The sequence below is a fragment of the Streptococcus suis genome (assembly GCF_024509555.1).
GTDB lineage: Bacteria > Bacillota > Bacilli > Lactobacillales > Streptococcaceae > Streptococcus > Streptococcus suis_AD.
The window spans coordinates 57,672-115,342 of record NZ_JAMWEL010000004.1 but is presented as its reverse complement, the minus strand read 5'-3'; the positions used below and the strand labels follow the sequence as shown (position 1 = coordinate 115,342).

Below are 57,671 nucleotides of genomic sequence, written 5' to 3'. Positions count from 1 at the left end.
AAATGTAACAAAAAAACCCTTACTCATCTTTCCCTCACTTATTAGATATTCATTCCATTTTACCAAAAAAGTGGCAAAAAATCACTCGAAAATTGACTTGTTTTTAAAGAGAAAATCTTTTACAATTGATATATAGAATATCGGAGGTCGCTATGATACGGTTGAAGAATATTTTCTTTATTTTATTGGGTTCGGGTATCTTTTCTTTCGCTCTAAATTACCTCATCATGCCCAATCATTTATATGAGGGAGGAATTACAGGGATCAACCTCATCCTATTCTACCTCTTTAAGATTCAACCTTGGATGATGAATATTTTAATTAATATACCGCTCTTCCTACTGGGTTGGAAACTATTGGGCAGAAAGATATTGATTTACAGCCTTATCGGTACCTTTGCAGTTACTTTTTGGCTCCTACTTTTTGAAAAACTTCCTATTCATATCAATCTTGCTAATGATCTTTTAATTGTTAGCATGTTGGGAGGTATCTTGGTCGGATTGGGACTTGGAATTATTTTTAAAGCTGGTGGCACAACAGGAGGTAGTGATATCATAGCTCGGATTGGTCACAAATATCTCCCCTACTCTATTGGTCAAATCATCCTTGCCATTGATTTTTTGGTCTTGACCCTAACCGTCATCGTTTCCCAAAATTTACGCATCGTTCTTTATACCTTGTTAATGGTTACCATTGCCTCCAAAGTCATTGACTTTGTCACTGAGGGTGGCTATGGAAGCAAGGGCGTGATGATTGTATCGCAAAAATCCGAGCAGCTGGCCCAGGCAATTGATAGTGAAATTGAACGAGGCGTCACCTTTATCAAGGCCCAAGGTTTTTACAGCAAGACGGATATCAACATGATCTACTCTGTCATCTATAAGAGCCAGTTACAAGAAATGAAAGAACTCATTCATCGCATCGATCCCCACGCCTTTATCACCATTACAGATGCCCATGAGGTATTAGGGGAAGGCTTCACCTTAGATCAAAATAAACAACCGCTAGAACGAGATTAAGAAGAAAACTGCAGACTTCGGTTTCTGCAGTTCTTTTTTTATTCAGTAGGTTCAAGTGGTTGTTCCGCTTCTGACTGTGCTGCTTTTCCTTGGTCTAGCAAGGCTGCGATAATCTTCTGATCACGCAATTTAACAGAATCATTGATGGTTTCAGCCGAACGAATAATAGCCGCTTCCAACTCCCGACGTTTCTGACGCCCTTCATCTATAGCTGCAATAATGCCATTATTTTGAGCAACCAAACTCTCTGCCAACTTGGTAACAGAAGCTACTGAAAGGGTTGGATTTTGAGCGGTGCGTTCCATCATCGGAATGGCTTCTTTTGACGTATCCGCCAGCATTTGAAGGGCCGCATTGTTAGCATTGACTATAGCATCCGCTGTCTGACTAGACTTGATAGACTGTTGGAGGATACCCAACTGGGCAATTGACAGCTTCATTGTTGGAATGGTATTGCGGCGCAACATACCCAAACGTTGCTTCATATCCGACGAAACTTTGACAAGATTACGCATTTGTGGTGTTGTTGTCCAGGCAACATAGAGGCGGCTCATGTATTCTGAGTGTTGTTGTTCCAGAATATTGGCAACTTCTGTCACACGCGCCAGCTTTTCAGAAGCTACTTGATAATCTACCGTAGTTGGTTGCAGACCTGCCAAGCGTTCTTGCTCTGCTTTTGCTCGCTGGGCAGCCTCTTGACCAGTCGCTTCGATAAAAGCGATGACACCGACTAGATTTTCAATAGACTTGGTATTGTTCTCAATCAAGAGCTCCGCTGATACAATATTGCGGGACAAGACTTCCTCTTGCTTGACCACGCTGGCCGCCATGCTGTCCATTTTCTTCTCAATGGTCTGCGAATCAAAGTAAAATTCCTGCAAATCATTTTTTGTCTGCTTAAACAAGCGTTGGAAGAAACCTGGTTTCTTTTCTAATTCAGCAGTTGTCGAAATGTCCTTGTACTTGGCCACAAAACCATTCAATTCACGGTTGGTATTGGCCAAGAGCTCATCCACCTGTGGAATTTCTATCTTTTTCTGCTCAGACAGAATGTGGTTGACCGTTGCATTGACTTCCTCCACAGCTTCCTTGCCGAAATCCAAGAGAGCATTCTGGTTGGCCAAGAAATTATCTACCAATTGCGGTGCTTTGGAACGAATGCCTGTCTGTTGTTCTGGTGTCAACTGTGCCAAGAAAGATACCTTGGTCGTATCTCCAGCTGGTGTTGCTTGAATAATCTCTGTGGTCTTGTCCTTAGTTGACAAACTGTTGTTGGCAATCTGATCAATATCGAAATTAAATCCTGACATCTTATCCCTCTTTCTTCTTCATCATGCGCAGGCTGATTTCAAAATCCTGCATATCAGCTTCGTTAAATTGTTTAATGGTATCGTCCAAATCCCTGTCAAAGGTTTCCAGAGCTAGCTTAGCCTGGGCCAGTCGCTCCTCTGCATTGAAATAATCTTTTGGAGATTCCTTAATTTTCAAATAGCCTTGTAAAATATCCCTAAAGCGGCTCATATTGGCTTCATGAATAGCTGTCAACTCTTCCCGCTTATCTGGCGTATTTTCAAGTTTTTCCAGTATAACTTGGTTGTCCCTTTGAATATTGCAATAGGTTTCGAGAATTTCAGGAGCCATTTCCGAAATTCGTTTTTGTTGGTCCCAAGTTTCATCTTGGTAGGCTTCAACAGAATCCACCACTTCATCAACAGATCCAGTAAATGTTGTCGTATTTTCAGGTATTTTCAATTGATACTTGAGTTGCAAGGTATCGACGACCTCTTTACTCTGGTAAGCATCCAAGTACTTGCCATTCTTTTGATACAATTGGTCTAATTCAAATAATTCTCCTAAGATGCGACTACGCAAGCTTAAAACTGCTTTATCCTCACCATTTTCCGCCAACAATTGCTGGTGTTTTTCAAAACCAGACCGAATACTGAGTTGGAGGGTCTGCAAACGGTTGATTTTATCCCCATGTAAAAAACGGTTGATATTGTCACGCTGGAAAATCTTTCCAAGCATTGGTAAGACAACTTTTCCAAGAACTTTGAACAAACCGAGTACTAGAACAAGCAGGATACTCTCTATATCGTCATCTCTATACTTCTTATATTTCTTATAACCCATACTTCCTCCTCTTGTAATCACTTTTATTATACCATATAAGTATTTTAGATACTCAAAACATATTTACAAAAAGAAGAAAAAGCCGAGAAATCTCGACTTTTAGATATTTTTTGCAACAGTTGGTACTAGACTATCAATTTGCAAACCCGCACCCTCGAATAGGCTACGAACCTCATCGACATCAACCTTACCATCAATTTGGACTTCAATCACAACCTTGCCTGACTTAGTCGCTAGTTGGACAGTTGACACAATATTATATTCTTTATCAGCTACCAGACGGATGATTTTTTCTAACTCCCCTGCCTTATTTTCTACAAGGAAACGAGCACGCACACCCTCCTCACCATAACCTGACACATGGAGAAAGGCTGCAAAGACATCACGGTCAGTGATAACACCATAGAGTTGACCATTGTCCACTACTGGCAAGATACCGACCTTGTTTTTGTACATGAGGTAGACAGCGTCTTCCAAACTAGCATAGCCTGAAACAGTGATGACATTTTTAATCATGACATCCTTGACCTTTGTCTTGTTCAGAAGATAGTTCATCTCGTAGATAGATAAACTGGTTGCCTTAGAAGGACTTGCTTCAGCAATGGTTCCTTCCGTCACCAAGCCGACCAATTTATCATTTTCAATCACGGGCAAACGGTGCAAGCCTTGCTCACGCATCAAATCAGCCGCATGAGCAATGGTAGTCTCTGGTGAAATATAAACAACCTTACGGGTCATAAAATCTTTAACTGACATAGGATTTCCTCCTCGATTTTCCTACCTCAATTATAGCACAACGCGAAAACGATTTCAATATTTTGTGAAAAGAAATGAAAGTCAGCGACCTTAATCAACAGCAAGAATGTCTAAACCAAGCCTCTATCATTGAAGGGTGATTAGGCAACCATTGATCTACGATTTTGACTTTCTCCTAGAACTCATGCTCTTGTGAAAGGGAAGCCAATTGTTCTGAAGTTAAGCCGGTGATTTCTAAAACATCTTCTATGCCAAGACCTCTGTTTAATAAGCGCTGTGCAACTTCTAATCGTCCTTCTAATCGACCTTCTTCCTTACCGTTTCGTCTGCCACGTATAAAAGAACTTTCCAATTCACCAAAGTGGTTGGAAGCGTTGCGCAACCATTGATCTACCATTTTCACTTCCTCCTCTGTCCATGTATTTCTATCCAACAGGTGTTCTGCCTTTTCAATAACATCTGATGTAGCTTGACTAAATTCTCGATTGGCAAAAAATTCAATCCATTGGCGCTGACTTTTCTCAAGCTGACCCTTACGGAATTTTTTTAGTTCAATAATGACCATCTCAAACGGCTTTTTCAATTCCTCATGTTCGCCAAATGGCAATTCCAAGATTTGACCCCCACCTTTTTCAGTCAATACAAAACTATGAATAGGTTGGTCGTCATCAAAATACCTGCTGGCTACTAAGGCAATCGAATAAATCGGTGAAATTTTGTCATACATATCATGTGTCTGCGTGACTTTCTCACGGACATTGGGCAAGTCCTTGACCAGATGTTGACAGGTATAGGTCCACAAACGCTTGATAAAACTATTCTGATAGGCAACTTGTATCTCAATGATTACCTGTGTCCCATCATCCATTCGAGCCAGAATATCCACCGTAGTGCTAAAGTGACTGGTCCTTTCTTTTTTTATATCCGCAATGGTGCCATTCAAAATTTGAACCGACTTGGGACGAAAACCTAGAAAGGTATTGATAAAATCAATGGTAATCTCATGGTCATTAAAAATCTTTTTTGCAATAACATCAGCCATGGGACTGACTGCCTGACGACGTTTAGTCATTTTTTATCCTCCAAATAAAGTGATTGAGAAATACTCTCTACCTATTTATTCGAAGTTCCTAGTTATATTATAGCATTTTGGGAAACAATTTTCAAAACCAAAAAGATGAAAAAAAGCAGAGCTAGTAATCCAACTCTGCTTCTCAGTATATAAGTGTGTTTAGTCAGTCAGGAATAAGGTGGATAAATTAAGTTCCTTCTCCTATTTCAACTTCTCCAGAAAGGCTGTCAGCTCTGCCTGAGCTTCTGGTGTGGTTCCGACTAGCTGACCAAGCATGCTTTCAAGTTGGGCCGTGGTTGCTGCGATTTCCTTGTCGGTCTGGGCCAGCTTGTCCGCAAGCTCTGTTAGTGGAACAACTGGCTCTTCCTCAAAGGTATCGACATAGCGAGGGATGTTGAGGTTGTAGTCGTTTTCCACAATCTCCTCAAAGCTGGCTAGGCGGGAAAACTTGTCCACATCTTGCCGGTCTTGATAGGCTTTCAAAATCTTAGCGATATGGTCATCGGTCATGATATTTTGGTTTTTGCCCTTGTCAAATTCTTTAGAAGCATCGATAAAGAGGACATCTTTGCTGGTGCGGTTTTTCTTGAGAATGATGACTGTGGTTGGAATGGAGGTATTATAAAAGATGTTGGCTGGCAGTCCAATCACGGTGTCAATAGCTCCTTCCTCTAGGAGATGCTGACGAATTTTCTGCTCTGCATTTCCCCTAAAGAGAACCCCGTGAGGGAGAACAATTGCCATGACTCCTGAATGCTTGAGGTGGTAGAAACCATGAAGGAGGAAGGCGAAGTCAGCCTTGGACTTGGGTGCCAGAACACCATAGCTAGAGAAACGTGCGTCTTGTAGGAAACCAGCGTCCCCACTCCACTTCTGAGAATAAGGTGGGTTCATGAGTACCCCGTCAAAGTCTGTCGGCTCGGTCGTTGGCCAGTCCGCATCAAGGGTATCACCAACATGAAGTTTTTGGTTTTCGATGGCAACCCCGTGGAGCATCATGTTCATGCGAGCCAGGTTGTAGGTCGAGGTGTTAATCTCCTGACCGAAGTAGGAAACGGTCGAAGCCTCTTTGCTGTAACGTTTGGCGTTAAGAAGGAGGGAGCCTGACCCCATGGTTGGGTCATAGAGGGTCATGCCCTTTTGATGTTCCCGTCCAAGAAAGACAATCTGGGTCATGAGGTGGGAAACGGCTTGAGGTGTATAGAACTCGCCTGCTTTCTTACCTGAGTCGCTAGCAAACTGACCAATCAGGTATTCATAGGCATCTCCCAAAACATCTCCATCATGGTTGCTGAGGTTGAGTTCATGAAGTTCTTTGATAAGGGCTGAAATGACCTGATTCTGCTTTTGCGGTGTTGGTCCCAACTTTTTAGAATAAAGGTCGATGTCTTCAAAAAGGTTTTCAAAAATCTCATTGGACTGCTCAATGTCACGGAAGCCCTGTGCCAAATCTTCCAACTGGAAGTTGCTGGTGTGGACTTTTGCCACCAAGGCCGTAAAGGTCAGACCAGGCTCGATAAAGTAACCTAGCTCATCATCAAGGACATCTAGCAAATCTTCCTTAACATCTGGATCCGCAAAATTTTCTTCATAGAGGGCTTGAGCCTGTGACAAACTGTCAAAGGATTCATCAAGGTTGTCACACACTGCCAAAAGCAGCTTATCTGATAGGTATTTGTAGAAAATCAAGCCCAAAAGGTAGGACTTGTATTCGTTAGCGTCCATCTTGCCACGGAGAATATCTGCCGCATTCCAAAGGGACTGGTAAAGGGATTGTGAGTTGTTTTCTTGTGTCATTTGTTTTCCTTTTCTCTTATACAAATAATTTACGGAGTAGGGTCTTTTTCATCTCTTTCAAGCTAGCCAGCTTATCCTCTACCTGAGCAATCTCTTGATCGAGGGTTTGGAAGAAAGTAATAATTTTCTCCATTTCAGCTTTAGTAGGAATATGCAAAAGGATTTGTAAAAAATCATTTTCATGAATTCTCCATTGTCCATATACTACTCCTTGTCGAAATTTAATCATTTTTGCAATAAAATCTTTTCTTTGAGATAAGATTCCTATAAAGGAGCTTTCAAATTCATCCTTACTATAAAAAATACTATATACTGGAGAGATAACAGCCTTCCCTGTTTTATTAAACCCAATTGATCCTGTTTCTAAATTATTTGAACTATAAATGAAATCACCAAGTTCTGTTTTTTTATATTTTTTATTATCTTCTTTTACAAGAAAGCTCCTATCATATCTTTCCCCTTTAGGTGTAACACCAACTCCTTGAACAAATGACATTAACGGATACTCTTCATTTTCTGCAATTTGTTCATTACGCTCTTTTAAAATCTCCCCCAACTTCACTTCTTCCCAGTCGTCTTCAAAACCTTGGAAGCGGAGGGCTGGTTGGGTTTGTCCCTTGGCTGGAAAGAGGAGTTTGAGATAGGTCTTCTTCTGCTCCTTGAGCGTGTCCAACTTACGCTGATGAAGGGTAATCTGACGGTCGATGGTGGAGAAGAAGGTGCCAATGGCGGATTGTTCATCATTAGATGGGTAAGACAGATACGTGGATTGCAAATTTGATTTACTAATCGAACTAACTTTCGTACCTTGCATAAGAGGTAAAATCTGATTATGATAAGCCGGTGAATTTATAAAGTACCCTATGTAGAATGGTGCAAAAGAATTCTTAGGGCGAGCAACTATTGTGTGGAGACCGGAAACTACATCCTTTCCATTTAAGTTCCTAATTTCAACTGCTTTTCCAACAGTTGTATCTTCTGCAGCATCTGCAAAGACTATATCCCCTTCTAAAAGTAATGCATCTTTAAAGTCTAAGACATTGCTATCAATAATTGATGGTAATACAGTTTTTGAAACATCTAATACATCATTAAATTTTTTGAGAATATCACCGTAATGAATGTTCTGCACATCATAAAAATCGGTTGTAAGCTTATCTCTGGACAATGAATTGTTTTTTATAGAGAAATCCGCCACTTCCCCCAACTTCCGCAGCTCCCAAGCGTCAGTGTAGCCTTGGAAACGATAGGCTGGGATATTATTGTTTGTTTTCATTTAATTTAATAACTCCTTTCTCATCTGATCTATATCATAACTTTTCACAAATACAATATTTCCTCTCCCTGTTAACTCTACTAACTTTCTTTTTCCTAAAATAATTGCTAGATTTTTAACAATATTCCGTTTGGTGACCTCATCAAGGTAAGTAAATATGAACTTGTAAGCATAGCCCACTTCATGGGCTAAATCAAAACAGGCTTTAAAAATTTCCTTATCAAGAGGTTCTACGGAATGACCAAAGATGATAATATTTTTACTAGCCGAATACACCCCATCATCACTAAATTCTAAAGTATTTTCAAAAAAATTCTCAAACTTGCTTCCTGTTTCTTTAACCGCTCGTTGATAGAATTTCTGATAAGGGATTAAATCTTGATTGATATTTTCAGTTTCTGCTTCCTTATCTTCAATACCAAAAACCATGGTATTGATGTCATCATCCGAACGTTCAAAACTACATCTTCCATGAACGAAGTGAGTATTGTCCTCAATCACACCCAGCATTTCACTAGCAGTATTGGTATAATTAAAAGTAATAACTTTAGATTTTTCAATATTTTGAATAGCATCCAATGCTGTTGAAACAGGGCTAATCTTTTGCATTTCAAAATCAACCTTATCCAAATAGGTTAGATAAAATTCAAGGTAATCTGTTATTTTCTCTAATTCAGAAATCATAAATTCATTGATAGTATCAAGAAGATGAAGTACGGATAACTTTGAACTTTGAGAAAAAGACTCATTTTTCAATAAATCCAAAACACAACCTATTGCCAGATGATTTACACTATCAGAAAAATTTGATTTCACATTATCTAGTTTAAAGTTCCTGTTAATAACATATTCTTCCGCCAACACATCTGTTAAAATGTATGCATTTTGTTTAATCTCCACAATCGCTTCCGCAAGTGATGAAATAGCATGTTCAATATTTGACCAGTTTTTACCTAGTAAATCTTTATTTTCTTCAAGAAAGCGAATATAGATATTATCTGGTAATTTAAATAACCATTCAAAATCCTTTTTTTCTACAATTGACAGTAATTCTGCAATTAATTCGATATCAAAATGTAATTGTAAAGTCTTTAAGGAATTTTTTACAGTCACTACTCCTCTACTGAGTATAGTATTAGCTATTGGATCATTGATTAACGAATAATCCAGAATATCTATTGATAAAGTATTTTTCCACTCGTAGTAAAGATAATCTGACATTAAATAGAATTTTTTATAACTACTTAAGCTCAAAATTTTCTCAAATTCTTCTTTCGAAAATTCTGTTTTTAGATTGTCCAGTGCTTTAGAAATTTTCATGACTATCCCTTGATAATATTTATTTACATTTTCAACCGAGTAATCATTTAAATCTTTTAAAACATAGTTTTTCAAAACGCTAATAGACCTTGCAAATTTCAAAAAATCTCCATAGCTAGTCTTTCTACCCATCGCAAGATCAAAACCATTTCCTAAAATTAAAATATTTTCTGCCATTCCCTTCTCCTTTCTATTTTCATTTCCATCAAATACCGCATTTCGTTGAAATAACTATTAAATCTCGATTCCTATTTTGACAAAATCACCGTTTTGTTAAAATAGACTTAAGTTTTTTCATTCTAATTTGACAAAATAGCTGTTTTGAGCAGATAGAAAATAAATCTCAGAGTCTATTTTGACAAATTGAGGGTTTTGTCAAAATACATCTACTCTACCTCCCCCTCAATGGCAGGATTTCTTCCGCAATCATGTTCATATAGTCCTCTTTGAGGGCTTTTTTGTACTTGAGCTTGTTGAGGGCTTGGTCGCCCTTGTTTTCCTTGTAGCTGGCATAGTCGTAGGTATCAACTAGGGCTTTTTCTCCGATTTGCTTGTCCTTGCCGACTCGGTAGTTGTCCACGATAAACTGGAGTTCGTCTTCTCCGACACACCAATCTCGTGCTGTAGTGACGACTTGCTCACGGATGGTTAGGTCAATCATCTCATCTAGCTTGTGGGCGATGGATTGGCCCTTGTAATCTTGAGTATTGGTCTGAGCTTCCTGCCAGATTTTTGAGATGAGTTGGGAGAGTTTGGGATTGGTCTTGTCCAAGTCTGCGATGTAGTTGTCCACCATCTTTTTCTCCTTGTCAGGAATGACTTGATTTTTACTGTCAATCAGGTTTTGGATGAGAGAGATGATATAGTGGTAGTTGATTTCATCCGTACGGACAGACTCCAGCTCGTATTCAATATCAAAAGGCGTATCTTCTATGCCCTCGTCATCCTTCCGCCGTCTGCGGAGTTCTTCAATGACATTTTGGTATTGTCCAGAAAAATTCTCAATATCCTCCAGACTAAGCCCGATTTCCTTGAGAATGTCCTCTTGCTCGTAGTCGGCATAGACCTGTACGGAGGCAAAGAGCTTGTCAAATTCCTGAAAGGCCTTGGCAAAGCGTTTCAACTCGGCATCACTACTGGCATCCAGGTCTGGCACCATTTCAGGATTTGGGGCAATAGCCAGCAACTGCTGAACTTTTTCCTTGAACTTGGCTTTTTCTTCCAACCAAGTCGGAGCCAGCACCGCAAACTCGCCACCATTTGAGTAGAGACTGAGGGCTTCGTCAACCTTTTCCTTGAATTTATTAGGCGTTTGGAATGAAACTACTTGACCAAACTTCTTGCCCTCGTCAAAGAGACGGTTGGTTCGTGAAAAGGCTTGAATGATGTGCTGGGGTTTCATAGGCTGTCTGTCCATGAAAATGGTAGACAGGCACGGAGCATCAAATCCCGTCAAGAGGCGATCCACCACAATGACCAAGTCCAACTGCTCCTCACGGAAGGCATACTTGTCTTTTTTCCGAGCCAAGCGTTCGTTGAGGTCAGTATTATAGGAACCAAGGGTCGCCAGAGTGAAATGCGTACCAAACATGGCATTGTAATCCTCCAAACTCTTGCTCATGTAGTCTTGATTAGCAAAGGAAGACTCGTCATTTTCAGATACTGAGTAGGTGATGGCAACTTTTGGAAAATCAGGCAAGACTTTTTTGACTGATTCCGAAATTGTCAGGCTCTTATGTCCTGCCTTGACTTCTTGTATCAGGTCATAGTAGGCTTGGGCACGGGCGATGGACTTGACAGTCAGTAGGCCCTCGTAGATTTTCCCTACACCGTTTTGGAAACCGAGTTTGCGTTTGGATTTGTTTAAAATAGCATCCAACACTGTCAGCATGTGCCGTTCATCGTCGTAAAACTCGTCTTCGATTTCATCCTCAGCCCAGCCAGGCATGGTGGTCTGGTATTCCACTTGGAAACCAAGAACAGCTCGGTCATGGATGGCTTCTTTGACTGTGTACTCATGGAGACATGGCCCATACTGTTCTTCTGTCGTCTGGGCTAAATCACCTTTTTGCTCCCGCTTGTTCTCCTTAAAAATAGGAGTACCTGTAAAACCATACCAAAGCGAGTTGACAAAGAATTGTTCCAAAATCCGCTGGCGTTCTGGGGTGACAGCTCGGTGGCATTCGTCCACAACAAAGGCTAGATTGAGATTCTTAACACGTTGGTGGAATTTCTCGTGAAGCCCCTCTTCAAATTGACGCAGGAGGGTATTGAGTTTCTGGATAGTGGTGACCACGACACGGCGGTCTTCTGAAGACAGATTTTTCAACAAGTGCTGAGTGTCGTCCGTCTGGTCAATATCTATCATGTCATTTTCCGCGTAGGATAGAAAGGCTGCGGTGGTCTGCTGGTCAAGGTCTGTCCTATCAATGACAAAAATGGTCTTCTCAATAGATGGGATTTGCAGGAGATTGCGTGCCACCTTATAGGAAGTCAGGGTCTTACCTGAACCAGTCGTATGCCAGATATAGCCTGACTGGCGTAGACGGCTGGCTTCTCGGATAGCTTCGATGGCATGAATTTGATAAGGACGTAGCAGGATAAGGGCTTTTTTGTCGTCGTCGATAACGCTATATTGCATGACCAATTGGTGAGCCATGGGAATGGAAAGGACCTCTCTAGCAAAGTCAAAGAGATGGGGTTGAGCTTGGTTATGCTTGTCTACCCACTTGGTCAAGAAGCGATCATTGAGTTTAGTTTCCTTAGCAGCGGCGATGTAGCGGGTTTCCGTGATGTTAGACACCACAAACATTTGTAGACTCGAAAAGATACCCTTAAACTGACCTTCTTGCTCGTATTTCCTAATCTGACGGAAGGCATCCATATAGGGATGGGAACGGCTCTTGAGCTCAATCTGAATCATTGGAAGACCGTTGATCAAGAGGGTCACATCACCCCGTCTTTGTCTGGCAGCATCCCCACCTGTCACAACTTGGTTGACAACCTCATAACTGGACTTGCCACCTGCGACATTGTGCCGCCAGATGACCTCTAGTCGGATGGTGCCCAGACTAGCATCTTCCCGCTGGACTTGCACCTTGGCAATACCATTCTCACCTGCCAGCCACTTGGCTGCTTCGTAGAAATTGACAAAGTTGAGCTGGTTCTTGATTTGGTGTTTTTCTTGGTCTGTCAAGGGATGGTCAGCTAGGTGGCGGACGTTATTAGCCTCTAGCTTGGCGAAAAAGTTTGCCCAGAGCAGTTCTTCCGTTGTCAATTCAGGGCGGTAGACCCACTGACTCTCTCCACTGGTCAGATGGCGGATGAGTTCATCTTCTATCTGTAGCTCATTTGCAGGTTTCTTGGTCTGATAAAGCGCCTGAGGGTCAACCAATTCCCGCTGACCAGGCAACAAGCGTAAGCTAACTTGAAAATCTTTCAAATCCTCTTCATTGACCTTTTGCAAGAGTTTGTGGAGATGCTTACGGAAACCGATTAACTGACCGTGGGCATCTGCTAATTTCTGCTCTGCTTGGGCATAGTGGTCAGGCTTACGCTTGATGTCCAGATACCCTTTGACAATATCGGTCAGGCGAGCTTGTTCCACTTGGTAAACAGCCTCCAACTCTAAGGCATTGTCCTGTCTTTCTAGTTTTTCAAGCAAGCCTGTTTGGTATTCCTCTATGGCTTTCATTTCTTCCAAGAGTTCTGGTGCATAGACTGGTATGTCTAGCATAAGTTGTTTCCAAGTCATCTAGACACCAGCCTTTCGACAACGCAAAAAGCCTGCCAAGACTGGCAGGTTTTGTTTACTATGAAATTGAGTAAGAGTTTTAGATTGCTTTGATATATATATAAGTCTGTTTAGAAGTTTCATATCTCTCTCCTAAAATACAAATAGGTATTACAAAAACTATTTTACCATATTAAGGCTCAAAAATACATGCTTTCTTATGCAATTCTGTTGATTTGTAACAAAAAATCAGCGATAGAAAACCGCTGATTAATACACTATTTTGATGAACCTATCCCTTCACCGCAAAGTAATGACCACTTGGGCTGGCAAAATTAAAGTTAGGGAAGGGTTCTGCATTGACTGCGCTACACGTATCTGTCAAGCTAGAGATACGTTTTTGAAGACCCTCAATATCATCTGTTTCAAACAGGATACTTGGCTTCATATCGATCACTTCTGGTGATACTTGACGAATAAATTCGTTAGCATAGACAGTAATAGTCGTAGTCGCTTCTGGATGTGGCTTCATATCAAAAGTTTCATACCCCATCATCTCAGCTTCATGGAAGATTGTGAAACCAGCAGCGCTCCAAAAAGCCTTCTCAGCAGCAACATCGTCCACATAAAACATCAATCCAAATTCTTTGGTAAACATACTTTCTCCATTTCATTTCAATGTGGTCTATCAATAATACCACATATTTTACTCAATCTATTTTATCTTTTCAGAAGGTTCTTCCTTTTGTAAAACGGGGATCTCTGACAATTCTCTTTTCAAATTCTTAATCTCACTTTTCAATGACATACTCTTAGTCAATCCAAGTAAGTATTGAATGAACATACCAATCAAGAGCGAGCCAATTATCACCAAAATCAAGGGCATTCTAAATTGTCCAAATAAATAATTGACCACAACTACCTGACGATTTGTCAATGAAAGAACAACCGTCAAAAGTATGATGAGCACTAAACCAATTAGCGATAATTTCTGTTTCATCTTAACTCCTTTTCTACTATGATAGTCTAGCATATGTAGGTATGAATGGCAAGGAAGTCAACTCACCACGATGGAGAATAGAAATATTATACCAAAAAGATTGTCAACCGCAACATCCAATTTCCCTACTAGAACAGCCTAATCTTGATATAAAGAAAAACGCCTGCCGGCGTTTCTCATTTCCAACCTAAAACAACCCGTCAGGGTTGGGGGACAAAAAAAAAGCCACTAAAGACTTTTTCTTTTCCTATCTCCAACTTAAAACGTGGGGTAACCCACATATAAAGAGAACCGCTTACCAGCGGTTCTCATTTCCGACCTAAAAAGGTCCAAAAAATGAATAAAAGGAAAGACCGTCTGCCGACGTTCCCTATTTCCAACCTAAAACAACCCGTCAGGGTTAAGGACAAACCAGCAACTTGCGTTACTGGTTTTCCTATTTCCAACCTCACCCTTCGCTATCTCATTTCTAGGCTCAGGCTGAAATAGTTCACCGAACTATTTCACTCCCCCAGACCTTGATATAAAGAAAAACGCCTGCCGGCGTTTCAGAACGTAGACAAACTCCTAAAAATATAAAAAATTGAAGAAGTTTGCGAAAGATAGCAAGTTGTTAAACTCTTAGAAACATTGATATTTCGGCGTTTCTGAGAGTTTTTTATTTTCAACATAAAGAAAAGAGATTGAAGATAATTGTCCAAAATGGACTTTTTCTTCAATCTGAAACGCCTCCCGGCGTTTCCCATTTCCAACCTAAAATGAGGCGTCAGCCTCGAGGGACAAACCAGCAACATGCATTGCTGGTTTTCCTATCTCCAACCTCACCCTTCGCTATCTCATTTCTAGGCTCAGGCTGAAATAGTTCGCCGAACTATTTCACTCCCCCGGACCTTGATATAAAGAAAAACGCCTGCCGGCGTTTCCCATTTCCAACCTAAAATGAGGCGTCAGCCTCGAGGGACAAACTAGCAACATGCATTGCTGGTTTTCCTATCTCCAACCTCACCCTTCGCTATCTCATTTCTAGGCTCAGGCTGAAATAGTTCACCGAACTATTTCACTCCCCCAGACCTTGATATAAAGAAAAACGCCTACCGGCGTTTCTCATCTCCAACCTAAAAAGGTCCCCCGGACCTTTTTAGCCACCCAGATATGCTTTTTTGACTTCTTCTGAGGCGAGAAGTTCTTTTCCTGTTCCTGAGAGGACGACTTTTCCTGTTTCTAGGACGTAGCCGCGATCTGCGATAGCAAGGGCTTTGTTGGCGTTTTGTTCAATCAAGAGAACGGTTGTTCCTTGTTTTTGGATATCCTGGATGATATCAAAAATTTCTTGAATAAAGATTGGAGCCAAGCCCATTGATGGTTCATCAAGGAGCAAGAGTTTTGGTTGGCTCATCAATGCCCGGCCCATAGCAAGCATTTGTTGCTCACCACCTGAAAGGGTTGCAGCATCTTGGTTCTTACGTTCTTCCAAACGTGGAAAACGTGCGAAGATTTTTTTCAAGTTGGCTTGATTTTCTTCACGATTGTTGCGAAGAAAGGCACCCATTTCCAAGTTTTCCATTACAGTCAAGCCTGCAAAGACATGTCGACCTTCTGGAACTTGTGACAAACCGTCCGCAACGATTTTACGAGCAGGAACTTTTTGAATTTCATTTCCGAGGAATGAAATCGTTCCAGCTGATGGACGAACAAGTCCTGAAATGGTACGGAGGATAGAGGTTTTACCAGCACCATTGGCACCGATCAAGGTTACAACTTCTCCCTCATTGACTTCAAAGCTGACATCTTTTACAGCCTCGATAACACCATAGTTGACGGAAAGATTTTTAACTTCTAACATTGCCATTATGCTTCACCTCCAAGGTAGGCTTCAATTACACGCTTATTATTACGGATTTCTTCAGGAGTACCATGGGCAATCAAACGACCATATTCCAATACATAAATACGTTCCGTTACTTCCATAACCAAGCTCATATCGTGCTCAATCAAGATGATAGTGATACCAAATTCTTCCTTAATTTTACGGATGAGTTGGGTCAATTCTGCCGTTTCCTGTGGGTTCATACCAGCCGCTGGCTCATCCAAGAAAAGAATTTTTGGCTCGGTCGCAAGGGCACGAACGATTTCCAAACGACGTTGTTGACCGTAAGGAAGGTTCTTAGCCAGCGTATCCGCATCGCCATCCAAATCAAAAATTTTCAAGAGCTCAATGGCTTTGTTTTTTAATTCTTCTTCATTTTTATAGAAAGCAGGAAGGCGAAGGAAACTTGCTAAGACTTCTGCTTTTCCATGGTTACCAAGACCAATCAAGACATTTTCCAAAACTGTCATATTTTTGAACAAACGGATGTTTTGGAAGGTACGACCAAGACCTAGAGAAGCAATCTTAGAAGGAGCTTTACCATTCAAAATAGTGCCAGCAAGGGAAATAGTTCCCTCGCTTGGCTCATAGACACCTGTCAAGAGGTTGAAAAGGGTTGTCTTACCAGCACCGTTAGGACCGATAAGACCGACCAATTCACCCTCATGAAGTTCCATGGTCACATCACCAACGGCAGTCAAACCACCGAAGTTCTTGGTTAAATTTTTTACTTCAAGTAATGCCATTACTTAACCTCCTTCTTCTTGAGCAAGGCTGCCACGCTAAATTCTTTGGTTCCTAACAAACCACCCGGACGGAAGATCATCAAAAGAATCAATGCCAATGAGTAGATAATCATTGAAATATCTGAGTAGCTCTTGAGGAAGACGTTGAGAATACCAAGGACAATTGCTGCCACAAAGGTACCTGTGATAGAACCCAAACCACCTAATACGATGATAATCAAAACGTTAACAGAGGTCATGAAAGCAAAGTCCTTTGGAACAATTGTTCCAACATAACCCGCATGAAGTCCGCCAGCGATAGCCGCTGTCATAGCACCAAATACGAAAGCTGAAACTTTCATGAAAGTCGGATTAACACCAACTGACTCAGCAGCAATTTCATCTTCACGAACAGAAATGGTTGCACGTCCCATTGGACTACGCAAGAAGTTCACCGTAAGAAGTGTTGTGATAATGACAAATACATAAACCAATTGCCAGTTCGTAAATAATGGAATGGACATAATCCCGGCCGCACCGTTTGTTACAGTACCACCATTGATGATTAAAATACGGATTATTTCAGCAACACCAAGGGTCGCAATGGCAAGGTAGTCACCTTTCAAACGCAAAGTTGGAAGACCTACTAAGAGGGCAACAGCACCAGCAACCAACATACCAATAAGCAAGGCAATTGCAAAACCACCATAAGACGGCATCATTTTCCCAAGGATACCTACTGCGTAGGCACCAATAGCCATAAATCCAGCATGTCCAAGTGAAAATTGACCTGAAAAACCGACAATCAAGTTCAATCCTACAGCCAAGATGATCTGAATTCCAATTTGCTGTACAATTTGAACATAGTAAAAATTCAAAATACCAGCTGAAACAAGTCCCTGAATGATTCCGAAGCCAGCTAATAAGATTGCCAACCAAATTGCATTAACTTTTAAATTTTGCTTCATGGTTACACCTTCTCTTTCACATTTTTACCAAGAATACCACTTGGACGAACAAGGAGGATGATGATCAATACAGCATAAACAATCGCATCACGGAAAGTATCCAAACCGATTACATATGTAAATGTCTCAATAATACCGATAACAAATCCACCAAGTGCTGCACCAGGTATAATTCCGATCCCACCTAATACTGCCGCTACGAATGCTTTCAAACCAGGAGTCATTCCCATGAAAGGTTCGATTTGGTTGTAATAAAGTCCAAGAAGGACACCAGCAGCTCCCGCAAGAGCTGATCCAAGTGCAAATGTGAAGCTGATAGTACGGTTTACGTTAATTCCCATCAACTGAGCTGCATCACTGTCAACAGAAACAGCACGCATAGCTTTACCCATTTTTGTACGTTTTACAATTAATTGTAGTGCAACCATCAAGGCAAGTGACACACCCAAGATAATCAACTGGATATTGGTTACAGATACTGGTCCAAGGTTGAAGTTCACCGATTCAATTGCTTGTGGAAATGCCTTAACATCCGCAGTAAATAATTTTACCATTGAATATTCAAGGAAGAAGGACACACCAATAGCCGTAATCAAAGCTGCAATACGCGTCGAATTTCGTAAAGGACGATAGGCCAAAAATTCAATGACCACACCCAGAAGTGCAGTACCAACCATTGCTAAGATCAGGGCAACAAAGAAACGTGTGCCACCATCAGCAATGAAAGTAAGGTTATTTAATAAGAAATACCCCATGAATGCACCCATCATATAAAGGTCTCCGTGGGCAAAGTTAATGAGTTTGATAATTCCGTATACCATGGTATAACCAAGGGCCAAGAGGGCATATACAGAACCTAAAATCAAACCATTGACAAGTTGTTGAAGCATTAGGTTCACCAATCTTTCTAAATATTTTCAAGCTCAATAAGCATTGTTACATTATACAAAATTTTCTGAAAATAAGCAAGTTTTATAGAATTTTTTAATCTTTTAAGAAAATCTAGTCAATTCAAGGTAAAAAGAGGGAAATTCCCTCTTTAACTTGCTTATTATTCTGCTGAAATTGTATCAACTGATGTCTGCTCTCCATCTGTCAAACCAACAATGTAAACTGATTTCACAACATTGTGCTCTGCATCAACTGACATAGTACCTGTTACACCTTCGAAATCTTTCAAAGCTGCAAGGTTGTCTTTAAGAGCTTTTGAATCTGCTGCACCTTCTGCTGCTTTTGCTGCCATATAAACTGCATCATAAGCAAGGGCTGCAAACATATTTGGCTCTTCGTTGTATTCTTTCTTATAAGCTTCACTGAAAGCCTTCGCTTTATCACTAGCTGATGTTACATAACCTGAAAGGTAGTAAACGTTTGTTGCTGCTGAAGCAGTTGCCAGTTCAGTGAACTGTGGTGAGTCGAAACCGTCAGATCCAAGAATTGGCTGGTTCAAGCCAAGTCCACGAGCTTGCTTCACAATTGTACCTGTTTCGTTGTAGTAACCAGGCATGACGATAGCATCAAATTCCTTATCTTTCAATTTTGTCAAGGCAGCTTGGAAATCTTTATCGCCAGAAGCAAATGTGATTTCTGAAACGATTTCTCCTGAGTATGCTTTCTTGAACGCCTCTGCTACACCCTTACCATAGTCAGAGGAGTTGTCATAGTAAAGAACAACTTTCTTAGCTGACATATTTTCTGTCGCATACTTAGCCATAATTTGACCTTGGTATCCATCAGTAAATGTTGCACGGAAGAAATAATCTTGAACTTCACCTTTGTCATTTACTACAAGGTTTGTTTGCGTACCTGAAGGTGAGATCATTGGAATACCAGCTGAAGTTAATGCAGGGATAGATGCTGCTGAAGCACCAGATGTTGCAGGTCCAATGACAAGGTTTACACCTTCACTTGCCAAGCTAGTAGCAACAGAAGCTGCTTCTGCTGTTTCAGACTTGTTGTCTTTTGTAACAACTTCAATTTGTTTCCCATCAATACCACCTGCTGCATTGATTTCTTTCACAGCCAAGTTAGCACCTTTTTCTTCAGTTTGTCCGTATGAAGATACAGCACCTGACAACTCTAAGTTGTAACCAATTTTAAATGTATCACCAACACTTGAACCAGTTGCTGAAGAATTAGTTGTTGAAACAGTACCACATGCTGCAAGTAAGGCTGCAGATGCAAATGTAGCAAGAGCTACTGCAAATTTTCTTGTTTTCATGAAAACTCCTTAAATCTTTCTTAAATTTTGCGATGTATCTAATATACTGAATTATCAGAAAATTGTCAACAAAAAAAGAAAAAAATTTTTAAAAAAGAAAGAGTAAGAAAAAACAGGCCCGTTAGCCTGCTCATATCTTTATAGTGTTGACTCCTCTTCTCGCCACAAATTACCTACAAAATTTTGGTCAATTTCTTTTATGTAAGAAGGAACTACTTTTTTGACAAACTTTTCCTTCTTCAATTTTGCAACTATCTCTTCTTGCTGTTCTTGATTGATATATACAGATACATAACGCAATCGTTTGGAATGGTAAATCATATCACCATATTGACTGAGTTTCCGTGCATCTCGATTGTAGTGTAAATAAATCGTTAAACTTGTCCGTGACTGTTTCTCAAACATGATTTCTCCTCTTAAATAGCTCTCTATTTATTATACAATTTTAATATAAAAATGAAAAGCTAGAGCATGCTCAAACAAAAAAGAGATGAATCAATCACCTCTTTCAAATGATACAGTTATTTTGCTTTCGTATTGTCCATAATTTGGTCAATAAATCCGTAAGCTAGCGTTTCTTCTGCTGTCATCCAGTAATCGCGTTCTGCATCCTTGTGGATTTGCTTCACTGTTTTTCCTGAATTGTCAGCCAAGATTTTTTCTAATTTGTTCCGGGTTTTGAGCAAGTGTTCTGCTGCAATGGCCATATCCGTTTGCTGTGTACCGCCACCTGTTCCACCCATTGGTTGGTGAATCATGTATTCCGCATTTGGTAACATGAAACGTTTGCCTTTGGCACCACTTGAAGCGATAATTGTACCCATGCTGGCAGCTGTCCCCATGACGATGGTTTGCACATCAGCCTTGATAAAGTTCATGGTATCAACGATAGCTAGACCAGCTGACACAGATCCACCAGGTGTATTTACATAAAGGTAAATATCTTTGGTTGGGTCTTGGGCATCAAGGAAAAGCAACTGAGCAATGATAGAATTTGCCATATTATCCTCAACTGGTCCTGTCAGCATGATAATACGATCTTTCAATAGGCGTGAGTAAATGTCATAAGAACGTTCACCACGGCTGGTTTGTTCAATAACTACTGGAATCATACGAATCCTCCTTTATTTCAATAACAAGTATGAACCCATTATATAGAATTAGTCAACATTGGTCAAATAAAAACTACGTTTTCAATAGATGAAAAAAGAAACCAGACAAACTGGTTTCTAGTATCATTATTTTGTACCGAACAAACGATCCCCAGCATCACCAAGACCTGGAACAATATAGCCTTTTTCGTTGAGTTTTTCATCCAAGGCTGCCGTGTAGATATCAATATCTGGATGTGCTTCTTGAAGAGCTTTGACACCTTCTGGAGCTGAAACAAGGGCAACAAATTTAATATTTGAAGCGCCACGTTTTTTCAAGGAATCAACAGCCAAGATTGCTGAACCACCTGTAGCAAGCATTGGGTCTACTACAAAAATATGGCGTTGGTCGATATCTTCTGGTAATTTCACAAGGTACTCAACAGGTTGAAGCGTTTCTTCATCACGATACATACCGATGTGCCCGACCTTTGCCGCTGGTACAAGGCTAAGCAAGCCGTCAACCATACCGACACCTGCACGAAGAATTGGTACAATAGCCAATTTCTTACCTGCAATTTGTTTTTGAACTGTTTTAGTGATTGGTGTTTCAATCTCCACATCTTCAAGTGGCAAGTCACGCAATACTTCGTAACCCATAAGCATGGCAATTTCATTTACCAACTCACGAAAATCCTTTGTAGAAGTTGTAGTTCTACGAAGGATAGATAACTTATGCTGAATGAGTGGGTGCGAAATGACTTGGAATTTCCCCATGATGATAAAACCTCTCTTTATTGTTTTTTCCATTTTACCAAAAAAATTGGAAAAATGCTTGGGAAAAGAAAGGAAGTACAGCTTATTTTTTGAAAACAAGTGCTTCGTAAGGTCTCAATATTGGCTTATCATAAATCACACTATTATCATAATTATGCATAAATAAGGAGTAGTCTTCAAGAGATAACTTAAAAGCTTGCTCTTCACTTGTGAAATTGACTAAAATAATGAAATCATCCTGTTCATCATATTTACGGTAGGCCATCACCAAGCTATTTCCAGTCTCCATCACTTCATATTTTCCTTCAGACATACAAGGATACTCTTTCCGAAGAGCAATTAATTTTTGATAGGTGTAGAAAAGCGATTGGTTATCAGCTAGTGCTTTATCAACGTTGATATCTTTGACAGTATCTCCCAAAGCCAGCCAGGCTTGACCTGTACTGAAGCCCGCTCCTTCTGCCTCTGTCCATTGCATTGGACGGCGAGCATTATCACGGCCTTTGGCATTTATAGAAGTAATCAATTCCTCCTTGGTGAAGCCATTTTCAATCCGTTCCGCATACATGCGACGAGTTTCAATATCGTCCGCTTGGCTAATATCCGTAATTGGTGTATTAATCATACCAATTTCCTCACCTTGGTAGATATAAGGTGTCCCTGACATAAAATGAAGATAAATAGCTAACATTTTACCACTTAGTTCACGAAATGCAGGTCGATCATCACCGAAGCGAGAAATGGCACGTGGTAAATCATGATTATTCCAGAAAAGTGAGTTCCAGCCTTTACCAACCAGTTCAGTCTGCCATTTGGATAGAACCTTATGCAAACGAGCTGGATCAAGCGGTGCCAAATCCCACTTCTCTTTCCCTTCCTGCTGATCCAGTCCGACATGTTCAAATTGGAAAATCATCGAAAATTCTTTTCTGTCAGGATGCGAATATAACTGAGCATTTTCTGGATTGGCACTCCATGTCTCCCCAACAGTCACTAAGTCGTATGCACCAAAGGTTTTCTCATTTAATTCCTGAATAAGATGATGGAGAGTCGGTCCATCGGCTGTAATTAATTTTTCCGGTTCTTTTCCAATCAAATCAATCACATCTAGCCTGAAACCACCGACACCTTTTTCAATCCAAAAATTGATCATGTCCCAAATTTCTTGTTTCAGAGCAGGATTTTTCCAGTTCAAATCCGGTTGCTTAACAGAGAATTGGTGGAGGTAGTATTTGTTCAGATGTGGAACGTATTCCCAAGCAGAGCCTGAAAAGGTCGAGCGTAATTCATTCGGTTCATCAGCCCAAACATAATAATCATAATAGGGATTATCTGGTCCTTTGAGGGCTTCTTGAAACCAGAAATGTTCATCCGAGGTATGATTGAGCACTAAATCCATGATTATTTTGATATTGCGCTTATGGCCTTCTGCAATCAGCTCTTCCATATCTTCCATGGTCCCAAATTCTGGAGCAATTCCTTGGTAATCGCTGATGTCGTAACCATTGTCATCCATGGGGGACTGATAAACAGGACTGAGCCAAATAGCATCAATTCCAAGCTCATGGAGATAATCTAATCGGCTGATAATCCCTCGAATATCCCCTACTCCATCTCCATTTGAATCTTGAAAACTACGAGGATAAATTTGGTAAATGACGGACTTCTTCCACCAATCTGTTTTTTGTATTTCTGGCATTTGATTGATCCTTTCTGTACAATCTTATTTACGCAAGAAAAAGAGGAATCCCCCTCTTTCCATATAATCATATTATAACTCAATTGTGGTCATTTTGCCCTCTTCAATTTCAACAATTTCAAAGTTTTTTTCTTTCAGATTAGTAGTTAAACGCGCTGATACGCCAGCATCTTTATTATCCCAGAAAATTTCTAAAGTATTTTCATTTACCATCTTAACAGAGAACTCTCCGTCGAAAGCTGGACTTGTATTGCGGAATTTAAGTAGTTTGAACAAGGATTGTACAACTGGCCGTTGCACTTCCTGCTCAATTTCTTCCAAATCATAGTAATGGCGATTGATATTGCGCCCTTCCTTACTTGATTCTAAAAGTTCAATATCATTTTCGCCTGCTAGTAAACCAACATAATAAATCTGTGGAATACCTGGTGCAAAGCATTGGAGAACACGCGCCAATAGATAAGCTTGATCGTTATTGCCGAGGGCAGAATAATAAGTACAGTTAATCTGATAAATATCCAAATTATTATAGGCTTCTGTACTATAAATTTTCTTCACATTGGCACCTTGGGCATACAAGGCTTCACGCGTTTCCTCTGTCTCCTCATCCGTCAGCAAATCCTTAACATCCACAACACCGATTCCATCATGTGTATCAAGAGTTGTAAATTGCTTGCGAGGGCAAATCTCCATCCAGTGAACCAGGCGATTGACATGACCAGAATACAAAGCGTGGAGAACCAGCATTGGCAAGGCAAAGTCATAAACATAATAATCCTGTTCCGCAATTTTTTGCTGAATGGTGTAGTGTTCATGAATTTCTGGTAAGATTTCTACATCTTTTGGTGCCAATAACTGACGTGGAAAATGGAGCATTTCCCAAATATCAGGTTCCACAAAGAAACAGTTGGTTCCGATTTTTTTATTGGCATAAGCAAAGGCATCCAAACGAATGATCGAAGCACCATGTTCTGCCAACTGTTCCAAATTTTCTTGGATGAAACGGCGTGTTGTCTCTGTAGTCACATCCAAGTCAATCTGTTGCTCATCAAAGGTACACCATACCTTCTCCTCGCTACCATCAGCAAATGTTGCAATTCGATAAGGAGCACGAGGTTTACGCTTATAGATCAAATCAACATCTTCTTGCGTTGGCTCACCATTTGGCCAAAAGTTTTTATAGCGAATGAACAAATCTGCATAAGCTGATTCATCTTTCTTTTCAAGAAAATCAAGGAAATAAGGAGATTTTGCAGAAATATGATTGATCATAAAATCGAACATCAGATAGTAGTCCTTGCTCAATGCTTCAATATCTGACCAATCTCCAAATGCAGGGTCTACCTTTGTATAATCCATTGGCGCAAACCCACGGTCACCTGATGATGGGAAGAATGGTAGAATGTGAATACCTCCCACAACATCCTTTAATGGTCCCTCAAGAACTTTTTTCAAATCCTTGAGATTCTTGCCTAAACTATCAGAATAGGTAATCAACATAGCTTGGTTTTTAATTTTCATCGATATTCTCCTTTGTAAGCCTTTTCTTTTTTATTTTTTAGAAAAGGTTGAACAAGTCAACCTTTGTAATTATTTGACAGAACCACTTGTCATACCTGAAATAATATGTTTCTGGAAGACAAGGTATACCAATAATATTGGGATAATCCCCACAACATAGGATGCAAATGATGGGCCATAGTCACTAAAATACATACCTTGGTAATTGTATTGGAAAAGAGGTAAAGTCCACATGCTTTGATCACGATTCAAAACCAAGAGCGGCAAGAGGAAATCGTTCCAGACCCAGAGGGCATTGATAATCAAAACGGTTGCGTGCATGGGCTTCATGAGCGGGAAAATAATTTTCCAGTACATAGTAAATTTATCACAGCCATCAATAGCTGCCGCCTCATCCATTTCTTCAGGAACAATGGTCTTAATATAGCCGACATAGAGGAAGAGGGCCTGAGGAACTGCATAGGTCAAATATAGAATAATCAAACCGACAATATTGTTCAAACCAAGGCTTGACATTAATTTGGTCATTGGGAGCATAATCACTTGGAAAGGTACAAAAATCCCAATAATCAAGAAAAAGTAGATAAAGTTAAACACTGTCTGGCGTTTCATTTGACGGGCTACGGCGAAAGCTGCCATTGGAATAACAAGTAGAATCAAGCCAATTGCTACAATCGTAATCAAGGCAGAATTGCCAAAATATTGTACAATCCCATCATTAAACAGGCGTTCATAGTTGCTCAATGTAAACTCTTGTGGCAAACCAAAGAAATTTCCTGTAATTTCCTTTGTTGGTTTAAAAGAACTGATAATGGTTACCAATAGTGGAATAAACATGAACAATATCCCACTAAAGAGAACTAAGTAAACCCACCAATTTTTCTGTTTGTGCTTGTTCATATTTACTCTCCTATACTTCAAATTTCTTAGAAATCTTCATCTGAATCAATGAAATCACAATGATAAAGATAAAGAGGACCACCGCTAAAGCATTCGCATACGAAAACTTATTATCAACAAAGGCATAGTTATAGACTAATAAACCAAGTGACTCTGTCTTGCCATCTGGACCACCACTTGTCAGTGCAAAGATAAGGTCAAATGCTGTCAAACCTGACTTCATTGCCAAGATGAAAACCATACTGATAGATGGTAATAAGAATGGAAGTTCAATATTGAAGAATTGTTGAGAGCGTGTTGCACCATCAATTGCAGCTGCTTCTTTCACATCTTCTGGAATACTTTGTAAACCAGATAAGAAGATGATGACTGGCATCGCCAATCCCTGCCAGAGGGCCACAAAGAGTACGGCTGGAATAACAGTATTTTCTTGTACCAATAAGTTTTCCATCAACCAATCAATATGTAGTAATTCTCCAATTTGTGTGAAACCATAGTTGAACAATTGGACAAAAATCAAGCCTAAAGTAACGGTTGAAAGAACCGCAGGGAAGAAATACCAGGTTCTAAAGAAACCAACAGCTTTGATCTTACGATTGAGGAGACTAGCCAACCAAATCCCTATAACAATTTCTCCGATGACCAAACCAATGGTGAAGATAATGGTAAAAGTCATAGATGTATAAAAATCAGGATTCTTCAAGATATCTAGATAGTTTTGAATACCTATCAAACTAAAATCTGATGTCAATCCATTCCAATCCGTCAGACTATAATAGATTCCCGTTAATAAGGGATAGAAGAAAAAGATTAACTGTAGACCAATTGGTATGGCAACAAATAGATAGGGCCAATATTTGGCAATAAAACCTTTTTGATTCATCATGGTACTCCTTTTTTCTATAATGTATAGTTGCTTAGGGACAGTTTGAATGGAGTGGTTAGGGGGTATTCAAACTGACCCTAAGCAACTATAAAGAAGAGCTAGGCTGTTCTAGCCCTCCTTATAGTTTTCTTGAATTATTTTTTCATTGGGTCAAAGAATGCATTCAGTTTTTTCACTAATTCTGCTGAGTTAGGATTTTTCACTGCTTCTACTGTGATATTCCAGAATTCTTCCTCTGATTCCCATTCAGATTGCAACCAAACTACGTGTTTATCAGTAAAGGCATATTGTGTCACTCCGGCTGTTTCTTCAAACTTACCTTCTGTATCTACACCTTCAACAGAGGTTGGAGAACCATCTACATCATAGTATTTTTGCATTACTTCTGGACGAGAGAGGTATTCTAGGAATTTTTTAGACTCTTCTGGGTGCTCTGACTCAGCCGATACTGATAGAGCAAGGTCAGCTGCACCAATGGTATAGTCACCACCTTCTTTATCACCAGGGAAGGTAAACATACCATATTCAAATTCTGGTTCTTGTTGGTTAACGGCTGTAGCTGCCCATGTACCTTGTGGAAGCATGAGAGCATCTCCTGCTGCAAAGGCTGCCACCGCATCTGCATAAAGCGCACCAGTTGCCCCTTTTTGTCCATTATCTGTCAACAGTTGTAAGCGTTCTAGAACTGCTTTTGTTGTAGCATCATCTTGAATTGCTCCCTTTGCACTGCGGATCAGAATATCTTCAGCACCATCAAATCCACCCGCAACAGTGACCCAAGCTAACTGATGGTAGCCGTTCAATGACCAAGCATCGTTCAATGAAAGAGCAAACGGTGCTGCACTGCCATCAGCCTTGATTTTGTCTACCAAAGCCACAAATTCTGCATAGGTAGTTGGAACTTCAAGACCCAGTTCTTTGAATTTGTCTTTGTTATAGTAGATACCATAGGCATTAGCTGTCAATGGAAGAGTATAGTTTTTCTCGTTAACAAGATAAGGCGTTACAGCACCATCTTTTAGATGACTGAGACCTGCATCATCACCAATTTCTAGGAAACGTCCATCCGCCGCATATGCTTTAAAGTCCGCATTTTGTGGATAAATGTTGATCACATCCGGTGCTTCATTGTTAGCCATACGGGTTTTCAAAACAGTTCCAGCATCTGGTACACTTGAAAATTTAACATCAATCGTAGGATTTTCCTTTTCGAAATCATTAATCATTTCTTGAAGGGTAGCCTGCATTTCTGGTTTTTGTGAGAAAAATTCAATTTCTACCTTATCACTACTACCTGCGTTACCACAAGCTACCAAGAAGCTGGCAAAAGCACAAACCGATGCACATTTTAAAAATGTTTTCATTTTCATTATAAAATCCTCCTAGATTTTGTTAAAAATATATTGTACACTAAAATAATCTTTTTGAACATGTGGCATTGTAAGACCAATGTTCATCAGTTCATCCCCGTAGAATGTTTCTCCCAATTGAGGGCATTCATACAAGGCATCTGGGTCAAGTCCTTTTAATTGAACTTGTAAAAGCGGAGCTTCTGATTGAGCCAGTATCTTAACAAAGGTGAATACTGCTTGACTTTTATCTTTATTGACATAATTAGCAGCCCATGTATTGCTTGTTTTTTTCAAGCGATAAAGCAAGCCTTCTTGAATGGTTCCGCGAATAGTCTTGTATGTTTGAACTTGCTGACGAATCTCTTCAAGCTCTTCCTGAGCAAGCTTGGTCACATCCAGCTCGTATCCAAAGGCTCCTCCCATCATGGCTACATTACCACGAGTTGCAAGCGGTGTTATTCGACCAACTTGATGGTTTGGAACAGCTGACACATGCGCTCCCATAGAAGAGGCAGGTAAAATCAAACTCGTTCCTTCTTGGATAGAAAGTCGACCAATCGCATCTGTATTATCACTAGCCCATGCTTGTGGCATATAATAGAGCAAGCCTAAATCGTTTCGACCACCGCCACCGGCACATGACTCAAATAGGATAGTTGGGAATCGCTTGGTCAAGGTATCCAATACCCGATAGAGACCTAAAATGTAGCGATGGTGGAATTCGTAGCGTTGATCATTTGCATAGGCTGGAGACATACTTGTGATATTCCGATTCATATCCCATTTTACATAGCTGATCGGAGCTGATTCCAATATGCTTGAGACCGAATCAATAATATAATCACAAACTTCTGACTTAGTTAAATCCAAGACCAGTTGCTCACGACTGTAAATTGGTTGTCTTCCGTCAATTTGAATGGCCCAGTCTGGATGCTCCCTATACAGATCACTATCAATTGAAATCATTTCCGGTTCAAACCACAGACCAAATTCCATACCAAGTTGGTTGATTCTATCTGCCAGACCAGTTAAGCCATTTGGCAATTTCTCCAAATTGACCTTCCAATCGCCTAATGAACTCTCATCATTGTTCCGTTTACCAAACCAGCCGTCATCCAGTACAAAAAGCTCAACTCCTACTTGACTAGCCGTTTTAGCCAGTTCTACAATCTTATCTTCAGTAAAGTCAAAATAAGTTCCTTCCCAGTTGTTAATGAGAATTGGGCGTTCTCTATGACTAAACTTCGGAGTAACAATATGATTTTTTATGAACTCATGACTATCTTGTGTCATACCAGTTAAGCCTTTATCAGTGAATGATAAGAGAACTTCAGGTGTTTGGAAATTAGAATGATTGCTTAACTCCCAACTAAATTGTTCATCATTTAACCCCATGCCCCAACGACATGTCTCTAGTGGTGTCACCTCTACAAATCCAGTGAAATTTCCACTATAAACTAATTGAGCAGCATAGACATGACCACTATCTTCGGTTGTTGTTGGATCCGCCAACGCTAAGAATGGTGTTTTTGAATGACTTGAGGCTCCACGAATACTCCCAATAGAAAATTTTCCTTTGGTTAATGGTGTTTGTGTCCACTCTTTCTCGTAACCATAGCGTCCAGCTAAGCTATGGACTGTAAAATCCTTATGTGAAAAATCGAGGGTAAAAGACAAAGCCTTTTCGATTTTTGTAGCATACTGACCAGTTTGAATGTTCGCAGAGCGACTGAGGTAATTCGCATTCTCAAATACACAGTATTGAAGGGTAACTGTGATGTCTGTTAGCTGATCGTAGAGATCAATCTCAAGACTCTCTACCTCATCCTCAGTGGCAAAACTTGAAGGCAAACCTTCTAATCTCGGTTTCCCTTTTTGAATGCGGTGTGCCTTATACTTTAAATCCAAGGCCACACCAAATTCATTTCGCAAGTCAATGGCAGCTGTTCGAAAGTCACCTAAACCATTACTAGAATACTCCTGTTGTAAGGTATCCATCGAATAGGTTCTGTTGCCAGAAATTGGACTTGGTGAAAAAGAACGATCTAAATATGTGATTTTGTTTCCCGGACTAAAATGTTTAACCTTTTTTCCGAAATATCTATGAACCACATCCCCTGTTTCCAAGATCTGAATAATATATGAAAACTCTCTTGTTTTTAGGTGAAAGAGGCGATTATCTTCTGAGTATTGAATCATGTTTACGTCTCCTATCTCTTTTACATACATTATTTTACAAAATGAAAACGCTTTAATTAATAGTCTTTTGTATCTTAAACATGGTATAATGTTTCCTAAGGAGAGTAGAGATGAATATTCTGAATATCTATAATGAATTTGATAGTCATAATTTTGACTTAAACGTTGACCATTATGGAGCCGAACAATGTGACAGTGGCTATTCCTTTGGACCTACTATTCGCGACAATTATGTACTCCATTTTATTACAAATGGAAAAGGGAAAATTTTAATCAATGGTGAAACGACCGAATTAACTGCCGGAGATATCTTTGTGCTCCCAAAGAATCAATCTATTTTTTATCAGGCAGATGAGAACACCCCTTGGACCTATACTTGGGTTGGTTTCAGCGGTTCTAGAGCTGAGACGATTCTTTCTCAGAGCCGACTCCTAGAAAAATATTTCTTACATTCACATCTTGAGTCAGAAATATTAAAAAAAATGATCGATATCAATCAAACAGAGGTTCAATCCCTACCAATGATTACTGAACTTATTTTAATTGGTCATTTAAACCAATTGCTTGCAGCGCTAGTACAAGAGTTTCCAAATGATTCACTCAAAGAGGCGTCAACACTTGCAAAAACTTACGTTCATCATGCGATAAAGATCATACACTCTCAGTACAACAGTCCAGTCAAAGTATCTGCAATTGCTGAAAAACTGGCCTTAAGTCGTAGCTACTTATATAAGATTTTCAAGCAAGAAACTGGATATTCTATTAAAGATTATATTGTCCAAGTCAAGATGAACCACGCATGTCAACTACTTGCTAATCCCGATCTCAGTATTACTGAAATTGCGAATTCAGTTGGCTATCAAGACCCATTAACATTTAGCAGTGCCTTTAAAAATCAATATCATCAGAGTCCAAGTGACTATCGAAAATTTCGGATCTCATAGGTTTATCCTATAAGAGCTATCTTTTTCGATGACAAAGAAAAGGGTATTCTGACTTTTTGTCAGAACACCCTTTTATCGTAGTTTGAATTAAAAATAGGGAAAACTTATATTCTAGTGTCAGGATCCCATTCCCAGAATTGTTTTAGAATTCTAAAATTGATAAACTTAGATGTGTACTTTCTCTAATTCATATTACTATACATCTATCCAAACACTCTTGCGATTCGTTGACAGGCTTCTTTGATGGTTTCAAACGGTGCGGCTGCGTTGAGTCGGGCATGTTGGAGTCCTTCTTTTCCAAAGGTTTGTCCATCGTTTAGGACAACTTTTGCCTCCTCTCTTAGTTTTCGATGGATTTCAACATGTTCCACATCATAAGCTGAGAAGTCTAACCAAACCAGATAAGTCCCCTGTGGTTTCAAGACCTTTATCTTGGTATGATGGGTCAGATAGTCCGTCACAAAGTCGATGTTTTTCTCAAGAATTGTTTTCAATTCTGCTAACCAAGGTCGACCGTAGCGAAAGGCTGTTTCAGTCGTTATAAGACCAATCGCTGGAATTTCATGTTGGTTATTGACCAACTGTCTCCTCGTGAAAGCCTTTCTCAAGTCTGGATTTTCAATGATGGCAAAGCTATTTTTGGTACCAGCAATATTAAACGTCTTCGTGGCAGAAGATAGAATAATGGAAAAATCTTTAAAATCTGAGTCCACCGTATTGAAACTGTGGTGTTTATTTCCGTAAAGCGTAAGGTCTTGGTGAATTTCATCTGAAACCAACAATACCTTATGCTTACGACAAAGTTGGCCAATTTTTTCCACTTCTTCCTTGGTCCAAACACGACCACCTGGGTTATGGGGATTGCAGAAAATGTAGAGTTTCACTTCCTGTTCTACAAGGTCTCGTTCCAGCTGCTCAAAATCAATTTGGAACTGGCCATTTTCCACGCGCAAAGAATTGGTCACCAACTGACGATTGTTTAATTTTACCGTGCGGGCAAAGGGAGGATACACAGGCGTATTGATGAGGACGGCATCTCCCTCTTCAGTGAATGCCTGAATAGCGACTGAAAGCGCCGGCACCACTCCTTCAATTAAAACAATACTCTCTCTTCCAACCTCATAGCCGTGTTGGTCTTTTTCCCAGTCAATAATGGATTGATAGAGAGAATCACTAGCGTAGGGATAGCCGAAAATGTGTTGGTCCGCATACTGGCGAATGGCAGAGCGAATTTCGGGCAAGGGCTCAAAATCCATATCCGCAACCCAAAGTTGTAAGAGTTCTGGATCCTGCTCACTCGTCTTCCACTTCTCTGAATGGTGACCCAATCGATCAGGTCTTGTTGTAAAATCATACTGGGTCATCTCTTATCCCTCCAAGGCTATTTTTAAATCTGCAATCAAGTCTTCCGCATCCTCGATACCAATTGACAAACGAAGAAGATCATCTGTCAGTCCGTAAGAATGACGGGTTTCAGCTGGAATATCTGCGTGGGTCTGGGTAGCTGGATAGGTAATCAGGCTTTCCACTCCTCCCAAACTTTCTGCAAAGGTAAAGACCTCTAGGGTATTGAGAATGTGAGGAATGCGGCTTTCATCAAGAACTTTCACAGATATCATGCCCCCCTTGCCTGTATAATAAACCTGCTTGACTGCTGGGCTATTTTCCAAATAGGCTACAATTTTCTGTGCATTTTGTGTTGCTCGTTCCATGCGGAGAGAGAGGGTTTTCAGACCTCGCATGAGTAGGTAGGCATCCAATGGCGAAAGGGTTGGACCTGTTGTATTTTGGTCATAGAAGAGCTTGTCATAGAGGGCCTGGTCATTGGTCATGAGTACGCCTGCTAGGACATCATTATGCCCTGATAGATACTTGGTCGCTGAGTGTAAGACAACATCGGCACCAAGCAAGAGAGGATTTTGATAAATAGGACTATAAAAAGTGTTATCGACAATCACCTTGGCACCTTTGGCATGGGCGACAGCCGAAACCTTGGCAATGTCAAACTCTACCATGAGTGGATTGGTCGGTGTTTCGAGGAAAACATAGTCTGTCTGGTCTGTGATAGCAGCCAACAAGTCCTCTTCTGTGTTAGCATAGGTAAAACTAAAGCGCCCCAACTGCTCCTGCTCATTGAACCAACGGAAAGAGCCACCATACAAATCACGCGCCGCAACCACCTTACTGCCAATTGGGAAACTATTAAAGAGCAAGACCAGGGCAGCCATACCCGAGCTGGTCACGAGGGCATAGTCAGCCTTTTCAATCGCTGCCAAGGTCTTTTCCAAGCTAGCTCTGGTAGGATTTTTGGTCCGTGTATAGTCGAAGCCTGTTGATTGACCAAATTCTGGGTGTTGGTAGGTGGTTGAAAGGTGGATAGGGGAAATCAAGGCCCCTGTTTTTTCATCAGTATTGATGCCCGTATGCGCTAAAATCGTATCAATCTTGTAATCTGTCATATCCTCTACTCCAATCTAAGTCACTATCTAGTCTAGCATGAAATGAACGATTTGGTGTGAAAAACCTCAAAAAATGCTTATAGAAAAATAGGGAGCTTTGTTATAGTTTATCTTTATAACTAGACTAGGTTGGACTTACCAATAAATACTTTTAAACCTATACATTATTTGATATAATAAAAGAAGGAGAGGTGATTGTCATGAAATTCCAGTTTAACAAGCATTTCTATCGATATAGTGGCTTCTATTCTATGATTTTTTGGACTTGTTTTTTTCTGTCAGACTTTTTGCTAGAACCTTCCCAAACCCCTGCATGGTATAGCCTATTAGCCTGTCTGATTATTTTTATCAATGCCATTCGGGTATTTTTCTTCAAGGAAGAAAAGGAGCTCACTCGCATGGGCTACATCTTCTATATAGGATCAATCGTGGTGATTATTTATCTGAAATTCATTTTGGGTAAATAGATTGGAGACTCTTATGTTTAAAAACTTCAATTCAGCATTTTATCGGACTTGGGAATTTTACTTTTTCCTATTTTGTTTAGTGACCTTTAGTTTCGTAGTTATAAGGGGAATCTTTGGGGTGTTCGATTTTATTCAGCTTGCCTTGGGACTTTATGTCGGCTATCTGGCATTCTTTAAACCACGCAGCTGGATTAAAAAAACATGGCAGATTTATCTGACAATTGGATTGATTGCTAGTTGGACAATCATTTCCTTCTTTGTATTGTGAGGATTTTATATGTTTAAGGAATTTAATAAAGAATATTATCGGAGTTTGAATTTTTATTTAATGATATTGTTGTTGCTTGGTAGCATTGGAGAATGGTTGGACAGGGGGCCAACCTTCTGGCTTGGGCTCTTGCTTTTTGCTTCTGTCGGTACAGCCCGCAGTGCCTTTTGGTCTAAAGAATGGTTGTTGAGGGCAAATTGGCAAATCTATCTCTGTATCGCTTTCTTGCTTGTTGGGGCTTGGGTAGAATTTTTTGTTTAAGAGATGAGAGCGGGGTATTCGCTCTCTTTTCATTCAAAATACACAGTGATTTTCATTCAAAGATGGTATAATAAACCTATGCAAAATATTGAGTTATTAGACGGGGAGCGGATTGACCAGCTCTTCTCGACAGATGTTCAGATTATTCAAAATCGGGAGGTATTTAGCTACTCGATTGACAGCGTTCTTCTTTCGCAGTTTCCAAAAATGCCTGCTCAGAAGGGGCTGATTGTTGATCTTTGTAGCGGAAATGGGGCGGTGGGCCTCTTCGCCTCCACACGAACCAAGACCCAGATTATTCAGGTCGAATTACAGGAACGCTTGGCGGATATGAACCGCCGTTCCATTGCCCTCAACGGACTGGAGGAACAGGTTTCGGTCATCAATGACGACTTGGCAAATCTGCCCCAGTATGATTTGCGCTCCAAGGTTGATTTGATGCTCTGCAATCCTCCCTACTTCAAGGTAGATAAAGAGTCAAACCTCAATGAAAGCGAGCATTATCTCCTAGCCAGACACGAAATCGCGACCAACCTAAACAGCATTTGCCAGGTGGCCCAACAGGTGCTCAAGTCCAATGGTCGCTTGGCCATGGTCCACAGGCCCGACCGATTTTTAGATATTTTGGACACATTAAGAACCTACAAACTAGCTCCCAAACGCATCCAGTTTGTCTATCCCAAGGCCAGCAAGGAGGCCAATATGTTACTGATTGAGGCAATCAAGGACGGCTCGGTGGACGGGCTGCACATCCTGCCACCTCTGGTTGTCCATGAGGAAAATGGCGACTATACTCCTGCCATTCGTGAGATTTATTATGGAAAATAAGGCCTACTTGTATGTTTTGGAATGTGCCGACGGGAGTCTTTATACTGGTTATACTACTGATGTGGAGAAGCGGCTTGCTACCCATAATCGTGGGAAAGGGGCCAAGTACACCCGCGGACGCTTGCCTGTCAGCTTGCTCTATCAAGAAGCCTTTGCTAGTAAACAGGAAGCCATGTCCGCCGAGGCACTCTTTAAGAAACGCAGTCGGCAGAGTAAATTAGATTATATCGCAGAAAGAAAGTAGGAACATGCAGAATAAAAAACAAATCCTCCGCCTTCGCATCATTTGGCATATCTTGAGAGTGACTGGTTTTGCCACTTTTCTCACTTCCTTTTTCAGTTTTATCTTTCTAGCAGCTGGTTTGCTACTCTGGTTGGAGCCTAACTTTACTAGCTATGGGGACAGCCTTTGGTACAGCTTTGTGACAGCGACGACTGTTGGTTATGGAGATTTGCTGGTCACCACTGGTATTGGACGGATTATCAGCATTATTTTAGCTATTTACGGCATTCTCTTTTTGGGAAGCCTGTCAGGTCTGGTGGTCAGCTACTACACCGAGGTCAGCAAGCATTATTCTTTAGCAATCGAACAGGACAAGCAAAAAACTGGCTCTTAGGAACCAGTTTTTTAATAACTTTCCAAAATCTGATCAATTTTAGCCATTGCTTCTTCAAAAATAGCTTGAGCCTGACTTGGATCGGCAGATTGCCCTTCGATAAAGACCTGATGAATGTCTTGAAAGCCTAAAAATTCAAAGATAGACTTGATGTACTGGGCAGCTGGATCTTGACCTGCATAAACGCCACCATTGGACTGGATGTGCAGGAGCTTTTTGTCCTTGACCAAACCGATAGAGCCTTCTGGGCCATACTTAAAGGTCAGACCTGCTACATTGATGGTATTGACCCAAGATACCAACTGACTTGGCACATTGAGATTCCAGAGAGGATTGACGACAACAATCTTATCTGCTGCAAGAAATTGTTGGGTCAAGGCATTGTAGCGGTCCAACTGCTCCGCTTGCTCAGGGCTGATAACTTCGCCTTTTTTAGCTGCTCCCATAGCCGCTAACAAGGATTTGTCCAAGGCTGGAATCTGGTCTTCAAAGACATCCACTACTTCTATCTGATCTTCTGGGTGCAAACTGGCGTAACGAGTTTGAAACTCTTCCAAGGCCCGCAAGGCGTAGGACTTTTGTGCGTCGAGGGGGTGAGCCTTTACAATTAGTACAGTTGCCATTGTTCATCTCCTTTGTTACTAATTATTGATAATTATATTCTACTCTTTTTGATTTAAAATTCAAATCATCTGCTCAAAGCAAGAGGCTGGTCGACCAGCCTCTCCATTTCTAAATCGTTCCTTATTTTAAATAAGTATAGGCGACACAGTCCAATCTTTCAACAGCTGTAAAGCCAAGTGCCTCATAAAAAGTCCGTGTCTTCTCTGTATTGTCCGTCAGGAGATGAAGCTGATAAATACCCGGAAAGTGGGTAACGGCCTGCTCCAAAAGATGACGCCCAATCCCTTGTCGCTGATAGGGTGGCAGGACCAAGATGTCCTGAATAAAAACGATTGAATGCCCGTCACCAACCGCTCGCAAGAGACCAACTAGACGGCCACCGTCAAAGGCAGCGAGAACCAGTAGGCTATGTTCCAAGGCCTTCTCTAGCATTTCTGGATGGCTGGTATATCCTGTCCAGTCCACAGAAGCATAGAGGTCTAGGACTGCTTGAAAATCAAGTTGAGGATTTTGTCTGTAAGTAATCATGATGTTCTCCTTTGTATTATTTTTTTAGAATACAAAGGCTTTATCCATTGTCAAAATGCCCATGGTCAACCCTCCTGTTTTACTACTTCTAGTATAACAAAAAAAATATGATAAACTCATTTTTAATATTAAATTTTTACTCTAACGCACACTTAATAGCCACTCTATTTTGATTTTGTGACTTCAGTGATATTTCTCCTCCTCCAACCTCAAATAATTCGTACTCCTTTGCTAGCTGTAGTGCATAACTTTGTACTATTTTTGAAAACAATCAACACTATTGCAAACCAATCTAACAAAAGACATCCTCGTAAATGAGGATGTCTTGCATTTAGTCTTCTCCAAATTTTACCAAATTATATCAATCTTCACGGCGTTTTCTCAAGCCAATTTTTGTAGCTGTCAACATACTCAAACCTAGCAGGCTTAGTACACTGGAATCTATTTCTCCAGTATTTGGCAGAGCCTCAGACTTAGTAGCAGGCTGAACAACTGACGGCACAATTGGACTAGCCTTTGGAGGACTTGGTTTCGCTATGACTTTCGGTGCCTCTGATACGTAGCTTATTGGCGTATCAACTCCTGGATCAGTTGGGATTGGCGGGAGTTCATAGCCCTTGCTTGGATCATCTGGATCAACCGGAGGCAATGGGGTCACTCCGTCTGGACCAACTGGGATAAAGCCTGGAACATGTGGTAAAGTCGGAACTTCATCGCCTGGCTTGGTCGGATCCGTCGGATGATTTGGATACGGGATTGGAGTCACTGGTTGACCTGGAATGTTTGGTACCCATGAGCCGATTGGAACATAGACATAAGTGACTACTGTTCCAACTTCTACCATGGTTCCCGTCGCATTGCTTGGAACTTCTTTGAGAAGATAACCCTTGATAACCTTACCTTCACTGGTATAGCTATCGCCAACCTTACCTTCGGTGATAACTGGTGGAAGGAGGTCCTTGCCAGATTCATCTATGTATTTGACAGTGACGGTCGTGGACTTAGGTGCCTCTGGTACGTAGCTTATTGGCGTATCAACTCCTGGATCAGTTGGGATTGGTGGGAGTTCGCAGCCCTTGCTTGGATCATCGGGATCAACCGGAGGCAATGGGGTCACTCCGTCTGGACCGACTGGGATAAAGCCTGGAACATGTGGAAGGGTTGGAACTTCGTCGCCTGGCTTGGTCGGATCAGTTGGATGATTTGGATACGGGATTGGTATCACTGGTTGACCTGGAATGTTTGGTACCCATGAGCCGATTGGAACGTAGACATAAGTGACTATTGTTCCACCTTCTACCATGGTTCCCGTCGCATTGCTTGGAACTTCTTTGAGAAGATAACCCTTGATAACCTTACCTTCACTGGTATAGCTATCACCTACTTTACCTTCAAGCTGAGTTGACGGAATCAATTCCTTGCCAGACTCGTCCACATATTTCACAGTGACTGTCGTGGACTTAGGTGCCTCTGGAACGTAAGTAATCGGTGTATCAACTCCTGGATCCGTTGGAATTGGCGGAAGCTCGTAGCCCTTGCTTGGATCATCTGGATCAACCGGTGGCAATGGGGTCACTCCATCTGGACCAACTGGGATAAAACCTGGAACATGTGGAAGGGTTGGAACTTCGTCGCCTGGCTTGGTCGGATCAGTTGGATGATTTGGATACGGGATTGGCGTCACTGGTTGACCTGGAATATTTGGTACCCATGAGCCGATTGGAACATAGACATAAGTCACAACTGTTCCACCCTCAACCATTCTACCTGTCGCATTGTTTGGAACTTCTTTGAGAAGATAACCCTTGATAACCTTACCTTCACTGGTGTAGCTATCGCCTACTTTGCCTTCAAGCTGAGTTGACGGAATCAATTCCTTACCAGATTCATCCACGTATTTGACTGTGACAGTCGTGGACTTAGGCGCCTCTGGTACGTAGCTTATTGGCGTATCAACTCCTGGATCCGTTGGGATTGGTGGGAGTTCATAACCCTTGCTTGGATCATCTGGATCAACCGGTGGCAATGGGGTCACTCCGTCTGGGCCAACTGGGATAAAGCCTGGAACATGTGGAAGGGTTGGAACTTCATCGCCTGGCTTAGTCGGATCAGTAGGATGATTTGGATACGGGATTGGCGTCACTGGTTGACCTGGAATGTTTGGTACCCATGAGCCGATTGGAACATAGACATAAGTCACAACTGTTCCACCTTCTACCATGGTTCCCGTCGCATTGCTTGGAACTTCTTTGAGAAGATAACCCTCGATAACCTTACCTTCGCTGGTGTAACTATCACCAACCTTACCTTCTGTGACAATTGGTGGAAGGAGGTCCTTGCCAGACTCGTCCACATATTTCACAGTGACAGTCGTGGACTTAGGTGCCTCTGGTACGTAGTTTATCGGCGTATCAACTCCTGGATCCGTTGGAATTGGTGGGAGTTCGTAGCCCTTGCTTGGATCATCTGGATCAACCGGTGGCAATGGGGTCACTCCGTCTGGACCGACTGGGATAAAACCTGGTACATGTGGAAGGGTTGGAACTTCGTCTCCTGGTTTGGTCGGATCAGTAGGATGATTTGGATACGGGATTGGCGTCACTGGGTGACCTGGAATGTTTGGTACCCATGAGCCGATTGGAACATAGACATAGGTGACTACTGTTCCACCTTCTACCATAGTTCCCGTCGCATTACTTGGAACCTCTTTGAGAAGATAACCCTTGATAACCTTACCTTCACTGGTATAGCTATCGCCAACCTTACCTTCGGTGATAACTGGTGGAAGGAGATCCTTACCTGATTCATCTACGTATTTGACTGTGACGGTCGTGGACTTAGGTGCCTCTGGTACGTAGTTTATCGGCGTATCAACTCCTGGATCCGTTGGAATTGGTGGGAGTTCATAACCCTTGCTTGGATCATCTGGATCAACCGGTGGCAATGGGGTCACTCCGTCTGGACCGACCGGGATAAAGCCTGGAACATGTGGTAAAGTCGGAACTTCGTCTCCTGGCTTGGTCGGATCCGTCGGATGATTTGGATACGGGATTGGCGTCACTGGTTGACCTGGAATGTTTGGTACCCATGAGCCGATTGGAACATAGACATAAGTGACTACTGTTCCACCTTCTACCATGGTTCCCGTCGCATTGCTTGGAACTTCTTTGAGAAGATAACCCTTGATAACCTTACCTTCGCTAGTGTAACTATCACCAACCTTACCTTCGGTGATAACTGGTGGAAGGAGATCCTTACCAGATTCATCCACGTATTTGACAGAGACAGTCGTGGACTTAGGCGCCTCTGGTACGTAGCTTATTGGCGTATCAACTCCTGGATCCGTTGGAATTGGTGGGAGTTCGTAGCCCTTGCTTGGATCATCTGGATCAACCGGTGGCAACGGTGTCACTCCGTCTGGACCGACTGGGATAAAGCCTGGAACATGTGGAAGGGTTGGAACTTCGTCGCCTGGCTTGGTCGGATCAGTAGGATGATTTGGATACGGGATTGGAGTCACTGGTTGACCTGGAATGTTTGGTACCCATGAGCCGATTTCTCGATAAACCACTGTTATCGTTTGATCATTGTCATTGGCTGTGATAGTCAAGGCAGGCACCACCGAGGTATCCGTAATATATCCTTTGATTACTGGTGAGTCAACTGCTGGTACCGTTTTACTTTCTGACCATTCACCGTAGGTTACGCTACCTGTCACAATGTTAACTTTGGCTGTTCGTTGGAAATTAACAACTTGTTTAACAATTCTTGGGCTACCATCTTCAGCCAATACTGAGGTTTCATTCTCGTATTTATAAAGAATTGTTCGAATTACTGTCTTGTTTAGGTCATTTTCCTTCAAGCCATCTGGCCATTTCGGTCCGTCTGGATTGTTCGGATCCACTGGCGTGCCTGGGGTCTGTGGAGTATCTGGGGTGATAGAAACAACCTTAGCTCTCACAACGACAGTGAAGGTCTGAGGGGTATCCTTATCTGTGTCAAATACTTGTCCACCTTCCTTGGTGAAGCCATCTGTCACGACTTCATAACCTTGGTTGGTCAATTCGGTAATACGAGCTGTGGTGGTGTAGTTAATTGGCTCACCTGACTTACCGGTCACTTCATCAATGCCACCCAACTGCTGACCATTCTCATCTTGATAGGTGATGGTCGCTTTCTGAACATCCTTGACATAGGTCACAACAATTTCAGTATCTAGGGCAGTCGCTGGGACATCTTGAACAGCTTCCACACTTGCCTTGTCTGGGGTGTAACCTGCAATAGCTGGCGTATCTACCTTATCGAAGTCGTCATCGGTTGAAGTCCAGTTGCCATAAGTCACTTCTTTAGTCACTAGGTTAACAGTCGCAGTACGCTTGTAGGTCAGAGTTTCGACTACATCTGGCTGTGCTTCAGAGCCATCTTCGTATTGGTACTTGATGGTCCGTGTCACTGTTTGATTGAGGTCACTTTCCTTCAAGCCATCTGGCCATTTCGGTCCGTCTGGATTATTCGGATCCACTGGCGTACCTGGGGTCTGTGGAGTATCTGGGGTGATAGAGACAACCTTAGCTTTCACAATGACAGTGAAGGTCTGAGGGGTATCCTTATCTGTATCAAATACTTGTCCACCTTCCTTGGTGAAGCCATCTGTCACGACTTCATAACCTTGGTTAGTCAATTCAGTAATACGAGCTGTGGTGGTGTAGTTAATTGGCTCACCTGACTTACCGGTCACTTCATCAATGCCACCCAACTGCTGACCATTCTCATCTTGATAGGTGATGGTCGCTTTCTGACCATCTTTGACATAGGTCACAACAATTTCAGTATCTAGGGTAGTCGCTGGGACATCCAATATAGCTTCCACACTTGTCTTGTCTGGGGTGTAACCTGCAATAGCTGGCGTATCTACCTTATCGAAGTCGTCATCGCTTGAAGTCCAGTTGCCATAAGTCACTTCTTTAGTCACTAGGTTAACAGTCGCAGTACGCTTGTAGGTCAGAGTTTCGACTACATCTGGCTGTGCTTCAGAGCCATCTTCGTATTGGTACTTGATGGTCCGTGTCACTGTTTGATTGAGGTCACTTTCCTTCAAGCCATCTGGCCATTTCGGTCCGTCCGGATTATTCGGATCCACTGGTGTGCCTGGTGTCTGTGGAGTATCTGGGGTGATAGAGACAACCTTAGCTTTCACAATGACAGTGAAGGTCTGAGGGGTATCCTTATCTGTATCAAATACTTGTCCACCTTCCTTGGTGAAGCCATCTGTCACGACTTCATAACCTTGGTTAGTCAATTCAGTAATACGAGCTGTGGTGGTGTAGTTAATTGGCTCACCTGACTTACCGGTCACTTCATCAATGCCACCCAACTGCTGACCATTCTCATCTTGATAGGTGATGGTCGCTTTCTGACCATCTTTGACATAGGTCACAACAATTTCAGTATCTAGGGCAGTCGCTGGGACATCCAATATAGCTTCCACACTTGTCTTGTCTGGGGTGTAACCTGCAATAGCTGGCGTATCTACCTTATCGAAGTCGTCATCGGTTGAAGTCCAGTTGCCATAAGTCACTTCTTTAGTCACTAGGTTAACAGTCGCAGTACGCTTGTAGGTCAGAGTTTCGACTACATCTGGCTGTGCTTCAGAGCCATCTTCGTATTGGTACTTGATGGTCCGTGTCACTGTTTGATTGAGGTCACTTTCCTTCAAGCCATCTGGCCATTTCGGTCCGTCTGGATTAGTCGGATCCACTGGCGTACCTGGGGTCTGCGGATTATCTGGGGTGGTTGTAACAACCTTCTCTCTAAACACAACTGTGTAAACCTGTGAACTTGTTGTATCACGGTCAAATGTCGCATTCGTTGGGAAGTTGTCTTGTACCAACTCATAGCCACGTTCTTCAATCAAGGCAATGGTTTCTGCTGTGCTGTAATCGATCGGCTCGCCTGACTTACCTTTTACTTCATCAGCTGGAGAGAGAACCTTATTACTGCCTTCTTCCAAGTATTGGATGACTGCCTTCTGTTCGAGGGCCTTGTAAGTAATGACAGTTGGCTGAGTTGGGTCAGTCGGTACTGGTGGGATGTAGTTTCCATCTGGATCCTTAGGCAATTCATTTCCATCTGGTCCAACTGGGACATAGCCATCCACTTTCGGAATTGCTGGGGTCGGAGTTGGATCCGCCGGCTTAGTTGGGTCGGTCGGATGGTTGTCGTAAGGAATTGGTGGAACTGGGTCTGTACCTGGTGGAGGTGTGATAGTCCAAGAACTGAGAGCCTTGTAAACAACAATCTCATCCACATTATCTGTCGTAGCACTTGCTTCAATGGCTTCTACCGTTGCACTTGGTGTTACTGCCTGGCTATTTCTAGTTGCGGTGACAGCCACATAACCAGTCACCAATGGTAGAGCCTGGCCTTCCAGAGTCGAATCATTATCCTTAGCTACCCAATCCGTGTAGGTCACTTGTTTGGTCACGTGGTTGTAGCTACCAGTCCGTTCGAAGGTGACTGAATTGGTCTTGGTTTCAGTAGTCGGAGCTGGTTGACCATCGACAGTATCCAGTTTGTAAGCTACTGTACGAGTGATGGTCTTGGTCACTTCTTCCCAACGTGGTCCGTCTGGATTAGTCGGATCGACTGGCGTGCCTGGGGTCTGTGGATTATCTGGGGTGGTTGTGACAACCTTCTCTCTAAACACAACTGTGTAAACCTGTGGACTGGTTGTATCACGGTCAAATGTCGCATTCGTTGGGAAGTTGTCTTGCACCAATTCATAGCCACGTTCCTTAATCAAGGCAATGGTATCTGCTGTGCTGTATACAATTGGTTGATCTGCTAGACCAGTTACTTCATCAGCTGGAGAGAGAACCTTATTGCTGCCTTCTTCCAAGTATTGGATGACTGCCTTCTGTTCAAGGGCCTTGTAAGTAATGACTGTTGGCTGAGTTGGGTCGGTCGGTATTGGTGGGATGTAGTTACCATCTGGATCCTTAGGCAATTCATTTCCATCTGGTCCAACTGGGACATAGCCATCCACTTTCGGAATTGCTGGGGTCGGAGTTGGATCCGCTGGCTTGGTTGGATCGGTCGGATGGTTGCCGTAAGGAATTGGTGGAACTGGGTCTGTACCTGGTGGAGGTGTGATGGTCCAAGAACTGAGGGCCTTGTAAACGACAATCTCATCCACATTATCAGTCGTAGCACTTGCTTCAATGGCTTCTGCCGTTGCGCTTGGTGATACTGCCTGGCTATTTCTAGTTGCGGTGACAGCCACATAACCAGTCACCAATGGTAGAGCCTGGCCTTCCAGAGTCGAATCGCCATCCTTAGCCACCCAATCCGTGTAGGTCACTTGCTTGGTCACATGGTTGTAGCTACCAGTCCGTTCAAAGGTGACTGAATTGGTCTTGGTTTCGGTAGTCGGAGCTGGTTGACCATCGACAGTATCCAATTTGTAAGCTACTGTACGAGTGATGGTCTTAGTCACTTCTTCCCAAACTGGTCCGTCTGGATTATTCGGATCCACTGGCGTACCTGGGGTCTGTGGATTATCTGGAGTGGTTGTGACAACCTTCTCTCTAAACACAACTGTGTAAACCTGTGGACTGGTTGTATCACGGTCATATGTCGCATTAGTTGGGAAGTTGTCTTGAACCAACTCATAGCCACGTTCCTCAATCAAGGCAATGGTTTCTGCTGTGCTGTAATCGATCGGCTCGCCTGACTTACCTTTTACTTCATCAGCTGGAGAAAGTACCTTGTTACTGCCTTCTTCCAAGTATTGGATGACTGCCTTCTGTTCAAGGGCCTTGTAAGTAATAACTGTTGGCTGTGTTGGGTCAGTCGGTACTGGTGGGATGTAGTTACCATCTGGATCCTTAGGCAATTCATTTCCATCTGGTCCAACTGGGACATAGCCATCCACTTTCGGAATTGCTGGGGTCGGAGTTGGATCCGCCGGCTTGGTTGGGTCGGTCGGATGGTTGTCGTAAGGAATTGGTGGAACTGGGTCTGTACCTGGTGGAGGAGTGATAGTCCAAGAGCTGAGGGCCTTGTAAACGACAATCTCATCCACATTATCTGTCGTAGCACTTGCTTCAATGGCTTCTGCCGTTGCGCTTGGTGATACTGCCTGGCTATTTCTAGTTGCGGTAACAGCCACATAACCAGTCACCAATGGTAGTGTCTGGCCTTCCAGAGTCGAATCGCCATCCTTAGCTACCCAATCCGTGTAGGTCACTTGCTTGGTCACATGGTTGTAGCTACCAGTCCGTTCGAAGGTGACTGAATTGGTCTTGGCTTCAGTAGTCGGAGCTGGTTGACCATCGACAGTGTCCAGTTTGTAAGCTACTGTACGAGTGATGGTCTTGGTCACTTCTTCCCAACGTGGTCCGTCTGGATTAGTCGGATCCACTGGCGTACCTGGGGTCTGTGGATTATCTGGGGTGGTTGTAGTCGTTTTTTGAACCAACTCAAATATAAACTCTTGAGGCACATCTTTTTCTGTATCGTACAGGGTCGTAGGACTATAAGCCTGCTTATTGCTTACTTGGTAGCCAGATTTTTCATATAAGTTCACTAGAGGAGTGACATCATAACCAATCTCCTCGTTAGATTTGCCAGAGAGTGTGATGGTATTTAATTCATTCCTAGCTTGTGGATTTGTTACATCAACAAAGCGAATAATTGCCTCTTGTTTATCTTTTTGATAAGTAACAACTTCCACAATATCTGGAGCTTCTGCCTCAACAGTACGAGGGTTTTCAGTGACCGTCGCCTCAGCTACAAGGGAATCTGAGGTGGCCCCTTTGATAGAATAACCTGCTATGGTTGGCAATGGATTTCCTGCTAATTCCTTGTCACTATTAACCGCCTCCCAAGAGCCTAGGTTAACCGCCCCTGTTACCAAATTAACTGTAGCAGTTCGTGTAAAGCTAACTGTATCTTCAAATATAGACGACACTGGTGCTCCCGCTTCATCTACATAAGAAATTGTCCGCTTCACTTCATCTTTGGTTACAATTCCATTAACTGAATCTGGCCACTTCGGTCCATCTGGATTATTCGGATCGACTGGCGTACCTGGTGTTGGTGGATTTGATGGATCCACAGGAACTACTCTTTCCGTCAAATGGTAAATAAACTCATCATGACTATTTGGATCTGGAGAGAACAAACCTTCCTTGTCATAATTTGAAATATCACTGACTTCATAGCCTTGCTGTCTAAATTCTTCAATAATCGCTGATGTATCAACTGTAAATTTATCACCTGTTTTACCAGTCAACGGAATCTCTTTGACAAGTACTTCTTGACTAGGATCTGTTACATTGATAAAGCTAATTTTACCAAGCTGTGCATCCGGAGTATATACAACAATCTCCGTAATATTATTATCAAGATGAGTGACCGTTTTATTGCGTGTAGTTGAAAGTGGCAAGACTTCCTCATCATTTGCAGTCGCCTTAGTTGCAGTGTAGCCTAGTACATCTGGTAAAGCATGACCCTCTAAAGTCGCATCGCCATCCTTAGCTACCCAATTCGAATAGGTAATCTGATTGCTTACAAAATTATACGTACCAGTGCGTTCAAAGGTAACGGTATTGGTCTGACTGCTGGTTCCTGGTGCTTCTGGTCCATCAACTGTGTTCAATTTATAGGAAACTGTACGAGTGATGGTCTTGGTTACTTCCTCCCAACGAGGACTATCTGGATTGTTTGGATCCGCTTGATCACCAGGAGTCTTCGGTTGATCTGGAGTTGTGACAATTGTCTTAGGACGGAATAAAATATCCCAGTTCTGAACTCTCGCAGTATCCGTATCAAAACTCTTATTCGCTTCGTTTGTGAATCCATCCTCAACCAGTTCATAGCCACGCGCTATGATTTCAGCAATTTTGGCATCTGTTGTATAAGTAATTGGTGCAGAAGAGTAACCAATCTCCTGTTCTTTAGCCAACTCTGGTCCATCAACGACCCTGTATGTAAATGTCGCTAATTGCTTATCATGTTCACGATAGACAATCGTAATGGTTTCATCCACTGCCTCAGCAGGAACATCTCTGCGCTCCGCCACCTTATCTTGACTTGCTGTATAATTCGGAATGTCTGGAGAAGTTACCTCTGGGAAATCATTATCCGTAGATTCCCAAGGACTGTAGGAAATTTCCCCTGTCAATGGGTTTGCTGTTGCAGTACGTGTATATTGAAGTACCTTTTCAACACTAGTACTTGCTTCACGACCATCTGCATAAACATAACGAATGGTCCGCTTAACCGTTTCTCTCAACTCATCCTCAGGGACATCAATTACCTTAGGTACATAGGTAGTGGATACTTTTGTACCGTTGACATCCGCAATCGTAATGGTAACACCATTGGCTAGTCCAACAAAATCTGGCTCTGGGGTAAAGGTAATCGTGCCATCACCATTCAAGAGATATTCACCCTCACCAGCCACTTGCACACGGTCTACTTCCTGACCTTGTTGATTGATAAGTTTGCGACTAGCAGGATTTAAGGCCACAACTTCTGTAGCTGAATCATATACCTTATCACCATTCAAATCAATTTGCCCAGCAGTAAAGAAGTCACTCCTAGAAGTCTGCTCAGCTCCTTTTAAGCCGTAAGTCTTATCTGGATCAGCAATTGGGCGAACTTCAATGACATTTGGTGAGTAAGTTGTTACAACCGTACTACCATTACTATCTGCTTGACGAACATTAACTGGGGTCGGACTGCCATAGTAATTCGGTAACGGTGTAAAGGTGATACTACCATCCGGATTTAAGACATAGCTACCCTGATTAGGTACTTCTACCCTTGTAGCTGGCTGACCACTTGCATCAAGCAAGGTCAAGCTACTTGGTACCAATTCACCTACACCATCAATCGTAGTACCTTTAGCAAAAGTCGGACGACCAGTCTGCTCTTTTCCTTGCAAACCAACAGAAGTCGCAGCAACTGCTGATGGACTCAGTGGCGTAATTGTAGGGGTGTAGGTAGCTGTTGCAGCAGAGCCATTGACATCCTTGGCTTGTACAGTTACAGGCAATAAACTACCAATATAGCGCTTCCCTTCATCGTTTGGTGTATAAGTAACTGTACCATCCGTACTAGAAATCCTATACTCACCTACAGCTGTACGGACACCATTAACCATGGCATAGGCAGTTGTAGCATCAACAGGATTAGAGCCTTCATCCAATAATTTCGTTGTATTTGGATCCATAGGGACTTGAGCACCTGTGGAAATTGTTCCAGGAACGAAAGTTGGTCTTCCTGTCTGGACAGCACCTTGGACAGCACTCGAAGTCGCATCAACTCCACTAGGAACAACAGCAACCACATGAGGAATATAGCGACCATCCATAGTATTGGTCTGTTCTGAAATATTCGCAATTCCATGAACATCCGTAGTCGCCGTCCAACCTGTTGTATAGGCTGCCGTACCAGCCTTATCTACTACTGTTCCTGTCCGGCGAATAGTGATACCCTTAGCCTGTTTGACAATACTGCCATCCGTCCGTTTGGTGACAAAATTCACCTCCGGAATAAATTCAACATCTACATTCTTGCCATTAGCAGTTATCTTATACCTACCCTCTCCTGGCACAACATAATAACCATCAACTAACTCACTATCCTGTACTAATTGACCGTCTTCTTTGACGATTGAAGGAGGGATTGTTTCATCGATTTTTGCAGCTGTACTTTCGTAAGCATTCCTGCCATAAGCAAAAAATTCTACAGTAGCTCTCTGGGTTTCCCCTTGGCTAGCAGTGGTTTCTTTTTTAGTACCGCGCGGTGGGTGGGTTAATTGAACTTGGAAGTCCTCCACCTCACCAGACAAGGCTGTCAAATGTGGGGTTAAAATATCATTTCTATCAACCGCTATACGGACACGAACACCTAACTTCGTTAAGTCTGTATCCGTAATTTGTGGAATTCCAGTAAAGTTTAAGGTATAGGTTTTAGCCGATGTTACTTCGACCACTCCAGACGCTTCTCCATCATCGAAAATTCCATTGTTATTAAAATCAATCCATCCCTGCATATGCGCTTTGGGATTGCCATTGGCAGAAGCCTGTAATTTCAGTTCATAGCTACCATTAGAAGAATGGTGAAGGGTGTAATTATTGTTATTCTTCGCCGCGTCACTTGCCCCCAAGAGCTGAATAGGTCCTTCATCCCACTGGTTGATTAACTCATCACGATACCAAGGTGCTGCATCTGCTGGTATAGCCTCTGGCACAAAATCCAAATCAGCCATAACTGTTCCAAGGAATGGGTTCTTATCCGCAACATTAAGGTTGAGGGCATGCTTCCCTTCGCCGTAAGAGGCTGGAGCATCCCCTTCATCATAGACCATAACCCCAATCATAGCAGACTGTCTACCCAATGAAGTAATAAACATCCCTACTTCTGAAGCATTTTTAGTGAGCACGATGGGGGTCGAATATTCCTCATGCGGAGCTACTTTAGATTTCATTCGGTTGGTTACTGGACCAAAAACCTTAGTCCCTAAGCCATCTACGATAGTCATACTTCCTTCTGATATTGTCTGACCAGCAGTTGCGATTGATTCTGGAGTACCAACATTGACATAGTCTACTGCATTGAAACGTGCCGCCCAGTTATTAGGAAAAGTTACATTTTCAAATCTATTTGTGTCGTGGAAATAGCCAGTCGTAACAGGACTATAGGATGACAAGGTCAAATTATTAGAGAGTTCGCCTAAGAGTTCAAAATTTTCTCCGTTTGTTGTGAAAATGACAAGTTCTTCCCGCTTAGCTTCCTCTGATTCCATCAAAACAAAGTTGATTGGGACAGATTTTCCTAGATAGGTTGCTGAACCTCGGAAGATCACCCCTACATTTCCTCCATTCTTGTTGGATTGGAGAGTCACAGCTTTTTCACCAAAGTTCAGACCTTGTCTTGCTGCTTGCGACCAAGTTGGATCTTGCTTCACCGCAATAATTTCGGCCTGCTCACCAGTTTCAATGACATGGTTTTTCCGATTCGCATTGAAATACTGCTCACGATCTGTTCCAGCAATCCGCTCTTTATAGATTTCAGTTGCTTCGAAAGGTTTTAAGCCAATGACTTCCAACGTCACTTCATATCCTGGAGCAATGACTTTCTTGAATTTTGTACCAATTCGAAGCGAAGGAGCTAATTTATTACCGTCAGCTTGGTTTGGAGCTGTACCCGTTCCTGAAATCGTACTGGCATCCGAAAAATCAATCCAGGTAATCTGGTTAAGCAACTTATCCCTACTAAAACCTTGATAATTTTTGAAATTTTGATTACCTGAAAAAGCAGTTCGGTTCTCCCCAGGAATAGCCCTAAAACCACTTGTCCCTTCCGCATTGCCACTAGCTGTAACGGTCGTTTCTGTCAGCGGATTATCCTTCTCATCTTTTTTCCGAGTTACAGCAAACGAAAGAATGTTAGTTTCATTTTCTTCTACGACTTTAGTTATGACATTTGGCTGACCATCTGCAAGACTATATCCTGAATCTAGCTTGTCTGCAGTGACAGTTACTTCCGTCTTTGCTACTTCATCAGTAGTCGTTACAGAAACATAGCCTACTTGACCAAGCTTCTTCTCTTCACCTGTTTCCACATCGGTTTGAACAACCTTATATGGAATATGTACTGTCCGTTCTATGACTGACTTAGCTTGAACTTCAGGAGCTTCTGCAAATGGTTGAGCGTCTGAGATAGCGCTTTCATTTTCTACTACTGTAGAAGTACTTGAATCTTTTACGACTTCCTGATTAGAAGCCGATTCTGGGTTTTGCTTAGCCTCATCACTATCTATTTTCTCAATGCGGAAGGTAATAAGATTATCCACACCTTCAAGAATATCTACAGTCTGCTGAGCATCCTGGTCTACTACCAGACGATAGCCCTCTGGTAATGTAGAACCTTGTACCAGCCTATAGCTAGCTTGTTGATCGACAGTTGCCACCTCTATGGATAAGGTTTCTGATGAAATTACCTCATTCACAGGGTCAATATAGCGGACAGTATAGGAAATTACAGCTTGTCTAGATAAAACCTCTTCTTCCACAGGGTGATTTGGGTCCGACTGGACTTCTTCACTTTGCAAAACATCAGCAGGTTGAATTTGGTCCGTGACCACTTCTTCTTTTACATCTTCACTAACAGGAAAAATTGACGATGTTTCAGGCGAAACTTCTTCTGAAAGTGGCAAGCCATCTGATCTTCCTTCACTCACAACAACTTCCTGCCCAAGAGGAGAAACAAGTATTTCCTCGCTAGCACTTACCTTAGTCCCATTACCAAGAACCAGCGATATACCTAAAAGTATGCTGGCAGCGCCAAAATGAAATTTTCTGATTGAAAATCTCTGTCGGCTTGTATACCAATCAAATCCTTTATTGTTCTTATTCATAAAATACCCCACTTTCTATATATATCAATATAAAAACAACAATAATATTTTATCAATTTATCGATATAATTTCAAGTAAGTTTGTGTAAGTATTAGCAAATCTAATATTCTATAAGCTTAGCTTATAGAATAATTCCGTAACTTCGAATTATATTCTCAAAATTGTTTTATGAATATAGGGAATTAACACGAGATAAACCTAAATATATCGGTTGAAGTATATAAAAAAACAGACCACTCTTTATGGTCTGTTAAACACTGCTTATCTCTCCCCTTTATTGCGGATAACAAAGCCTGTTTTCTTTTCACTTGATGTACGTTGGTGTGGTTTTTTGTTGTCTTGACGGCGGTTATCACGTTTGAACTTGTCATCACGACGGTTGCGGTCGTTACGATCACCACGACGTCCTCCGCGGTCTCGGTTGCGGTCTCCATCACGACGGCCACCACGATCACGGTCGCGACCACCACGGCCACCCTTGCCCTTGGCTTGACCAGGAGCAAACTTGAATGGCAACGGTTTTTCACGTGCGATTTCCACTTCTGGCAAGCTATCTGGATCTTGTACGGTCAGACTGAGTACGTAGAGAGCAAGCTCTTCTGGTGTAAATTCAGCTGCCAATTTAACAGCATCCTTCTTAAACTTATCAAAATTGCTACGGATAGTTTCATCAACCATATCACGTTCAATCTTCTTCAAAGCAACTTTTTTCTTAGCTTCAAAGGCCTCTTCAGCAGTTGCCGGCTTAAGTCCCTTCATACGTTTCTTAGTCAAATCTTCGATGATTGCCAAGTAGCCCATCTCGTTTGGCGACACGAAGGTAATAGACTGACCAGACTGGCCAGCACGACCTGTACGACCGATACGGTGAACATAGCTTTCTGGATCCTGTGGAATATCGTAGTTATAGACATGCGTTACACCTGAAATATCCAATCCACGCGCCGCAACGTCCGTCGCAACCAAGACATCAATTTGATCATTTTTAAAATCACGAATGACACGCAGACGTTTGTTTTGATCTAAATCTCCGTGAATACCTTCTGCACGGAAACCACGCAATTTCAAACCACGAGTCAATTCATCGACACGGCGCTTAGTACGACCGAAGACGATAGACAATTCTGGCTGGTCAACGTCCATGAGGCGTGTCATTGTGTCAAATTTTTCATGTTCTTTGACACGAATATAGTATTGGTCCACGTTCACATTGGTCAATTCCTTAGCCGCAATCTTAACGTGCTCAGGCTCTTTCATGAACTTGACACCGATACGCTTGATTGGCTCAGGCATGGTCGCAGAAAATAGAAGAGTCTGACGGCTTTCTGGCACACGTTCGATGATAGCTTCAATATCATCCAAGAAGCCCATGTTGAGCATTTCATCAGCCTCATCAAGAATCAGAGTCTCAACGCCGTCAAGCTTGAGAGCTTTACGTTTGATCAAGTCCAAGAGACGACCAGGTGTACCAACTACAATGTGGGCACCAGAGCGAAGGGCCTTGATTTGTTTTTCAATGCTAGAACCACCGTAAACCGAGCGAACTTTTACACCCTTTTCACGACCAAATTTGAAGAGTTCTTCTTGACTCTGCACCGCCAACTCACGCGTTGGGGCAATAATCAAGGCTTGAATTGCTTGATTATTTGTATCAATCTTGTTGAGGGTTGGCAAACCAAAGGCTGCAGTTTTCCCTGTACCCGTCTGGGCCTGACCAATCACATCCTTGCCTTCAAGAGCAAGAGGAATAGTCTGCTCCTGAATTGGTGACGGGGTTTCAAAACCAGCCTTCTCGACGGCAAGCAAAATATCTTCGGATAAGTTTAATTCGGTAAATTTCAATGTATTCTCTTTTCTAAAAGGTAGTGCGAAGCTACCTTATCTCACTTTTTTTGTAACAACTATTTCCACTGGCAGCGAACTAACCAGTATCAGACTTGCAACTTACCTAGTATACCACATTCTTATCATTAAAGTTGGGATTTACCTTGGAAATTAGAATAATACGTTTTCATCATTTATTTATCATAATTTCTATTACTTTAATCAATAATATTTTTCTTGACAATCCATATTCTATAAAACAAAAGAAGAAAGTAACTAGACTTCCTTCTTCATTAGAATATTATTTCCCCAAAACTGCGGATGCTAGGGCTTTTTGAATGGCGATAACACTCTTATCACTCTTGAATTGGAGGGTTTCTGCTGGTTCTGCCGCAGAAGAGATCCAAATCTTCAGTTCAGCATCCATATCAAAATGACCGGAGGTTTCGACCGTAAATCGTGAAATCGAACGATAGGGAATAGACTTATAGGCTACTTTCTTACCAGAAATCCCTTGTTTATCCACTAAAATCAAGCGATACTCGGTAAAGACAATTAGGTCGCGGACCAAACTAAAGGCCATTTCTACCTGTTCCGCATCCAGAAGGATGTCTGCCAACTCTTGCTCTACCTTGTCATTATTCATCTGCGAGGCATTGCCCATCAAACCTGAAAACAAACCCATGTGTTTACTCCTTTTTTGCTTTTCCTTATTTTACCGAAAAATTTGCTGGAAACAAAGTAAAAACCAGCCTATAATACAAGCCTCTCGTCAAACAAGCCTAGAAATTCTTCATTCTGCGAATGGGTGACGACGATGACCAATTTATCCTCAATCTTGGACAAGGTTTCCGCAATTAAACTTTCATTTCTAGTATCTAAGCCCGTCGTTGGCTCATCAAATAACAAGACTTCCGCATCGCGATAGAGAGCTCTAGCTATATCAAACCGCCGCTCCTCACCTCCCGATAATTGCTGGGCAGAGGATAGCAGGGTGGCGAAACCATTTTCCTGTCGTTCAAACCAGTCTAGCAGACCAACCCTGCTCAAACAAGCTAGGGCTTTACCCTTATCCAAGGGACCAAATAGGCTCAGATTTTCCCCGATACTAGCTGAGAAAATAGCCGTTTTTTGAGGAAGATAGTAGATTTTTCCAAAAACAGAGGTCTGTTCTAGGTCCGCAAGATTGGTCTGGTTGACCAAGACCCTTCCCTCATCTGCTTTCTGAACCCCCAGCAGCAGACGGAGCAAGGTCGTCTTGCCACTGCCACTTTTTCCTAGAATCGCATATTTTCTATTAGCAAGAAAACGATAGGAAAACCTATCAAAGAGGCGGTGATTATTCTGCTCATAGGTAATCGTTTCCAAGCTGATGCTGTCAATGGTTTCAGTCAGTTCTTCCTTGGCTTCATTTTCCTGGAATTGCCCCTGCAAAATCGTCGTCAAATCTGCCACAACAGTCCGACTAGCCAGGTAATCCGTTACCAGTCCAGACATGGTTTGGATAGGGCCAGCCACCGTTCCCATGAGGGTGGTCATAGCAATCAGGTCTGAAATCTTCAGCAGGCCTTGAAAGACAAAGATGCCGCCAATAATCCAGGCACCCGAATAGACCACACTGCTCAAACCATAGGACACGGCATAGGTTTGGGATTGTTTTTTGGAAAAATGGTTGGCTCGCCTAGCATATTCTTGACTGGATGCTTGGAGTTTCTCTTCAAAAATTGGTGTAATGGTGCTGATTCGGATAAAGGTCAGAGAATGAACAAACTCACTAAAGAGCTTGAGATAGGCATTCTTCTCCGACTGAGTATCCTGAGTGGCATGAGCAAGGATACGATTATTGATCAGGGGAGCGAGAAAAGGAATAAAGCACAAAGCCAGCATAATCAGCGTCATGGTCCCTTGCAAATAAAGGGCACCAATCAGTGAAAAGGTAAAGACAAGAAGACTGGTCAACATGGACAAGAGCGGTGTCAGATAGGCATTTTCTAAGACATCCATGTGGTTGACCAAAATGTGAATCTTGTCAGCACTCTTTTTGTCATCACTTCCTGAATCATCACCAGCTGCATAGACAGCCACCAGCTGATTGCGAGTCCTTTCCATGATACGATTGACCAACTTAGACTTGAGATAACGGGGTAGGTAGTCAAAGTAGGTATCACAGATGAAAAAGCCCACCGCTATGAGTGAACTGGTCACAAATGCCTTTTGGTCACCGGACAGAGCCGCCTCTGAAACCCTAGCATAAACAAAACCTGTCGCTGCCAAAATCAAAGCATAGACAAGAGATACCAAGACATAGGCCAGTAGCTCCGACTGACACTTTCTAAGGTAGTAAAACATGGGATAAGACCTCCAATACGTTTGGGAATTTCATTACAAAACAATTATATTAAAATATTGTATATTTGTAAAAGGAATATAAAAAAGCCAGGACTTGCCTGACTTCTTCTAGAGTTAATTGGGTTAGCTGAAGATTGAACTTGAGGTTCATCGAAGCGACTTAAGAAAGTTTTAGCTTGATTTTCGAAGCTGAATACTGACTTTAATACGCAAAGAAAATCAAGAATAAAACTAGGCAAGGAGCTGAAGATTGAACTTAAGGTTCATCGAAGCGACTTAACGAAGTTTTAACTTGATTTTCAAAGCGTATTACATCTTCTCTTCCAACTCCACATCTGGATATTTGTCCGCAAACCAGCGGAGGGCGAAGTCGTTTTCAAAGAGGAAGACGGGTTGGTCAAAGCGATCTTTGGCTAGAATGTTGCGGCTTGATGACATGCGTTCATCCAGGTCTTCTGGCTTAATCCAACGGACAGTCTTTTTGCCCATTGGGGTCATGACTACTTCGGCATTGTACTCGCCTTCCATGCGGTGTTTGAAGACCTCAAATTGGAGCTGACCAACTGCCCCCAGCATATACTCGCCCGTCTGGTAGTTCTTATAGAGCTGGATAGCCCCTTCTTGGACCAGTTGCTCGATTCCCTTGTGGAATGATTTTTGTTTCATGACGTTTTTAGCAGACACTTTCATGAAAATTTCAGGTGTGAAGGTCGGTAGTGGCTCGAATTCAAACTTGTTCTTGCCTACGGTCAAGGTATCTCCTACCTGATAAGTCCCTGTATCGTAAACCCCGATAATGTCACCCGCTACTGCATTTTCCACATTCTCACGGGACTCTGCCATGAACTGGGTCACATTTGACAACTTGGCTCCCTTGCCTGTACGAGGCAGGTTGACCGCCATGCCGCGTTCAAATTCGCCTGAAACCACACGGACAAAGGCAATGCGGTCGCGGTGACGAGGGTCCATGTTGGCTTGGATTTTGAAGACAAAGCCTGAAAAATCTTTATTGAGCGGGTCAATAACATCCCCTGTCGTTGTCTTGTGACCATGTGGCTCTGGAGCAAATTCCAAGAAGGTGTCAAGGAAGGTCTGCACACCAAAGTTGGTCAGGGCCGAACCGAAGAAAACAGGTGTCAAATCGCCGTCCAAAATCGCCTGCTCTGAAAATTCATTCCCAGCTTCCGCCAGAAGTTCAATATCATCCAGAACTTGTGCATAAAAGGGGTTAGAACCAAAGAGCTTGTCACCCTCGTCCAAACTTGCAAATCGCTCATCGCTTCTGTAGAGTTCCAAGCGTTTGTTATGGAGGTCATAAAGTCCCTCAAAGGATTTTCCCATACCAATCGGCCAGTTCATCGGATAGCTGGCAATGCCCAAGACTTCCTCCAACTCCTGCAACAAGTCAAGTGGTTCACGGCCATCACGGTCCAACTTGTTGATGAAGGTAAAGACTGGGATGTTGCGGTGCTTAACGACCTCAAAGAGTTTTTTGGTCTGGGCCTCGATACCCTTGGCAGAGTCCACCACCATGACAGCCGCATCCACCGCCATCAAGGTCCGATAAGTGTCTTCTGAGAAGTCCTCGTGTCCTGGCGTATCCAGGATATTGACCCGTTTGCCCGCGTAGTCAAACTGCATGACAGATGACGTCACCGAGATCCCACGCTGCTTCTCGATATCCATCCAGTCGGACTTGGCAAAGTTACCAGTCTTTTTCCCCTTAACCGTCCCAGCCTCACGAATCTCGCCCCCAAA

The 57,671-nt window shown here is 42.1% G+C and carries 41 protein-coding genes (2 of these 41 cut by a window edge); 7 read left to right on the top strand and 34 right to left on the bottom strand.

All coding sequences use genetic code 11. The features are described 5' to 3' along the window. Positions 1-27: the start of a dTMP kinase gene (tmk, locus tag NF418_RS03175; RefSeq protein WP_256778401.1), read on the bottom strand. Its footprint begins 612 nt before the window's first position; 27 of the gene's 639 nt are visible here — the first part of the coding sequence; its start codon is at positions 25-27; its stop codon lies off the left edge, out of view. A gap of 125 nt (positions 28-152) precedes the next feature. On the opposite strand from tmk, the gene NF418_RS03170 reads away from it, so the two are divergent. Next, positions 153-1,019 carry a YitT family protein gene (locus tag NF418_RS03170; RefSeq protein ID WP_172000688.1) on the top strand — a complete coding sequence of 289 codons (867 nt, stop codon included), beginning with the start codon at positions 153-155 and terminating at the stop codon, positions 1,017-1,019. A gap of 38 nt (positions 1,020-1,057) precedes the next feature. On the opposite strand, the gene NF418_RS03165 is transcribed toward NF418_RS03170, so the two are convergent. The 24 genes from NF418_RS03165 to NF418_RS03050 form a co-directional block, all read right to left on the bottom strand. Continuing rightward, complete coding sequence (locus NF418_RS03165) at positions 1,058-2,329, bottom strand: toxic anion resistance protein (RefSeq protein ID WP_256778400.1); 1,272 nt, start codon at positions 2,327-2,329, stop codon at positions 1,058-1,060. 1 nt (position 2,330) lies between these two features. Further along, positions 2,331-3,152 (bottom strand): hypothetical protein, encoded by an 822-nt coding sequence (locus NF418_RS03160; protein WP_256778399.1) that lies wholly within the window; start codon positions 3,150-3,152, stop codon positions 2,331-2,333. Positions 3,153-3,251: 99 nt separating this feature from the next. Then, the gene (locus tag NF418_RS03155) at positions 3,252-3,908 is read right to left on the bottom strand and encodes a CBS domain-containing protein (protein WP_256778398.1); all 657 of its coding nucleotides are present in this window, start codon (positions 3,906-3,908) and stop codon (positions 3,252-3,254) included. A 175-nt stretch (positions 3,909-4,083) separates the two neighbouring features. Next, the gene (locus NF418_RS03150) at positions 4,084-4,980 is read right to left on the bottom strand and encodes an Rpn family recombination-promoting nuclease/putative transposase (RefSeq protein WP_256778397.1); all 897 of its coding nucleotides are present in this window, start codon (positions 4,978-4,980) and stop codon (positions 4,084-4,086) included. A 201-nt stretch (positions 4,981-5,181) separates the two neighbouring features. Then, positions 5,182-6,777, bottom strand: coding sequence for a type I restriction-modification system subunit M (locus NF418_RS03145; RefSeq protein ID WP_256778396.1), 1,596 nt, complete (start codon positions 6,775-6,777; stop codon positions 5,182-5,184). A gap of 16 nt (positions 6,778-6,793) precedes the next feature. Further along, positions 6,794-8,053, bottom strand: a complete 1,260-nt coding sequence (locus NF418_RS03140) for a restriction endonuclease subunit S (RefSeq protein WP_256778395.1) — start codon at positions 8,051-8,053, stop codon at positions 6,794-6,796. Then, positions 8,054-9,550 carry an AbiH family protein gene (locus NF418_RS03135; RefSeq protein WP_256778394.1) on the bottom strand — a complete coding sequence of 499 codons (1,497 nt, stop codon included), beginning with the start codon at positions 9,548-9,550 and terminating at the stop codon, positions 8,054-8,056. Positions 9,551-9,764: 214 nt separating this feature from the next. Then, positions 9,765-13,127, bottom strand: coding sequence for a type I restriction endonuclease subunit R (locus NF418_RS03130; RefSeq protein WP_256778393.1), 3,363 nt, complete (start codon positions 13,125-13,127; stop codon positions 9,765-9,767). 271 nt (positions 13,128-13,398) lie between these two features. Further along, positions 13,399-13,764: a glyoxalase gene (locus tag NF418_RS03125; protein WP_256778392.1), complete on the bottom strand. Its 366-nt coding sequence runs from the start codon at positions 13,762-13,764 to the stop codon at positions 13,399-13,401. Between the two features lie 57 nt (positions 13,765-13,821). Next, entirely contained in the window at positions 13,822-14,106 is a 285-nt protein-coding gene (locus NF418_RS03120; RefSeq protein ID WP_256778391.1) for a LapA family protein, read from the bottom strand. 1,138 nt (positions 14,107-15,244) lie between these two features. Further along, positions 15,245-15,955, bottom strand: a complete 711-nt coding sequence (locus tag NF418_RS03115) for an ABC transporter ATP-binding protein (RefSeq protein WP_002937288.1) — start codon at positions 15,953-15,955, stop codon at positions 15,245-15,247. Beyond that, complete coding sequence (locus NF418_RS03110; RefSeq protein ID WP_105209885.1) at positions 15,955-16,719, bottom strand: ABC transporter ATP-binding protein; 765 nt, start codon at positions 16,717-16,719, stop codon at positions 15,955-15,957. Before NF418_RS03110 ends, NF418_RS03115 begins: the two co-directional genes overlap by 1 nt. Then, positions 16,719-17,666 carry a branched-chain amino acid ABC transporter permease gene (locus NF418_RS03105; RefSeq protein WP_256778390.1) on the bottom strand — a complete coding sequence of 316 codons (948 nt, stop codon included), beginning with the start codon at positions 17,664-17,666 and terminating at the stop codon, positions 16,719-16,721. Before NF418_RS03105 ends, NF418_RS03110 begins: the two co-directional genes overlap by 1 nt. 2 nt (positions 17,667-17,668) lie before the next feature. Further along, positions 17,669-18,556 (bottom strand): branched-chain amino acid ABC transporter permease, encoded by an 888-nt coding sequence (locus NF418_RS03100; RefSeq protein WP_105145051.1) that lies wholly within the window; start codon positions 18,554-18,556, stop codon positions 17,669-17,671. Positions 18,557-18,717: 161 nt separating this feature from the next. After that, positions 18,718-19,887 (bottom strand): ABC transporter substrate-binding protein, encoded by a 1,170-nt coding sequence (locus tag NF418_RS03095; RefSeq protein WP_256778389.1) that lies wholly within the window; start codon positions 19,885-19,887, stop codon positions 18,718-18,720. Between the two features lie 138 nt (positions 19,888-20,025). After that, positions 20,026-20,292 carry a DUF2129 domain-containing protein gene (locus NF418_RS03090; protein WP_256778388.1) on the bottom strand — a complete coding sequence of 89 codons (267 nt, stop codon included), beginning with the start codon at positions 20,290-20,292 and terminating at the stop codon, positions 20,026-20,028. A gap of 116 nt (positions 20,293-20,408) precedes the next feature. Beyond that, entirely contained in the window at positions 20,409-20,999 is a 591-nt protein-coding gene (locus NF418_RS03085) for an ATP-dependent Clp protease proteolytic subunit (protein ID WP_074389118.1), read from the bottom strand. A 126-nt stretch (positions 21,000-21,125) separates the two neighbouring features. Then, on the bottom strand, positions 21,126-21,755 hold the full coding sequence (upp, locus tag NF418_RS03080) for a uracil phosphoribosyltransferase (RefSeq protein ID WP_105113118.1): 630 nt from the start codon (positions 21,753-21,755) through the stop codon (positions 21,126-21,128). Between the two features lie 82 nt (positions 21,756-21,837). Then, a complete protein-coding gene (locus NF418_RS03075; protein WP_256778387.1) occupies positions 21,838-23,454 on the bottom strand; it encodes a glycoside hydrolase family 13 protein in 1,617 nt (538 codons plus the stop codon). 72 nt (positions 23,455-23,526) lie between these two features. Further along, a complete protein-coding gene (gene gtfA / locus NF418_RS03070; RefSeq protein WP_256778386.1) occupies positions 23,527-24,975 on the bottom strand; it encodes a sucrose phosphorylase in 1,449 nt (482 codons plus the stop codon). A 69-nt stretch (positions 24,976-25,044) separates the two neighbouring features. After that, a complete protein-coding gene (locus tag NF418_RS03065; protein ID WP_044686342.1) occupies positions 25,045-25,875 on the bottom strand; it encodes a carbohydrate ABC transporter permease in 831 nt (276 codons plus the stop codon). 10 nt (positions 25,876-25,885) lie between these two features. Further along, a complete protein-coding gene (locus NF418_RS03060) occupies positions 25,886-26,758 on the bottom strand; it encodes a carbohydrate ABC transporter permease (protein WP_256778437.1) in 873 nt (290 codons plus the stop codon). Between the two features lie 137 nt (positions 26,759-26,895). Continuing rightward, positions 26,896-28,131 (bottom strand): extracellular solute-binding protein, encoded by a 1,236-nt coding sequence (locus tag NF418_RS03055; RefSeq protein ID WP_256778385.1) that lies wholly within the window; start codon positions 28,129-28,131, stop codon positions 26,896-26,898. 12 nt (positions 28,132-28,143) lie between these two features. Further along, on the bottom strand, positions 28,144-30,312 hold the full coding sequence (locus tag NF418_RS03050; protein ID WP_256778384.1) for an alpha-galactosidase: 2,169 nt from the start codon (positions 30,310-30,312) through the stop codon (positions 28,144-28,146). Between the two features lie 110 nt (positions 30,313-30,422). Here NF418_RS03050 and NF418_RS03045 point away from each other — a divergent pair, with 110 nt between their 5' ends. Beyond that, positions 30,423-31,256, top strand: a complete 834-nt coding sequence (locus NF418_RS03045; protein WP_256778383.1) for an AraC family transcriptional regulator — start codon at positions 30,423-30,425, stop codon at positions 31,254-31,256. Positions 31,257-31,459: 203 nt separating this feature from the next. Here NF418_RS03045 and NF418_RS03040 read toward each other — a convergent pair whose 3' ends face one another. Both NF418_RS03040 and NF418_RS03035 read right to left on the bottom strand, forming a co-directional pair. Beyond that, positions 31,460-32,620: a MalY/PatB family protein gene (locus NF418_RS03040; RefSeq protein WP_256778382.1), complete on the bottom strand. Its 1,161-nt coding sequence runs from the start codon at positions 32,618-32,620 to the stop codon at positions 31,460-31,462. Between the two features lie 3 nt (positions 32,621-32,623). Further along, positions 32,624-33,715 (bottom strand): cystathionine gamma-synthase, encoded by a 1,092-nt coding sequence (locus NF418_RS03035; RefSeq protein WP_256778381.1) that lies wholly within the window; start codon positions 33,713-33,715, stop codon positions 32,624-32,626. 585 nt (positions 33,716-34,300) lie between these two features. Here NF418_RS03035 and NF418_RS03030 point away from each other — a divergent pair. From NF418_RS03030 to NF418_RS03010, 5 genes are all read left to right on the top strand, one after another. Beyond that, positions 34,301-34,450 carry a hypothetical protein gene (locus NF418_RS03030; protein WP_256778380.1) on the top strand — a complete coding sequence of 50 codons (150 nt, stop codon included), beginning with the start codon at positions 34,301-34,303 and terminating at the stop codon, positions 34,448-34,450. A 9-nt stretch (positions 34,451-34,459) separates the two neighbouring features. Continuing rightward, on the top strand, positions 34,460-34,711 hold the full coding sequence (locus tag NF418_RS03025) for a hypothetical protein (protein ID WP_256778379.1): 252 nt from the start codon (positions 34,460-34,462) through the stop codon (positions 34,709-34,711). Between the two features lie 78 nt (positions 34,712-34,789). Continuing rightward, on the top strand, positions 34,790-35,539 hold the full coding sequence (locus NF418_RS03020) for a tRNA1(Val) (adenine(37)-N6)-methyltransferase (RefSeq protein ID WP_256778378.1): 750 nt from the start codon (positions 34,790-34,792) through the stop codon (positions 35,537-35,539). After that, positions 35,529-35,783, top strand: coding sequence for a GIY-YIG nuclease family protein (locus NF418_RS03015; RefSeq protein WP_256778377.1), 255 nt, complete (start codon positions 35,529-35,531; stop codon positions 35,781-35,783). The genes NF418_RS03020 and NF418_RS03015 overlap by 11 nt, the downstream gene beginning before the upstream one ends. 4 nt (positions 35,784-35,787) lie before the next feature. After that, positions 35,788-36,156, top strand: a complete 369-nt coding sequence (locus NF418_RS03010) for a potassium channel family protein (protein WP_256778376.1) — start codon at positions 35,788-35,790, stop codon at positions 36,154-36,156. A gap of 11 nt (positions 36,157-36,167) precedes the next feature. Here the strand turns inward: NF418_RS03010 and NF418_RS03005 are convergent, their stop codons facing one another. The 7 genes from NF418_RS03005 to NF418_RS02975 all read right to left on the bottom strand — a co-directional run. After that, complete coding sequence (locus NF418_RS03005) at positions 36,168-36,779, bottom strand: FMN-dependent NADH-azoreductase (protein ID WP_256778375.1); 612 nt, start codon at positions 36,777-36,779, stop codon at positions 36,168-36,170. Positions 36,780-36,900: 121 nt separating this feature from the next. Next, positions 36,901-37,308 carry a GNAT family N-acetyltransferase gene (locus NF418_RS03000; protein ID WP_256778374.1) on the bottom strand — a complete coding sequence of 136 codons (408 nt, stop codon included), beginning with the start codon at positions 37,306-37,308 and terminating at the stop codon, positions 36,901-36,903. A 361-nt stretch (positions 37,309-37,669) separates the two neighbouring features. Then, on the bottom strand, positions 37,670-51,739 hold the full coding sequence (locus NF418_RS02995) for a mucin-binding protein (RefSeq protein WP_256778373.1): 14,070 nt from the start codon (positions 51,737-51,739) through the stop codon (positions 37,670-37,672). A gap of 262 nt (positions 51,740-52,001) precedes the next feature. Then, positions 52,002-53,582, bottom strand: coding sequence for a DEAD/DEAH box helicase (locus NF418_RS02990; protein WP_256778372.1), 1,581 nt, complete (start codon positions 53,580-53,582; stop codon positions 52,002-52,004). A 283-nt stretch (positions 53,583-53,865) separates the two neighbouring features. Next, positions 53,866-54,249, bottom strand: a complete 384-nt coding sequence (locus NF418_RS02985; protein ID WP_256778371.1) for a PH domain-containing protein — start codon at positions 54,247-54,249, stop codon at positions 53,866-53,868. Positions 54,250-54,317: 68 nt separating this feature from the next. After that, positions 54,318-55,913, bottom strand: a complete 1,596-nt coding sequence (locus NF418_RS02980) for an ATP-binding cassette domain-containing protein (protein ID WP_256778370.1) — start codon at positions 55,911-55,913, stop codon at positions 54,318-54,320. 309 nt (positions 55,914-56,222) lie between these two features. Further along, on the bottom strand, positions 56,223-57,671 hold the 3' portion of the coding sequence (locus tag NF418_RS02975; protein ID WP_105107860.1) for a peptide chain release factor 3. The gene runs 96 nt beyond the window's last position; 1,449 of the gene's 1,545 nt are visible here — the last part of the coding sequence; its start codon lies beyond the right edge, outside the window; the stop codon is at positions 56,223-56,225.

Excerpts from the sequence above, each read along its gene's own strand:
- NF418_RS03170 (WP_172000688.1), top strand. The coding sequence starts at position 153 with ATGATACGGTTGAAGAATATTTTCTTTATTTTATTGGGTTCGGGTATC.
- NF418_RS03165 (WP_256778400.1), bottom strand. The coding sequence starts at position 2,329 with ATGTCAGGATTTAATTTCGATATTGATCAGATTGCCAACAACAGTTTG.
- NF418_RS03160 (WP_256778399.1), bottom strand. The coding sequence starts at position 3,152 with ATGGGTTATAAGAAATATAAGAAGTATAGAGATGACGATATAGAGAGT.
- NF418_RS03155 (WP_256778398.1), bottom strand. The coding sequence starts at position 3,908 with ATGTCAGTTAAAGATTTTATGACCCGTAAGGTTGTTTATATTTCACCA.
- NF418_RS03150 (WP_256778397.1), bottom strand. The coding sequence starts at position 4,980 with ATGACTAAACGTCGTCAGGCAGTCAGTCCCATGGCTGATGTTATTGCA.
- NF418_RS03145 (WP_256778396.1), bottom strand. The coding sequence starts at position 6,777 with ATGACACAAGAAAACAACTCACAATCCCTTTACCAGTCCCTTTGGAAT.
- NF418_RS03140 (WP_256778395.1), bottom strand. The coding sequence starts at position 8,053 with ATGAAAACAAACAATAATATCCCAGCCTATCGTTTCCAAGGCTACACT.
- NF418_RS03135 (WP_256778394.1), bottom strand. The coding sequence starts at position 9,550 with ATGGCAGAAAATATTTTAATTTTAGGAAATGGTTTTGATCTTGCGATG.
- NF418_RS03130 (WP_256778393.1), bottom strand. The coding sequence starts at position 13,127 with ATGACTTGGAAACAACTTATGCTAGACATACCAGTCTATGCACCAGAA.
- NF418_RS03125 (WP_256778392.1), bottom strand. The coding sequence starts at position 13,764 with ATGTTTACCAAAGAATTTGGATTGATGTTTTATGTGGACGATGTTGCT.
- NF418_RS03120 (WP_256778391.1), bottom strand. The coding sequence starts at position 14,106 with ATGAAACAGAAATTATCGCTAATTGGTTTAGTGCTCATCATACTTTTG.
- NF418_RS03115 (WP_002937288.1), bottom strand. The coding sequence starts at position 15,955 with ATGGCAATGTTAGAAGTTAAAAATCTTTCCGTCAACTATGGTGTTATC.
- NF418_RS03110 (WP_105209885.1), bottom strand. The coding sequence starts at position 16,719 with ATGGCATTACTTGAAGTAAAAAATTTAACCAAGAACTTCGGTGGTTTG.
- NF418_RS03105 (WP_256778390.1), bottom strand. The coding sequence starts at position 17,666 with ATGAAGCAAAATTTAAAAGTTAATGCAATTTGGTTGGCAATCTTATTA.
- NF418_RS03100 (WP_105145051.1), bottom strand. The coding sequence starts at position 18,556 with ATGCTTCAACAACTTGTCAATGGTTTGATTTTAGGTTCTGTATATGCC.
- NF418_RS03095 (WP_256778389.1), bottom strand. The coding sequence starts at position 19,887 with ATGAAAACAAGAAAATTTGCAGTAGCTCTTGCTACATTTGCATCTGCA.
- NF418_RS03090 (WP_256778388.1), bottom strand. The coding sequence starts at position 20,292 with ATGTTTGAGAAACAGTCACGGACAAGTTTAACGATTTATTTACACTAC.
- NF418_RS03085 (WP_074389118.1), bottom strand. The coding sequence starts at position 20,999 with ATGATTCCAGTAGTTATTGAACAAACCAGCCGTGGTGAACGTTCTTAT.
- upp (WP_105113118.1), bottom strand. The coding sequence starts at position 21,755 with ATGGGGAAATTCCAAGTCATTTCGCACCCACTCATTCAGCATAAGTTA.
- NF418_RS03075 (WP_256778387.1), bottom strand. The coding sequence starts at position 23,454 with ATGCCAGAAATACAAAAAACAGATTGGTGGAAGAAGTCCGTCATTTAC.
- gtfA (WP_256778386.1), bottom strand. The coding sequence starts at position 24,975 with ATGAAAATTAAAAACCAAGCTATGTTGATTACCTATTCTGATAGTTTA.
- NF418_RS03065 (WP_044686342.1), bottom strand. The coding sequence starts at position 25,875 with ATGAACAAGCACAAACAGAAAAATTGGTGGGTTTACTTAGTTCTCTTT.
- NF418_RS03060 (WP_256778437.1), bottom strand. The coding sequence starts at position 26,758 with ATGAATCAAAAAGGTTTTATTGCCAAATATTGGCCCTATCTATTTGTT.
- NF418_RS03055 (WP_256778385.1), bottom strand. The coding sequence starts at position 28,131 with ATGAAAATGAAAACATTTTTAAAATGTGCATCGGTTTGTGCTTTTGCC.
- NF418_RS03050 (WP_256778384.1), bottom strand. The coding sequence starts at position 30,312 with ATGATTCAATACTCAGAAGATAATCGCCTCTTTCACCTAAAAACAAGA.
- NF418_RS03045 (WP_256778383.1), top strand. The coding sequence starts at position 30,423 with ATGAATATTCTGAATATCTATAATGAATTTGATAGTCATAATTTTGAC.
- NF418_RS03040 (WP_256778382.1), bottom strand. The coding sequence starts at position 32,620 with ATGACCCAGTATGATTTTACAACAAGACCTGATCGATTGGGTCACCAT.
- NF418_RS03035 (WP_256778381.1), bottom strand. The coding sequence starts at position 33,715 with ATGACAGATTACAAGATTGATACGATTTTAGCGCATACGGGCATCAAT.
- NF418_RS03025 (WP_256778379.1), top strand. The coding sequence starts at position 34,460 with ATGTTTAAGGAATTTAATAAAGAATATTATCGGAGTTTGAATTTTTAT.
- NF418_RS03020 (WP_256778378.1), top strand. The coding sequence starts at position 34,790 with ATGCAAAATATTGAGTTATTAGACGGGGAGCGGATTGACCAGCTCTTC.
- NF418_RS03015 (WP_256778377.1), top strand. The coding sequence starts at position 35,529 with ATGGAAAATAAGGCCTACTTGTATGTTTTGGAATGTGCCGACGGGAGT.
- NF418_RS03010 (WP_256778376.1), top strand. The coding sequence starts at position 35,788 with ATGCAGAATAAAAAACAAATCCTCCGCCTTCGCATCATTTGGCATATC.
- NF418_RS03005 (WP_256778375.1), bottom strand. The coding sequence starts at position 36,779 with ATGGCAACTGTACTAATTGTAAAGGCTCACCCCCTCGACGCACAAAAG.
- NF418_RS03000 (WP_256778374.1), bottom strand. The coding sequence starts at position 37,308 with ATGATTACTTACAGACAAAATCCTCAACTTGATTTTCAAGCAGTCCTA.
- NF418_RS02995 (WP_256778373.1), bottom strand. The coding sequence starts at position 51,739 with ATGAATAAGAACAATAAAGGATTTGATTGGTATACAAGCCGACAGAGA.
- NF418_RS02985 (WP_256778371.1), bottom strand. The coding sequence starts at position 54,249 with ATGGGTTTGTTTTCAGGTTTGATGGGCAATGCCTCGCAGATGAATAAT.
- NF418_RS02980 (WP_256778370.1), bottom strand. The coding sequence starts at position 55,913 with ATGTTTTACTACCTTAGAAAGTGTCAGTCGGAGCTACTGGCCTATGTC.